Origin of the sequence: Streptomyces sp. NPDC059828 (genome assembly GCF_042731955.1) — a bacterium.
Classification (GTDB): domain Bacteria; phylum Actinomycetota; class Actinomycetes; order Streptomycetales; family Streptomycetaceae; genus Streptomyces.
Genome location: NZ_JBHWIW010000018.1, coordinates 1 through 48,212, shown reverse-complemented (window position 1 = coordinate 48,212; position 48,212 = coordinate 1). Strand labels below are relative to the sequence as shown.

At 70.7% G+C, this 48,212-nt stretch carries 35 protein-coding genes and 2 pseudogenes; 12 read left to right on the top strand and 25 right to left on the bottom strand.

Annotated features, from left to right (window positions below; all coding sequences use genetic code 11):
• Positions 1–83: 83 nt before the first annotated feature.
• From ACFV6V_RS13675 to ACFV6V_RS13665, 3 genes are all read right to left on the bottom strand, one after another.
• On the bottom strand, positions 84–1,256 hold the full coding sequence (locus tag ACFV6V_RS13675; RefSeq protein WP_385563607.1) for a hypothetical protein: 1,173 nt from the start codon (positions 1,254–1,256) through the stop codon (positions 84–86).
• A gap of 742 nt (positions 1,257–1,998) precedes the next feature.
• Complete coding sequence (locus ACFV6V_RS13670) at positions 1,999–2,844, bottom strand: WecB/TagA/CpsF family glycosyltransferase (RefSeq protein ID WP_385563604.1); 846 nt, start codon at positions 2,842–2,844, stop codon at positions 1,999–2,001.
• Positions 2,841–3,908, bottom strand: coding sequence for a glycosyltransferase family 4 protein (locus ACFV6V_RS13665; RefSeq protein WP_385563601.1), 1,068 nt, complete (start codon positions 3,906–3,908; stop codon positions 2,841–2,843). The genes ACFV6V_RS13670 and ACFV6V_RS13665 overlap by 4 nt, the downstream gene beginning before the upstream one ends.
• A 365-nt stretch (positions 3,909–4,273) precedes the next feature.
• On the opposite strand from ACFV6V_RS13665, the gene ACFV6V_RS13660 reads away from it, so the two are divergent.
• The 4 genes and pseudogenes from ACFV6V_RS13660 to wecC all read left to right on the top strand — a co-directional run.
• The gene (locus tag ACFV6V_RS13660) at positions 4,274–5,662 is read left to right on the top strand and encodes an O-antigen ligase family protein (protein ID WP_385563598.1); all 1,389 of its coding nucleotides are present in this window, start codon (positions 4,274–4,276) and stop codon (positions 5,660–5,662) included.
• A 425-nt stretch (positions 5,663–6,087) separates the two neighbouring features.
• The gene (locus ACFV6V_RS13655) at positions 6,088–6,786 is read left to right on the top strand and encodes a class I SAM-dependent methyltransferase (RefSeq protein WP_385563596.1); all 699 of its coding nucleotides are present in this window, start codon (positions 6,088–6,090) and stop codon (positions 6,784–6,786) included.
• Between the two features lie 131 nt (positions 6,787–6,917).
• A complete protein-coding gene (locus tag ACFV6V_RS13650) occupies positions 6,918–8,246 on the top strand; it encodes a hypothetical protein (RefSeq protein WP_385563593.1) in 1,329 nt (442 codons plus the stop codon).
• A 25-nt stretch (positions 8,247–8,271) separates the two neighbouring features.
• A pseudogene (wecC, locus tag ACFV6V_RS13645) lies at positions 8,272–9,450 on the top strand (UDP-N-acetyl-D-mannosamine dehydrogenase); the annotation flags it as partial.
• Here wecC and wecB read toward each other — a convergent pair.
• A complete protein-coding gene (gene wecB, locus ACFV6V_RS13640; protein ID WP_385563590.1) occupies positions 9,352–10,683 on the bottom strand; it encodes a non-hydrolyzing UDP-N-acetylglucosamine 2-epimerase in 1,332 nt (443 codons plus the stop codon). The pseudogene wecC and the gene wecB sit on opposite strands and share 99 nt — an antisense overlap.
• Before the next feature lie 358 nt (positions 10,684–11,041).
• On the opposite strand from wecB, the gene ACFV6V_RS13635 reads away from it, so the two are divergent.
• On the top strand, positions 11,042–13,294 hold the full coding sequence (locus ACFV6V_RS13635; protein WP_385563587.1) for a bi-domain-containing oxidoreductase: 2,253 nt from the start codon (positions 11,042–11,044) through the stop codon (positions 13,292–13,294).
• A complete protein-coding gene (gene asnB / locus ACFV6V_RS13630) occupies positions 13,294–15,213 on the top strand; it encodes an asparagine synthase (glutamine-hydrolyzing) (RefSeq protein ID WP_385563584.1) in 1,920 nt (639 codons plus the stop codon). The genes ACFV6V_RS13635 and asnB overlap by 1 nt, the downstream gene beginning before the upstream one ends.
• Positions 15,214–15,276: 63 nt before the next feature.
• On the opposite strand, the gene ACFV6V_RS13625 is transcribed toward asnB, so the two are convergent.
• The 3 genes from ACFV6V_RS13625 to ACFV6V_RS13615 form a co-directional block, all read right to left on the bottom strand.
• On the bottom strand, positions 15,277–16,440 hold the full coding sequence (locus tag ACFV6V_RS13625) for a hypothetical protein (protein ID WP_385563581.1): 1,164 nt from the start codon (positions 16,438–16,440) through the stop codon (positions 15,277–15,279).
• 90 nt (positions 16,441–16,530) lie between these two features.
• On the bottom strand, positions 16,531–18,027 hold the full coding sequence (locus ACFV6V_RS13620; protein ID WP_385563578.1) for a sugar transferase: 1,497 nt from the start codon (positions 18,025–18,027) through the stop codon (positions 16,531–16,533).
• 221 nt (positions 18,028–18,248) lie between these two features.
• Positions 18,249–19,979, bottom strand: a complete 1,731-nt coding sequence (locus ACFV6V_RS13615) for a DUF4012 domain-containing protein (RefSeq protein ID WP_385563575.1) — start codon at positions 19,977–19,979, stop codon at positions 18,249–18,251.
• Positions 19,980–20,243: 264 nt separating this feature from the next.
• On the opposite strand from ACFV6V_RS13615, the gene ACFV6V_RS13610 reads away from it, so the two are divergent.
• Together ACFV6V_RS13610 and ACFV6V_RS13605 are read left to right on the top strand one after the other, a co-directional pair.
• Positions 20,244–21,683, top strand: coding sequence for a polysaccharide biosynthesis tyrosine autokinase (locus tag ACFV6V_RS13610; RefSeq protein WP_385563572.1), 1,440 nt, complete (start codon positions 20,244–20,246; stop codon positions 21,681–21,683).
• Positions 21,684–22,304 carry a low molecular weight phosphatase family protein gene (locus ACFV6V_RS13605; protein WP_385563569.1) on the top strand — a complete coding sequence of 207 codons (621 nt, stop codon included), beginning with the start codon at positions 21,684–21,686 and terminating at the stop codon, positions 22,302–22,304.
• Here ACFV6V_RS13605 and ACFV6V_RS13600 read toward each other — a convergent pair.
• The 13 genes from ACFV6V_RS13600 to ACFV6V_RS13540 all read right to left on the bottom strand — a co-directional run bounded on the left by ACFV6V_RS13600 (position 22,283) and on the right by ACFV6V_RS13540 (position 36,730).
• Complete coding sequence (locus tag ACFV6V_RS13600; protein ID WP_385563566.1) at positions 22,283–24,190, bottom strand: DUF4012 domain-containing protein; 1,908 nt, start codon at positions 24,188–24,190, stop codon at positions 22,283–22,285. The genes ACFV6V_RS13605 and ACFV6V_RS13600 overlap by 22 nt on opposite strands.
• Before the next feature lie 65 nt (positions 24,191–24,255).
• Positions 24,256–25,167 (bottom strand): glutaminyl-peptide cyclotransferase, encoded by a 912-nt coding sequence (locus ACFV6V_RS13595; protein ID WP_385563564.1) that lies wholly within the window; start codon positions 25,165–25,167, stop codon positions 24,256–24,258.
• Positions 25,168–25,304: 137 nt separating this feature from the next.
• A complete protein-coding gene (locus tag ACFV6V_RS13590) occupies positions 25,305–25,868 on the bottom strand; it encodes a hypothetical protein (protein WP_385563562.1) in 564 nt (187 codons plus the stop codon).
• A 159-nt stretch (positions 25,869–26,027) separates the two neighbouring features.
• Positions 26,028–26,846, bottom strand: coding sequence for a hypothetical protein (locus tag ACFV6V_RS13585; RefSeq protein WP_385563559.1), 819 nt, complete (start codon positions 26,844–26,846; stop codon positions 26,028–26,030).
• Positions 26,847–27,321: 475 nt separating this feature from the next.
• On the bottom strand, positions 27,322–27,786 hold the full coding sequence (locus tag ACFV6V_RS13580) for a CAP domain-containing protein (RefSeq protein ID WP_385563556.1): 465 nt from the start codon (positions 27,784–27,786) through the stop codon (positions 27,322–27,324).
• Between the two features lie 275 nt (positions 27,787–28,061).
• The gene (locus ACFV6V_RS13575) at positions 28,062–28,766 is read right to left on the bottom strand and encodes a chaplin (RefSeq protein WP_385563553.1); all 705 of its coding nucleotides are present in this window, start codon (positions 28,764–28,766) and stop codon (positions 28,062–28,064) included.
• A 200-nt stretch (positions 28,767–28,966) separates the two neighbouring features.
• Positions 28,967–29,176, bottom strand: coding sequence for a DUF6059 family protein (locus ACFV6V_RS13570; protein ID WP_385563550.1), 210 nt, complete (start codon positions 29,174–29,176; stop codon positions 28,967–28,969).
• On the bottom strand, positions 29,173–30,957 hold the full coding sequence (locus tag ACFV6V_RS13565; RefSeq protein ID WP_385563547.1) for an acyltransferase domain-containing protein: 1,785 nt from the start codon (positions 30,955–30,957) through the stop codon (positions 29,173–29,175). Before ACFV6V_RS13565 ends, ACFV6V_RS13570 begins: the two co-directional genes overlap by 4 nt.
• Positions 30,958–31,116: 159 nt before the next feature.
• The gene (locus ACFV6V_RS13560; RefSeq protein WP_385563544.1) at positions 31,117–31,398 is read right to left on the bottom strand and encodes an acyl carrier protein; all 282 of its coding nucleotides are present in this window, start codon (positions 31,396–31,398) and stop codon (positions 31,117–31,119) included.
• A 103-nt stretch (positions 31,399–31,501) separates the two neighbouring features.
• Positions 31,502–32,716: a ketosynthase chain-length factor gene (locus tag ACFV6V_RS13555; RefSeq protein ID WP_385563541.1), complete on the bottom strand. Its 1,215-nt coding sequence runs from the start codon at positions 32,714–32,716 to the stop codon at positions 31,502–31,504.
• Positions 32,713–33,978 (bottom strand): beta-ketoacyl-[acyl-carrier-protein] synthase family protein, encoded by a 1,266-nt coding sequence (locus ACFV6V_RS13550; RefSeq protein ID WP_361279688.1) that lies wholly within the window; start codon positions 33,976–33,978, stop codon positions 32,713–32,715. The genes ACFV6V_RS13555 and ACFV6V_RS13550 overlap by 4 nt, the downstream gene beginning before the upstream one ends.
• Positions 33,979–34,254: 276 nt before the next feature.
• Positions 34,255–35,844, bottom strand: a complete 1,590-nt coding sequence (locus ACFV6V_RS13545; RefSeq protein ID WP_385563538.1) for an acyl-CoA carboxylase subunit beta — start codon at positions 35,842–35,844, stop codon at positions 34,255–34,257.
• Positions 35,845–35,935: 91 nt separating this feature from the next.
• Entirely contained in the window at positions 35,936–36,730 is a 795-nt protein-coding gene (locus ACFV6V_RS13540; protein WP_385563535.1) for a BTAD domain-containing putative transcriptional regulator, read from the bottom strand.
• Between the two features lie 245 nt (positions 36,731–36,975).
• Here ACFV6V_RS13540 and ACFV6V_RS13535 point away from each other — a divergent pair, with 245 nt between their 5' ends.
• The 4 genes from ACFV6V_RS13535 (at position 36,976) to ACFV6V_RS13520 (ending at position 41,934) form a co-directional block, all read left to right on the top strand.
• Positions 36,976–37,278 (top strand): hypothetical protein, encoded by a 303-nt coding sequence (locus ACFV6V_RS13535; RefSeq protein ID WP_385563532.1) that lies wholly within the window; start codon positions 36,976–36,978, stop codon positions 37,276–37,278.
• Positions 37,275–39,542 carry a TOMM precursor leader peptide-binding protein gene (locus tag ACFV6V_RS13530; RefSeq protein WP_385563529.1) on the top strand — a complete coding sequence of 756 codons (2,268 nt, stop codon included), beginning with the start codon at positions 37,275–37,277 and terminating at the stop codon, positions 39,540–39,542. The genes ACFV6V_RS13535 and ACFV6V_RS13530 overlap by 4 nt, the downstream gene beginning before the upstream one ends.
• Before the next feature lie 252 nt (positions 39,543–39,794).
• Positions 39,795–40,928 carry a sensor histidine kinase gene (locus ACFV6V_RS13525; protein ID WP_385563526.1) on the top strand — a complete coding sequence of 378 codons (1,134 nt, stop codon included), beginning with the start codon at positions 39,795–39,797 and terminating at the stop codon, positions 40,926–40,928.
• 391 nt (positions 40,929–41,319) lie between these two features.
• Positions 41,320–41,934, top strand: coding sequence for a response regulator transcription factor (locus ACFV6V_RS13520; protein WP_361279697.1), 615 nt, complete (start codon positions 41,320–41,322; stop codon positions 41,932–41,934).
• Between the two features lie 147 nt (positions 41,935–42,081).
• Here ACFV6V_RS13520 and ACFV6V_RS13515 read toward each other — a convergent pair.
• The 5 genes and pseudogenes from ACFV6V_RS13515 to ACFV6V_RS13495 all read right to left on the bottom strand — a co-directional run.
• A pseudogene (locus tag ACFV6V_RS13515) lies at positions 42,082–42,414 on the bottom strand (4'-phosphopantetheinyl transferase family protein); the annotation flags it as partial.
• Between the two features lie 368 nt (positions 42,415–42,782).
• Positions 42,783–44,012: an acyltransferase domain-containing protein gene (locus tag ACFV6V_RS13510; protein WP_385563524.1), complete on the bottom strand. Its 1,230-nt coding sequence runs from the start codon at positions 44,010–44,012 to the stop codon at positions 42,783–42,785.
• A 73-nt stretch (positions 44,013–44,085) separates the two neighbouring features.
• The gene (locus tag ACFV6V_RS13505; protein ID WP_385563521.1) at positions 44,086–45,816 is read right to left on the bottom strand and encodes an acyl-CoA dehydrogenase family protein; all 1,731 of its coding nucleotides are present in this window, start codon (positions 45,814–45,816) and stop codon (positions 44,086–44,088) included.
• Positions 45,813–47,537: a fatty acyl-AMP ligase gene (locus ACFV6V_RS13500; RefSeq protein WP_385563519.1), complete on the bottom strand. Its 1,725-nt coding sequence runs from the start codon at positions 47,535–47,537 to the stop codon at positions 45,813–45,815. The genes ACFV6V_RS13505 and ACFV6V_RS13500 overlap by 4 nt, the downstream gene beginning before the upstream one ends.
• Entirely contained in the window at positions 47,534–47,755 is a 222-nt protein-coding gene (locus ACFV6V_RS13495; protein WP_385563517.1) for an acyl-CoA carboxylase subunit epsilon, read from the bottom strand. The genes ACFV6V_RS13500 and ACFV6V_RS13495 overlap by 4 nt, the downstream gene beginning before the upstream one ends.
• Between the last annotated feature and the right edge of the window lie 457 nt (positions 47,756–48,212).

Genomic DNA, 48,212 nt, shown 5'->3' with positions numbered 1-48,212 from the left:
CCGCAGAGCCGTGGCCACAGCGAGGCCGAGCACCTGGTGTCCGCGGCCGGTCCGGCGTTCGGGTCGTGCGTCGCGTCTGCCGGTCAGACCCTGTCGTTGCTTCCACGGCGACGCTTGGCGATCATCAGCGCACCGCCGCCGAGGACCAGCATGCCGCCTGCCGCGGTGAGCAGCAGGATCGGGGCTTCCGAAGAGCCGGAGCTTGCGAGCTGGTCGCCTTCGTCCTCAGGGGCAGCGACGGTCTTGTCGCCCTTGTCGGCCCCGTCACCGTAGCCACTCCGGTCACCGGAGTCTCCCCGGGAGTCGCCATCGCGTCCGCCTCCGTGCTCGGAACTGCCGTGCTCACGGTCACCTCCGTGCTCGGAACGCCCGTGCTCACGGTCACCCCCGTGCTCGGAACGCCCGTGCTCACGGTCACCCCCGTGCTCGGAACGCCCGTGCTCACGGTCACCCCCATGCTCGGGACGGCCCTGCTCACGGTCACCCCCGTGCTCGGAACGCCCGTGCTCACGGTCACCCCCATGCTCGGGACGGCCCTGGTCGGGACGGCCGGGGTCGTCACCTCCATCGTCGCCGCCAGGACGCCCGGGCCCGTCCGCATCGCCATCCCCGTCGCTCAGAACGGTGACGCGTGTGGACAGAGTCCCCCCGGATCCGCTGCGGACGAGCTGGAAGTCGTACTGCCCCGGTCGTGCGTTCCCGGGAATGACGACGCTGTCCGTCACCGTGCCGTTGGCATCGGCGACATGGTTGTCGAGCTGGATCACCGGACGGGGACCGTTCTCGTTGCCGTCTCCGGACCCGTTCTGCGCTCCAGTGCCGGTGTCGTCGTCCGTCCCGTCGTCGTACCCGTCACCGTCCCGGGCGCCGGTGCCGTCGGCACCGTCGTTTCCTGCCCCCTCCCTGTTCCCTTGGTCGCCCGACCCGTTCGCCTCACGGTTCGCGTCGTCGCGGTTGTAGTCACTCCACGACGGCGAAGTGCTCGGCTCGGTGAAGGAAGGCGCTCCCGACCGGGGGATCGCGCGGATCGCTCCGCCCACCGGTGAGAGCCGGGAGGAGACCTGTTCGGTGGCGTTGAGACCCGTCGCGACGAAGTTGAGCACCTGACCGGGGGCCAGGGTGATGTCGTCGACCTGGAGGTCCAGCACGGGCGGGTACTGGGCGAATGCCGGTGCGGCAACGACCATCGGAGTGGCGGCGAGCAGGCTTGCGGCGGTGGCGACCATGGCCACACGCCATCCAGTGCGGCTGGGCATCGTGTTCGTGGCTCCTTCGGAGGGTGCTCGATGAGCGGTGGTCTGGGGGTGTCGGAATGGGGCGAGGCAAGCGCCCGTGCGCCCGAGAGTCGGTGCGGTGTGGTGTCAGGCCATGGCTCCGTGGCTGCCTATGCACTCGAATCGCCTCGCTGCCCGACATACGCTCGCGGCTGTGCCTGTCGCAGCGGTCCTCGGCTGTGGTGCGCGATGGCACCGCACACCAGGCCACCGCCTCCCCCGGCGTCCCGGACGGGAGGGCGACTCCGCGCTCGGCGAGTGCACCGCAGCACAGAAGAAACGATTCTTCTCGTACCCGGCCTCTACCAACATCGCTCTGATCACCCCTTGTCTCATCCGGCGCTGTGGACCCTTACCCAGCCACCGCCGCCCCGGAAGTGCGGGCGGCGTCCGGCCAGGACTCGCCAGGCAGGAAAGATCGCCCAAAGTCGAGCAACGTGATCAATAGACGTGAGGGCCCACAGCCAAACAGGCTCGCCACGGCACTCCGCAGGATGGCGGAGCAGCTGCACTCGTGTGGCCCTCACGGGCTCGTCGTCCGGGCCCGAGTGTGATGTAGAGACCAGGCAACCGCACCGTCGTCATGCGCCGATCCACACCGTTCAGGCCGTTACCCGGCGGTGCTCCCGCCGGAGCCGGCGCAGCCTGCCCACGAGCCGACGGGCACTCATGCGCGGTGTCGCGGCAGGCCGAGCCACACGAACGACATGACCTGCACAAACGCTCATCCAGGGGGCAGCGACCGTCGGCGTCCGATCCCGCGCAGCCGGTAGGCGAGCACCAGCAGGACGAACCGCGTGTTGCCCATGGCATAGCGAAGGAACATCCGACGGGGCTCCTGGACCAGCCGGTGGCACCACTCGAGGCCCGCCCCGCGCATCCAGCCCGGAGCCCTGGTGCGGAGCCCGGCCACCACGTCGAAGGAGCCGCCCACTCCCACCACCAGGGGGCAGCCGAGTGCCCTCTGATGGCGGGCGAGGAAGCGTTCCTTGCGTGGGCTCGGGACGGCGACGAACAGGACGTCAGGCCGCGCCGCACGCACGGCGGACACCACATCCCGCTCCCGGGCGTCGTCCCAGTAGCCGTCCCGGTAGCCGACCACCTGGACGCCCTGTGCGGCGGCGATACGAGCGGTCTCCTCCACCACCGGGCGCTGCGCACCGAGCAGATAGACCCGGTAGCCCTTGTGGGCGGCCTTCTCCCACAGCGCCAGTATGAAGTCGATCCCGGCCACCCGTTCGGGAAGCGGTCTGCCGAGGAGGCGGCTCGCCCAGACCACGGACTGACCGTCGGCGTTGACGAGCGAGCACGACCGGATGATCCGGGCCAGCTCCGGATCGTCATGTGCCTGGACCACCTTCGCCGCGTTCAGCACCACGTGCTGGTGCGGACCGCCGTCCGCGATCAGCGCCTCCGCGGCGGCCACGGAGCCCTCCAGCGTCAGCGGGTGCACCGGCAGTCCGCACACCGTCAACGGCCGCACCGGTCCCGGCGGAGCAGCGGGCGGTCTCTCCTCGTGCAGTCCGGGTGTACGCGCATCCCCCTCCGTTCGCCGTGGAGTTCCGCTCACAGGTCCGCCTCCTGCCAGAACTCCGCGAAGGACGCCTCGACCCGGTCCGGGTCGTAGAGGGGACGCAGTTCCCTCCAGAGTTTCTGCTGCCGCTGCCTGACGCCGTCGATGTCGGTCATACAGACGCGGAGAAAGGCGGTGACCGAATCGACATCGCTGCCGATGCGCTCCACACAGCCGCGGCTGAAGAGTTCGGCGCTGCCCGCGGACCAGGTCGCCGCCACGGCGCACCCCGCCTGCAGCCCTTCGAGCAGGACGAAGGGGAGTCCCTCGGCCCAGCGGGCGGGAAGCACGAACACGTCGATCCGGGTCCAGAACGACAGGACGTCCACCGGTTCGAGCACGCCGAGGTCCTCGTCCACGCACGCCATACGGCTGGTGGAGACATCGCTGCGAAGTCCTGCGACGGCGAAACTGACCGGAGCGCCCGCACGCTTCAGCCGGGCGACCGCGTCGCACAGGATGTCGAATCCCTTCTGGCTGTGCATCGTTCCGATCCAGCCGATGCGAAGCGGCCGGCCGGTTCGGGAGGACGCCTCCGCCACTTCACGGGGCGTGCCACCAGTGGGGGCGGGATTCCTGATCACATGTACCGACGCGGCACGGCATCCGGCCGCGTCGACCGCGGCGGCGACGGTCTCGCTCAGCACGAGCCAGTGGCTTCGTTCGAGTGTCTTCCGCAGTGCCCAACTCGACGCCAGGCGGTCAGGCAACTGGGAACCGTGCAGGTGAAGCACGATGGAGCAGTTGAAGATCCTGGCGAGGACGACGATGAGGGAATCGCGCAGAAGTGGGAGCCCCCACTGGGCAATCGGCAGATAGACGGCTTTCGGCGACTTCGTGGCGAGGGCGCTCGTGCATCGCAGTACGGCCCCGACAGCGGCGGTCGCCTTCGCGGGCCAGGCGGCGGCGACATGCATCGAGCCGACGCGTTTCGCGGAAAGGGGCACCACGGCCACGACCCGGCAGGACGACTGCAGGACCGGTGTGAAGAAGTCGGCGGCCCGGCCCATTCCTCCGAGTCCCGTGCTGTGCCGGAAGGCGAGGACCGTCGGTCGTGACATCTGCGAGAGACGCCTCCTGCGCATGGCGAGCACTGCCCCTTCTTCCCTGCTTCAGCACGATGCGGTAGGCGATGACAGCCGACCTCGTCATGACTGCGCGCCATGGTTCCCGCCTGTCCGCTTCCCTGGTGGGGCAGCTGCACCGCCTCGTAGCAGGCGTGCAAGCCGTGCGGATCATGCGGCAGTCGCATGCCACATGACAGCACCCGTGCACGAGCGAGGCCAGCACGACACGTGGAAACAGCGTGATCACGCTATTCACAAGATATGCGATCAGGAATCGGGGGAAGACTCGCGGCGGCGGTCAGCGGAGGGTTCGCCCGGGACGTGGTAGGACAGTCCGGGTTGACCGAAGGAGGCGCCGCGTGATCCCACTCGACGGGATTTCGACACTTCTCCTGCTCGTCGCTCTCACCGCGTGCGGCGGATTCCTTCTGCTCGTGGCGGCACGTCATCGCAGGGCTGTGTGGTATCTGTGGGCTGCCAGTCTGGTGCCGCTCTTCCTCTTTGGAAGAAGCTATGCGACGGTGGGGCTCGACCCCATCTATCTGCTGGATACATTTACCTGGTTGGCGCTGCTCGCAACGACTCCTGCGTGGCTTCCCCGCGCCTTCTCGGAACCACGCCTGAACGGCTTTCGCGCCGTGGCGATCCTGCTCTGCATCGCCGCGATCCAGGCAGTGGTCAGGGGGATTTTCCACGATCACCCGGGCGCGGTGAAAGGAATCATTCTCGGGATCTATCCCGTACTCGCCTGGTTTGCCGCGACGTGGTTTCTCACCCGGCCTGCCGAGGAGATCCTGCGCTGGCGTTGGGTTCTCTACGTACCATCGCTGGGCGTGTTCCTGGTGGCCGGACTGGGCGAAATCCTCACCCCCGCCGCCTCGGGCCTCTATCTGGCGATCGCCGGGGCGTTCGGCATGATCCTGCACAGGACGGGCAGCAGCCGACTGCTTCTGTGGACCCTCGCCGGAGCCGCCGCGCTCACGGCCGTGGCCAGCAAGCGAGGGCCCTTGCTGGCGGTGCTGGCGGCCATCGCCGCAACAGCCCTGGCCAGCAGGTGCAGCAGCCGTCGGACGAGACAGTGGCCGGCCCTGACGCTGAGCTTCGCCATCGTGGGGGTGCTCGCGGTGCTCGGTACGTCCGCGGCCGGACAGGGTCCCTCCGCCCTGCCGGTCGTCGGCGGGCTGGCGGACCGCCTCGTGTCGAGCGCCAGCGACCCCGACGGCGAAGCCGCCAACAATGTCGAGCTGCGCTTCCTGATGTGGCGCAAGGCCCTGGACGTCGCCGACCAGAACCCACTGCTCGGCGGCGGGGCGGGGCGGCCGATCGATGTGGTGTTCGACGGCGCCTTGCTGAACAAGGCCGAGTCCGGCCCGCACAACTCCTTCATCGGATACCTCTACTACCTGGGCTGGCCGGCCGGTATCGCCTTCGCCTCGCTGGTGATCGCCACCCTGTGGCGGACATGGCGGGCACGCGAACATCTGGTCAGTGCCGCGTGGTTCGGCGCGACCGTGGGTCTGTGTCTGACCTCCTTCACCAACGTAGCCTTCGAGACCACCTACATCGGCCTGCCGTCCTGGCTGCTCCTCGCCTGCGCCTTCGCCCTCGTCGGAGTCCCGCGCGCGGAGGCGGCGGCCTCCGCGAACGGCGCTCTCCTCCCGGAGGGCAGGGGCGGGCTCGCCTTTGCGGGCGCGGCCACCCGCCCACCGCCGCACGGTCGTCGACCGGTATCCGTCAGCGGTAAGTGATCCGCTCAGGAGGATCCCGTGCCGAATCCGGCCGGTGTCCTCGCACCGGACCGGTGAAGTACTCCGCATGAACCGCTACGCGCATCACCACACCGATGGTCCCGCAGAATCCGTACTCCCGTGTTCACGGCCTTCGATGCATGGCGTGCGAAGTGGCGTCCCGGATTTCATCGCCATCCGGCACGAGAAGCGATTCGCGCATGCCCCGCCGCTCCCTGTACACCGCCTTTCCGGTGGGCGGTTGGTGGCGTGAGCCTGCGGCTCCGTATGCGGCAACGACCGCATGGGGGCGTGAACGCTCTCGACTCTTCCGCGGGGAAACGTCAGTGCGCCGTGGGCTGAACGCAACACGCGTGTCAGCGTCCAGCCTCCGCAAATCCAGAGCTAGCCTGACAAAGCATCGGTCGGGCAAAGGAGAGAGCGTCATGACGAAGTCCGGATTCTTCACCCAGAGCCTCGCCAGCGGACCGGTGAAAGGAGATCGTGACGCACTCCTGCTCGGCCTGTGTGCCGGACGGCGTGTTCTCCACATCGGCTGCGCCGATTCGCCGTTGAGTGCGGACAAGCTACGCAATGGATCGTTGCTGCACGCCAAGCTCCTGAAGGCGGCCCAGGACGTGCACGGCGTCGATATCGACCGGGCCGCTGTCGAATTGCTGCGCGATCAGCTGGGTGGCGAGTATTCGGTCGTCGATGTCGCGGACGAACGGGGCAGAGCCGATCTGGTCAAGTTCAAGCCCGAGATCATTCTGGCCGGTGACGTCATCGAGCACGCCAGGGACGCGGCTTCGTTCCTGCGCGGCATCGCCGCTCTGATGCGGGAGACGGACAACGACACCGAGCTGATCCTCTCGACGCCGAACGGTCTGGCAGCCAAGAACCTGATCAACACGCTGGCCGGCCGGGAGATCATTCATCCGGACCATGTCTATGTCTTCACGCCCGCGGCGCTGTCCCGCCTCGTGTCCGACTGCGGACTGCGTCCGGGCCGGTGTTTCTTCTACCACGTGAATTCCGGGAAGGACGCACGGGCGCGCTGCTACGACTCCGTCTCCCGCGTCGCCGCCCTGCTCAGGCCGGCCTTCGCCGAAGGACTGGTCCTCGTCTGCAAGACCGCCTCCTGACCGCCGCGGCCACCGTGCGAGCCCGGCGGCCGTAGCCGTGGCCGCCGGGCATTCCGGACGGTGCAAACCCGAACGGCTGTGCGCCGCCTGCTGCTGACGACGTCCGCGCGACTGCGGGGAAGGGAGGAGTCGTGCCCCGGGCGCCGCTGACCGCTGTGCTGCGCCGTGACGCTCCGCAGGCCTTTCTCGGCGTCATGGGCGGGGCCGTGTCCGCCCTCGTGGGTTCACTGCTCACGGCCCGGCTCCTCGATCCCGTCGAACGCGGGCACTATGCCGCGATCGCCGTCTTCACGACCCTGGCGGTCGTGGCCCTCGAGATGGGCGGCGAGGTGGGCGTCCTGAGGGGGATGACGGAGGCGGAGGACGCAGGCAGGTCCTTTATCTCCGGCTACTTCGCGTGGATCCTCGTCGTGTCCGTCTCCGGCGGCGTTCTGGTGACCGTGGTGGGAGACCTGGCCGTGTCCTGGCTGCGGCCCTCCTGGCTGGTCGGAGCGGGTGTCGCCGCGGCTGTCTACGCCGCGCTGGTGGCGAGGATCGTCAGCGGGGTGCTGCTGCACGACGGCGGCCTGAGACTGCTGATCGCGGTGCGGACCGTCGCCAACTGCGGCCCGGTCCCGGGCTGTCTGATCTTCGTGGCCACCGGGCTCACCTCGGCCGTGGAACTCGCCGCCGTGTCGTTCCTCTCGCAGGCCGTGCTGAACTCGGTGTTCCTGTACCGGTGCAGAAGCAGGCGAGGTACCGGGCTGGACCGTCCCGAGCGCCGGCGCCCCCGCGCCTGGCGGCGCGATGTGACCCGGGTCTGGGATCCGGGGAACGTCCACCTCCATCTGTTGAACGGATCCATCTACGCCATGATGCGCGCCGACCAGATGGCTCTCTCCGTCCTGGGCGCCAATGCCACCCTCGGCGTCTACGCCGTGACGGCCAACGTGGCGGAGGTCGCCGGCTATCTTCCCTCGGCCCTGTGCCCCTTGCTGTCCCGGGGCAGGCCCGACCGGCCGGTGGCGCTCAGAAAGATCATCGTCGTACTGGCACTGGCCGTCGCCGCACTGACTCCCCTGGTCTACTACGCCATTCCGGCGCTCTACGGCTCGGACTACGGCGCGGGACGGACGGCGGCGCTCATCCTGGTACCCGCCTGCGGGATCTTCGCGGTCGGCCGGCTGGTGCAGGGGGTCGAACTGCGCGACCCCGCCAAGCGCCCCGCACTCACCAGGATCGCGCTCGCCTCCGCCGCGATCGAGTTCACGGTCATGTGGCTGCTCGGCGACCGTGGGGTGGTGGCGGCGGCATGGGCCTGCGCCATCGGCTACACCACGTACACCGTCTGGGTGGCCCTGGTCTTCAGGACGAATCTCCTTCCGCGCCCGGCCGCCTGGCCGTTCCGTCTCCCCCGGACGCGCACCGGGGACGGCTGGCGCACGGCCCCTGCCGACAAGTCTGCGGGCCACCGTCAATAGATCGCATTCACAAAGGAATTCAAAGGTGTTCTCCACTGTCTGTGTCGTGGGACTCGGCTATATCGGGCTTCCCACAGCAGCCGCGCTCGCCACCCAGGGCATCGATGTCATCGGCGTCGACGTCAACGAATCCACCGTCCATCTCATCAACGCGGGCCGCGCCCCGTTCGTCGAGCCCGATCTGGCCGTGGCGGTCAACGGGGCCGTGGCCATGGGCCGGCTGCGGGCGACCGGCGCCCCCGAACCGGCCGACGCCTTCATCATCGCCGTCCCCACCCCGCTCCAGGAGGACCGTACGGCGGACCTGTCATGCGTACAGGACGCGGCGGCCTCGGTGGCCGGTGTGCTGAAAGCGGGTGATCTGGTGATCCTGGAATCGACCTCGCCGCCCGGCACCACGGTCGAGCTGTCACGCTGGCTCGCCAAGCACCGGCCCGACCTGTCGTTCCCCCACGACGCGGGGGACACGGCGGCGGTCCGGGTGGCGCACTGCCCGGAGCGCGTCCTTCCAGGCCGGACGATGATCGAGATCGTGACGAACGACCGCGTGATCGGAGGAGTGGCCGCGGGCTGCGCCGAGCGTGCACGCGATCTGTACGCGATGTTCGCCAAGGGCGAGTGCCTGCTCACCGATGCCACGACGGCCGAGATGGCCAAGCTCAGCGAGAACGCCTTCCGGGACGTGAACATCGCCTTCGCCAACGAGCTGTCGATGGTGTGCGATCACCTGCGCATCGATGCGGGCGAGGTCATCGCCCTCGCCAACCGCCATCCGCGCGTGGCCGTCCTGCAGCCCGGCCCCGGTGTCGGCGGCCACTGCATCGCCGTCGACCCCTGGTTCATCGTCGGCTCGGCACCCCAGCAGGCCCGGCTCATCCGGCTGGCCCGCCAGGTCAACGACGCCAAACCCGCTCATGTGATCAGCGAGGTCACCCGGACCGCGAGCCGGTTCAGGGATCCGGTGATCGCCTGCCTGGGGCTGACGTTCAAGGCGAACATCGACGACCTGAGAGAGAGCCCCGCCCTGCACATCGTGCACGAGCTGGCCCGTCAGGAGGTCGGCCGGCTGCTCGCGGTGGAACCGCACATCAGCGAACTGCCGGTGTCACTGGCCGGCACGGGTCGGGTCGCACTCGTCGACGTCACCACGGCCGTGCGGGACGCGGATGTCGTCGTCCTGCTCGTGGACCACGACTCCTTCCGGAGCGTCAAGCACACCGCCCTGCGCGGCAAGGCGGTGTTCGACACGCGTGGATTCTGGCGTTGAGGCTTCCGGCGCCGAAGCCTGCGCCTGCGCCTGCGCGAACTCCTCCGGCGGTGCACACAGTCCCATCCAGTGACCGATCGCCCGTACGGCACGGTCGGCGGCCCGGCCGTCGCCGTACGGGTTGACCGCGTTGGCCATCGAGGCATACGCCGACCGGTCGTGCAGCAGACGCCGCACCTGCTTCACGATGTGGTCCCGGTCGGTCCCCACCAGCAAGGCGGTGCCCGCCTGGATCGCCTCCTGACGCTCCGTGGTGTTCCTCATGACCAGCACGGGCTTGCCGATGCTGGGGCCCTCCTCCTGGATGCCTCCGCTGTCGGTCAGGATGACGTGCGCCCGGTCGAGGAGCCGGGCGAAGCCCGCGTATCCCAGGGGTTCCGTGATCCGGATGGTGGGGATCCCGCGCACCTGCGGCAGGATCGCGGCCCGTACCACGGGGTTGGGATGCAGTGGCAGCACGATGAGCAACTCGGGTTCGCTGCACGCCAGATCGGCCAGTGCGCCGCCGATCGCCTCCATCCTGCCGTCCCACGACTCGCGGCGGTGGGCCGTCACCAGCAGGACCCTGCTGGTGCTGTCGTCCAGATCGGCCAGCGCCGGATCGCCGTAGTCGGCCTTCCGCCGGACCGCCCAGTGCAGGGCGTCGATCACGGTGTTGCCGGTCACCACGATGGACGCCCCGTCGACCCCGTCCCTGAGCAGGTTCTCGCGGGCGCGCGACGTCGGGGCCAAATGGACCGTCGCCAACTGGCTCACCAGCCGGCGGTTGATTTCCTCGGGAAAGGGGGATTCCCTGTCGTCGGTACGCAGCCCCGCCTCGAGATGGACGACGGGAATGCGGTGGTAGAAAGCGGCGAGAGCACCGGCGAACGCCGTGGTGGTGTCGCCCTGGACGAGCACGGCGTCCGGCCGTTCGCGTGCGAGCAGCGGATACAGCCGGCTCAGCGCCCTGACGGTGATGTCGGAAAGGGTCTGCCCTTCGCTGAGGATATCCAGGTCGTGATCCGGTTCGATTCCGAACAGGGCATGCACCTGGTCGAGCAGTATCCGGTGCTGGGCGGTGACGGTGACCATCGGCTCGAAGTCGGCGGATCTGCGCAGGGCTTCGATGACCGGGGCTACCTTGATGGCCTCGGGCCTGGTTCCGTAGACGACCATCAACCGCTTCACCCGAGTCTCCTCCCACCCGCCCGCGTGCGCCGAACTACACCGTGGCGGCTGCGCTCTTCATGGATTCGCACCGTGGCGGGAATCCCGATGTCACACCTGTCCGACCGCCGGAATTCAGGAAATGCACGGAGTGCGGGGGAATACAGGGCATCGGGGCCGGCTCACGAAACAATGCCCACAGATACCAGCGAATCGGCATTCGAACCGGGTAGCCGCCTCGGCGTGACCGGCGTTCACCCTCACGCATGGACATGTACGTCCATCCGGGTCCGCGCGCAGGACAGGGCCCCGGGAGTGCGAATTCCGGTTCATACAGTGCGCTGTGGGTGCCGTCCCCACTTCTGAAAAGGCGATTCCGATGAAAACCGTGCTCCTGTCCCCCCGCACAGGATCCATCACCGTCGAGGAGATCCCCGCGCCCGGGGCAGCCCCCGGGACGGTGGTGATCCGCAACGACTACTCGCTCATCAGCGCGGGAACGGAACGGGCCACGGTCACGACGGGAGCACAGAGCCTCGTGGGCAAGGCCCGTGAACGGCCGGAGCAGATGAAGCAGGTTCTCGACACGCTGAAGCAGGCGGGGGTGGCGGACACCTACCGGATGGTCCAGGACCGGCTGGACCGCCCGATGCAGCTCGGATACTCCTGTGCCGGAGTGGTCCTCGAGGCCGGCGAAGGCGTGGACGACATCCGCCCCGGAATGCGGGTGGCGGCCGCCGGGGCGCGCTATGCCTCCCATGCGGAGATCGTCGCCGTGCCGCGCAATCTGGTGGTGCCGGTGCCGGAAGGCGTGGACAGCGAGTGGGCGGCGTTCGCGACGGTGGGCGCGATCGCTCTGCAGGGCATCCACCAGACGGAGACGGTTCCGGGCTCGCGAATCGCCGTCATCGGTCTCGGCCTGGTCGGACAGCTCACGCTGCACCTGCTGCGCGCCTACGGCTACGACGGTGTCGGCATCGACCCGGATCCCGCCATGGTGGCACTCGCGCGGTCCGCGGGGCTCACGGCCCACGGGCGCGACGTGGACGACCTGGCGGGTGTGCTGTGCCGGCACTGGGGCGGCGCCGGGGCCGACGCCGTCATCATCACCGCCGCCACCAGCAGCACGGACCCGATCGAGTCCGCCGGCCGGCTCGCCCGCGACCGTGCGGCCGTGGTCGTCGTCGGTGACGTCAACGTCGCCCCGCCGCGCTCCTCTTACTACCACAAGGAGCTCTCGATCAGATACGCACGGTCGTACGGGCCGGGCCGGTACGACTCCCGCTTCGAGGAAGGTGGCCAGCCGTACCCCGAGGGATACGTCCCGTGGACGGAGCGCCGCAATCTCTCCGAAGTGCTGCGCCTGGTGGCGGTGGGCGCGCTGGACCTGGCGCAGCTGCGGCCCAGGGTGTTCCCGATCGAGGACGCGGCCGAGGCGTACGCAGCACTGAAGCCCTCGGACGGAGAGCGCGATGTGGCGCTGCTGCTGCGCTATCCGGGCACCGCGCAGCTTCCGCCGAAGCCGCGGCAGCCGTCCGGTCCCGCCGTGTGGACCGGTCCGCGGGGCACGGTCCACATTGCCGCGGTCGGTGCGGGGAACTTCGCGACGAAGATGCTCTTCCCCCATCTGCGGCGCGAGCCCGGAGTCGCGTTCTCCTGGATCGCCAGCGCCCGCGGGCTGTCCGCCGCCCACCAGGGAAAGCGATGGGGATTCGGGACGGTTGCGGAAAGCGCCGAGACGGGGTTGGCATCTGCCGCGGCCGACTGTGTGATGGTCCTCAGCCGCCATGACAGCCACGGCCGTTACGCCGCGCAGGTCCTGCGCAGCGGCAAGGCCCTGTACTGCGAGAAGCCGCTCGGGCTCACCGAGGCGGAGTTGGAGGAGATCGCCACCGCGTGGCTGGCTTCCGGCGCCCCGGCGATGGCCGGCTTCAACCGACGCTTCGCCCCGGCGATGCAGGACCTGAAGAAGGTGCTCCCCGCGGGCGTGCCGCTTCAGGTCGGCTACCGGGTCTTCGCCGGCCGGCTCCCCGCGGACCACTGGTACTTCAGCCCTCGCCAGGGCGGCAGACTGCTCGGCGAGGTGTGCCACTTCATCGACGCGGCGGGCTTCCTCACGGGCGCCCGGCCGGTTTCCGTCAGCGCCGCGGCCGTGGACACCCGGGACCCGGTCACGGCGCAGAGCGTGACACTCCACCTGGACTACGACAACGGCTCGACCGCGTCGATCGTGTACGGCGGAATCACACCCCCCGGAGCGCCCAAGGAGTGCGTGGAGGTGGCCGCCGACGGCGTGGCCGCACGGCTCGACGACTTCCGCACGCTCTCCGTCTGGGCCGCGAGCGGTCCCACCACGACGAAGTACCGTGGCGCACCGAAGGGACACGCGGCCGAGATGCGACAGCTCGTCCGGCTGATCCGGAGCGAGACCGTCCAGGACGCCGATTTCGGTACGGCCCTGTGGAGTTCCCTCGCGGCATGCCGGGCCGCCCGCTCGGTCACGCTGGGCCGGCCCGTCGAGGTGGCTCCGTCCTCCCCCTCCCTGGCCAAGGCGCTGCGGTGCGTGCCCGCTCCGGCTGTCGGCGCGGAACAGACGGCCGACGGCCCCTCCCGCTCCGCGGTCACGATCTGATGTGCGGCTTCGTCGTTCTGCTGGGCAAGCCCGCCACGCCCGGCAGGCGCGGGGTGGATCCATGCGAGGCCATCGGGCACCGGGGGCCGGACGCGAGTGGACATCTGGACCTGAGCGGGCCGGACTGGCATGCGGCGCTGCACTTCCGGCGTCTGGCCGTCATCGACCCCGACGCCAGGAGCAACCAGCCCTTCGGCTCGGCCGAGCGGGGTGTGCTGCTGTACAACGGGGAGATCTACAACGCCCCCGAGCTGCTGGACCTGTTGCGGGGGCGGGGGGTGCGCATCCGGACGACCGGCGACACCGAGGTCCTGTACGAGCTCCTGCTGCAGCCGGACGCTCCGCGCCTGCTCGACCGGGTGGACGGGATGTTCGCGTTCGTCCTCGTCCTGCCCGACGGGCGGCTGTGGTACGGGCGGGACCGGCTGGGCATCAAGCCGCTGTACACGGCGACGGACGCTGCGGGCCGTCTGGTGGCGCTGACCAGCGAGCTGGAACCGCTGCGCGTGTGCGGGCTGCTGGGGGGTGTCGATCCGGTCGCGGTGGCACAGGGCGCCATGTTCCTGTGGACTCCCCCGCCGCGCACGGGCTGGCAGCGGGCGCAGGCCGTCCCCGCCGGGACCGTACTCGTCCGCCATCCACCGTACGCCGACGTGGCCGCGCCGCTGTGGCAAGCCGGCCCGGCCGTTCCCACCGGGGACCTCCGTGACGCCGTCCGCACATCGGTCGCCCGACAGGTGCGGGCCGATGTCACCGTCGGTCTGCTGCTCAGCGGGGGCCTGGACAGCACCTGGCTGGGGGTCGAGCTGGTCAAGGCCGGCTTCGCCGGGCCGGCTTTCGCCGCGCGGACGGGAATGCACCCGGCAGCGTCCGCCGAGCCGTTCGAGGACGACGCCCCCTACGCCGAGCGGGTCGCGCGACACCTCGGCCTGCAGCTGAAGTGGGTCGACCTGGACGTCGACGTGCTGCGGCGGATCCCCGAGCTGGTCTCCACCATGGAACTTCCCTTCGGTGACCCGGCGGCCATCGCGCTGATGCAGCTCTCCCAGGCGGCGCGGGGCCAGGCCACCGTGCTGCTGTCGGGGCTCGGGGTCGAGGAGCTGTTCCTGGGGTACGAGCGCTACCAGGCCGTGCTGCTGCTGCAGCGGCTGCCCGCGGGAGCCCGGCTCGCCCTGCGCGCCGCCATCGCCGTCCCCCGGCCCAGGCGCTACCGGGAACGCGCTGACAAGTTCCACCGACTGCTGCGGCTCGGTGCCCGGGACTGGGCGTGGGCGACACAGGCGTACTACTCCGCGCAGGAGTGGCACGCGCTGGCACCGGGCATCGGTCTTGACGCGGTCACCGAGCGGCACAGGGAGGTGGCCGGAGCGGTGCTGGACCGGGGCGGCAGTCCGCTGGCGGCGGTGGTGGAGTGCGACCGGCAGTTGTTCCTGCCCGGTCTGAACCTGCTGTACGGCGACCGTGCCTCAATGCGGGCGGGCGTGGAGCTGCGGGTGCCGTTCCTGGGCGAGCCGGTGGCCGCCACCGCTCTGGACGCCGTCGCCGAGCACCAGCTGAAGCTGGGGAACGGCAAGGCGCGCTTCCGTGCGGCCGCGGTCACCGCGGGCGTACCGGAGTTCGTGGCCCAGCGCCCCAAGACCGGCTTCGGTGCCCCGGTGCGGTCGCTGCTGCGTGAGCACGGCGGGCGCCTGTGGCCCGAGGTACGGCGGTCCGCCGTGTTCGACGAGCTCTTCGACCGCGCGACGGCCGACCGGTTCGTCGAGGAACACGTCCAGGGACGGCAGGACCGCGGTCTCGCCGTGTTCGGGCTCTTCTGTGCCGCCGTCTGGTGGGACCGCAATGTGACGGGCGGGCCCGGACGAGCCGAGGACGCCCTGGTCGGCTATCGCGAGCCGGTCCTCAGTCAGACGTCCTCATAGGGCCTGCCGCCCGCGTCCCGGCCCCTGGCGGAAGGTTTTGGCGCAGGGCTTCGGCGGAGAGTGTCAGCGCAGGGCGGAGTGAAGCGCGGTGAGTGCGTCCACCAGCGGCGCCGTGCTCCACCGTGGCGACGCCCACAGCGCGGGCGTGCGCCGGGATGTGCCGCCCGTGCCGGGATAGCGGTCCACCACCGCCGCGAGGACCGCACTGGCGAAGTCGGTCGGGACGAAGCCGTGCTCGGCGGCCCACGCCGCCATCCGGACCGCGGTGGCGTCGTTGTTCGGATCCGGTCGGCTGCGGCCGCCGGCGAAGTAGCGGGGCACAGGCCCGTCGAACAGATGAGTCAGGTAGTAGTGCGTACCCCGTTCGAGCGACTCACGGACGTCGAGGTCCAGCAGTGCGGCGACCTGTTCGAGGCGCAGCAGGACGTATCCGGTGTGGAATCCGTCCACCCATCCCAGACGGCTGCCACGACCGTACGGCCAGGAGCCGTCGGGACGCTGGCCGTCCAGGCTCAGCTCGATCGCGGTCCCGACCACCGTGCGCAGACGCCGGCACAGCCCGTCGGGGAGCAGCCCGGACGCGGCGAGGCGCGCCGCGAGCGAGGCACCCATGAGATTCGCGTTGTGGACCAGCACCTCGCTCGTCGGTGTGTAGGTGAAGAACTCGCCGTTGTGCAAGTGCTCCAGCAGGGCGTGCCCGAGCGACCCGGCGGCCTCGGCGTCGAGTGTCCCGGAATCCAGGCAGCCGTCCGCGCAGAAGGTGGTGGCCACCAGATTGGGAACGCTGGCGGGGTAGTACGACCATCGCGTCTGTACGTCGAACTCGTAGCGCCACAGCCCCGCGTACTTCCCTGTCATCTGCTCGGCAGCGGTCAACCGCCCCAGTCGCTGGGCACGTTCGTGCCACGGCGGTGAGTCGGCCAGCCTGGCGCAGGCAGTGGCGGCGGTGCCGGTCGCGGTGGCGGTGCGCAGCGGGCGGATGCCGAGCACGGGCCTCAGGTCGACGGGGCTGCGCTTGACCGTCTGCAGCAGGGTCTGGCGCAGCACGGGGTGCACGGCCAGTCTCCCGAGCAGACTGGTGAGTCCATCGTAGGGATCGGGGCCCGCCCAGCCGCGGGTGTCCGCCCACCGGAAGACCCAGTCGGCGAGGGCCAGCACTGCGTCGGCGTCGAGGAACTCCCGGGTGCGGGCGGTCGCGGCCCCTGGGGTGCGGGTACTGGTCTGCATGGGGCCCTCCGTGGACCTGGAGTCGTTCGTCTGAGTCAGGCTGGGATGGCTTGATCAGGTGGGATGGGCCGCCCGCCGGCAGGCCATCGCTCAGTAGGCGCCGTTGCCCTCGACGACGGCCCGCAGGGTCCGGCACAGGACGCCGAAGTCCACGGACGGGGACCAGTTGTCGACATAGCGCAGGTCGAGGGCGACCGTCTCGTCCCAGGACAGATCGGAGCGTCCGCTGACCTGCCATAGGCCGGTGAGCCCCGGTTTGACGCTGAGTCTGCGCAGCTCCACGGCGTTGTAGCCGGCCGCCTCGTCGGGCAGCGGCGGCCTCGGGCCGACCAGGGACATATGGCCCTGCAGCACATTGAACAACTGGGGCAGCTCGTCGAGGGAGTAGCGGCGCAGCACCCGGCCCGCACGGGTGATCCGCGGGTCGCGGCGGATCTTGAACATCCGCCCGTCCTGCTCGTTGGCCTGGGCGAGTTCGGCCTTCAGCTGCTCCGCGTTGCTGACCATGGTCCGGAACTTCAGCATGCGGAAGGGCCGGCCCCCCTGGCCGACGCGGATCTGGCGGTGCAGCGCCGGTCCCGGTGAGTCCAGTCGTACGGCGAGCGCCACCACCGCGAGCACCGGGGTGAGCAATCCCAGGAGCAGGCCGGCGCCCAGCCAGTCCATGGCCGCTTTCAGCACCACGGCGGCGCCGTGGCGGATGGGCGGGGCGACATGCAGCATGGTGAGGCCGGCCACCGACGACACATCGACCCGTCGTCGTGCCACCTCGGAGATCCCCGGCAGTACGACCAGTCGGCAGCCGTCCTCGTGCACTGCCCAGGACAGCCGGCGCAGCCGCTCACCGGCCATGCCCGGACCGGGCGCGATGAAGACGAGGTCCACGTCCAGGTGCCGGACGGACTCCAGGACGGGGGCGGAGTCGGCCGACGGCTGTGCGGGTGCCTGCTGGTCGAGCCGGGTGGTCACGGGCGCGACCAGGCCGGGGTTCTGCTCGCCGATCGGGCAGACGCCGACCACCACGAATTCATGGTCGGTGCGCCGCGCCAGATGACTCACCAGACCGTCGATGGCGCTCGCCTCGCCGATCACGAGTGCCCGCCGGACGGCGCGGCCGTCACGGCGCTGGGCAAGCAGGTGGCGGTGGACGAGTGACTGACAGGCCGTGGTCACCACGACACACGGTACGAGCGCCGTCAGTGCGAGATGGAAAGGGGATCCCTCGCCGCTCGCCGCCCGGAGCACGGCGAGCAGCCCCACCAGCACCAGCCAGTCACGCAACACCGGGCCGACACGGTTGCTCTCGCCGAGGTGGCGCGGTGCGTAGCGGGATCGGGAGCCGCGCACGAGCAGCCATGCGGTCATCGCGGTCGCCACGCACCAGGCGGGACGGGTCGCCTCACCGTGCCGGAGGGCAAGGTACATCGGGACGGCCACTCCCACCGCGTCCGCGGCCACCACGACCGGCAGGTACCACACCGGCTTGCCGACACGCCTTCGCTTGGGTCCCGACTGGTCGCGACGGTGCGTCGGCTGCGACTGCCGTGTCGGTGGCACACCGGGAGCGGTCGCTCCGAACAGCCTCATTCACCCTCCAGCCGGCTCCGGCGGATTGCCTGGCAGGTCCGTCTGCGGGACGGGCCGGCCATGGGACAGCACTCGCGATTGTGCGTCATATGTGCGACCCGGCCGGTGGCGACGCTCGACGGCGGGGAACTCTCACCCGATGAGCAGCATCGGGTGGGACGGCACCCCCCGTCTGCCTCCGCCGTCGCCGCCGCTCACCGGAGCGGCGGCGGGCAACGGTGTCAGCCCTGGCAGGCAGGGAGCGGCCGCACCACGGTCCGCAGTGGGGCGACCAGTTGTTGTCGCAGGAGTACGGGCCCACGGTCGCTGGCCGGCTCCACCAGATGGAGGGTCAGGGTGCGGGTCCGCTGCGCCGGCAGTTCCAGGTCCACGCTGTACACGGGGTGACCGTGTTCCACGCTGCTGCCCGTCATGGCCGGACTGCCGTCCAGCGTCGCGCCGGTGAGCTCCGCACCGGCGCTGGCGTAGTAGGAGACCAGCAGCCTGTTGTCACCGGGCCGGGTGGGGTACGACGGCTTGTCCGCGCGCAGGGTGACGTAGCTGGGAAGCCCGGTGACCGGGGCGCGGTTGCCAAGGCTGATCTTCGCGGTGACGAGCCGTCCTTCCGGGGTGCAGCGCCCCGGGATCCACTCCAGCCGCCGGTCGAGGTAGTAGTCCAGCTTTCCTCCGGCGGCGTTGTTGACGACGAGCCCGGCGAAGGGTCCTTCGCCGGAGGGCAGGACGCCGCCCAGCGGCCGAGCCTCCACGAGACTCTGTTCGTCCGGCCGGGCGCTCCACACCTTCAGCCGCTCCTGCTTCACCACTTCGTGGACGGAGGCGAGCAGAGCCGGCAGGCGTTGCGGATCGTCGAGTGCGTCGGTGAGCCGGGTGGCCGCCGAGCGGGCGACGTCGAGGAAGAACGCCTTGCGCCGCGTGGTGTCCGCGTAGCGGGCGTAGCCCGTCCGCTCGGTGAGGTCCAGGACGTTGTCGGAGGTGAGCAGCGTCCCGTCCGGGAGCATCCCCGGACCGGTGGCCCGCAGCAGCAGGGCCAGCGCGCTGGGATCGACCGCGGCCACGCCGTCCACCGGCTTTCCGCCGTAGGCCCGCCAGGTCGCCGCCCAGATGCGGGCCGCGTAGGGGAAATGCGGGCTGAGGTTCGTGTTCGCCCAGGTGCCGGTGGGGTCGTAGGCTCCGTACCGGTCCGTGAACTCAGCTCCGAGATCGACCTTGGGCTTCACGTTCTCCAGCATGGTGTTGTTGCCGAAGGTCTCGAAGCGCATGTGTCCCTGGTCGGCGGTGACGACGGCGAAGGCCCCCGGCAGTCCGCCGGTGCCGCGTGCCTCCGCCGTGTTCTGGAACACCAGCAGATAGCGCCGCAGGCCGGTGTTCCCGAGCATCGGCGGGAGCAGCCGCGCACCCGTCGCGGCATCCGCGACCGCGGGGGCCAGCCGGTCGAGACGGTCGACGAGCTCTCCCCTCACGCGGTCCACGGCGGGCAGCCAGGTCTTCCGCGGCAGCCCGTGGGCCTCGGCTCTGGCCCGCGCCATATGGCGGGCGGCCTGTTCGAGTGCTGGTGCGGATCGGCGCAGCGCGGAGAGGTCGAGCGGGCCGCTGCCGCCGTGATCGCTGAGCCCGTTCACGGTCTGTACGACGCTGGGGAGTACATCGCCGGTCAGCCGGTCGATGGCCCTGGTCGTACCGCGGACCGTCTCGAGGGGTCCGCCGACGAAGGGAAGCCGGGCGGCCAGATACCAGGCGGGGCCGGTCGTGGCCCCGTACGCCTTGGCCGCGTGGCCGGCTGCCGATTCCGCTGCAGCTTCGGCACGCTCACCCCGGTGGCCGCCTGCCGTCGTCTGTTCCCCCGCCATCGCGCTCCGCACCGTCTCCAGGTCATGACGGGCCGCCAGCAGCTCACCGCGGGCGTACAGCCCCGTGACGACCAGCCATCCGGCAGTCAGAAGGAGCAGGGACACGCATGCCAGCAGCACGTGCCGGGCCCGCCGGCGCCCACGGCTGCGCCGAAGCAGCCCCGCACAGCGGGAGACCCCGGTCCTGATCCTCGAATCAGCAGCCGTCAAAAGGGCTCGCGGAATACGTCGTGGCACCATCACCGGCTCTTCTCCTGTCCTGGACCGGCGCCACCCTTGCGAGGGAAAACGCCCATAACGGAATGGATGCCCTATTTTTTACTAATCTGGTGAGGACCGGATCCGAACTCGCCCAACGAGGTGCTGTCCGTGGAACTCCGCACCGTCCTCAGAGCGCTGCTGCGCAGCTGGCCCGCCGTCCTCGTCTGCACACTGCTAGGCGTCAGCACCGCGTGGGCCGCCACGGCCTTCGCCACGCCCGTCTACCAAGCCCGCACCCAGCTCTTCGTCTCCGCCCAGTCGGGCGCCACCGACATCGCCCAGCTCCAGCAGGGCAATGCCTTCTCACAGGCAAGGGTCCAGTCGTACGCATCGATCGTGACCAGTCGTCAGGTCGCCGAAGGCGTCGTCAGGATGCTGCGTCTCCCCACCACTCCGGAACAGCTCGCCGGGAGCATCACCGCCGACGCACCGCTCAACACGGTGCTCATCAATGTCGCGGTCAGTAATACGGATCCCGACCGGGCAGCGGAAATCGCCAACGCTGTGGCGCTGCGCTTCAGCGAGGTGGTGGAGCGGCTCGAGACCCCACGGGGGAAGTCCCCGAGGACCCACTCCCCGGTGAAGATCGGGGTGACGGACACGGCCACTCCCCCCTCGGCCCCGGTGAGCCCGCGCCCCATGCTCAACACCGGAATGGGACTGCTGGCGGGGCTGTTCCTCGGCGGGGCCATCGCGGTGCTGCGCGAGGCGCTCGACACCACGGTGAAGACGACGGAGACGCTCGCGGAGCACACCGGACTGCCGGTGCTGGGCGCCATCCCCTTCGACAGGAAGTCCGCCAGCCTGCCGCCCGCTGTCGGCGCACTCGGGCACTCGCCGCGCGCGGAGGCGTTCCGGCATCTGCGGACGAATCTGAAGTTCACCCAGGTCGGCCAGAAGTCGAGCGTCATCGTCGTGACGAGTGCGCATCCCGGGGAGGGCAAGACCAGCGCGGCGATGGGCCTCGCGCTCTCACTCGCCGACTCCGGTACGTCCACCTGCCTTGTCGACGCCGATCTGCGCCGGCCCCGGATCGCCGCCGCGTTCGGTCTGGTCCCGGACGCCGGTCTGGCCAGTGTGCTCATCAGCCAGGCGGAGATCGAGGAGGTGATCCAGCAGACCGGGCAGCTCTCCGTCCTCACCAGCGGACCGATTCCGCCCAACCCCGCCGAGTTGCTGGCGTCCGACCGGATGCACGAGGTACTCGACGAACTCGCCGCCCGCTACGAGACCGTGATCGTGGACAGCGCGCCGCTGCTGCCCGTCGCCGACACCGTGGGGCTCGCCCCGCTGACGCAGGGCGTCATCCTCATCGCGCAGGCCGGGAAGACACCCCGCGACCGCATCATCGCCGCCTCGGAGTCGCTGCACAAAGTGGGTGTCCACACCCTGGGAGCCGTGCTCAGCATGGCGCCGGTCCCCAACCGGATGGGAGGCGGGCACGGATCCACGTACGGCTACGGCGGCTACGGCGATCCCGCCGGTACCGAGCAGCCCGTGCCGGCGCCTCGTCCGCGCGCATCGGCGCCGGCGGGCAGCGGGGCCTGAATGACCCGCGACACCGCCGGTGCCCCGGAGCTGCGGGTGCTGTTCATCTGCACCGGGAACATGTACCGCTCGCCGCTCGCCGAGCGACTGCTGGCGCCCCGGCTGCCCAACGCCCGGGTGTCCAGCGCCGGTACGCGGGCGTGGGGCAGTACCGGGATGGACGCGGCGACCCTCGCGGCGCTGGAGTCGCTGGGCGGGAAGGGGACGGGCTTCGCCTCGACGGTGCTGACCCCGGAGCTGATCGCCACGGCGGACCTGGTGCTCGGACTCGCCCGGGAGCACCGCGACGAGGCGGTGCGGATGTGCCCGGTGGCACTGCGGCGCACCTTCACCCTCAAGGAGTTCCTGAGGCTGGTGGAAGGGGTGGCGGAGCACATCCGGACGCCCAGGGAGCTGATCACCCGCGCCGCGGTCGAGCGGGGCACCCCTTATCCGGTACCCGCCGTGGACGACGAGATCGCCGATCCCCAGGGCGGCGGCGTCGAGGTCCTCATGCGGTGCGCGCACGAGATCGACGCGGCGGTCACCGCGCTGGCGGCGCTGCTGGCGCCCGGCGAGGCCATCGCGCCGGGCGAGCCCCGTGCTCCCCGTAGGAGCTGTCAGCTCACGCAGGGCGGATAGGGCTCGATGCTCGCCCGGAGGGGGTTGACCAGCGGCTGGCGCAGCACTGTCGGGGCACGGTCGGTGAGCGGCTCGATGAGCGTCAGCGTCAGCGTGCGGGTCTGCTGGGCCGGCAGTTCCAGGTCCGTCGTATAGACGGGGTGGCCGTGTTCGATCTCGGTGCCCGCCATCACCGGTGTGCCGTCCAGGGCAGCGCCGGTGAGCTCCGCACCGGCGCTGGCGTAGTAGGAGACCAGCAGCCTGTTGTCGCCGGGCCGGGTGGGGTACGACGGCTTGTCCGCTCGCAGGGTGACATCGCCGGGCAGCCCTGACGCGGGCGCACGGTTGCGGAGACTGATCCGTACGATGACCGGCCGGCCGTCGGGGGTGCAGCGCCCCGGGATCCACTCCAGGTCACGGTCGAGGTAGTAGTCCAGCTTTCCGCCGGTGGTGTTGTTGACGACCAGTCCGGCGAAGGGGCCTTCGTCGGAGGGCAGGACGCCGCCCAGCGGCCGCGTTTCGAGCAGGCGCTGTTCCTCCTCCCAGTTGCTCCACACCTTCAACCGGTCCTGCTTCAGCACCTGGTGGAGCGCGTCGAGCACGGCGGGCTGGCGCCGTGGGTCGTCCACGGCCCCGGCCAGCCGGGTGGCCGCCGCGCGGGCGGCGTCGAAGAAGACCGTCTTGCGCCGGGCGGGGTCCGCATAGCGCGCGTAGCCCGTGCGCTCGGTGAGGTCCAGGACGTTTCCGGCGGTGAGCGCGGTGCCGTCGGAGAGCCGTCCCGGGCCGGTGGCGCGCAGCAGCAGGGACAGCGCGCTGGGGTCGAGCGCGACCACACCGTCCACATGCTTGCCGCTCTGGGCCCGCCAGGCCTCCGCCCAGATCCGGGCGGCGTAGGGAAAGTGCGGGCTGAGGTTGCTGTTCGTCCAGGTGCTGGTGGGGTTGCTCGGCCCGTACCGGGAGGTGAACTCGGCTCCGAGGTCCACGACCGGTTTCGCCTTCGCCAGCGAGGTCTCGTTGCCGAAGGTCTCGAAGCTCAGCCGTCCCTGGTCGGCGGTGACGATGGCGAAGGCCGCGGGCATGCCTCCGGTGCCGCGTGCCTCCGCCGTGTTCTGGAACACCACGAAGAAGCGCCGGGGCCCTTCGCCGCCCAGCATCGGGGGCAGCACCCGGGCGGCGACGCGCGCGTCGGTCATGACGGACGTGAGGCCGTCGAGCCGACGGGCCAGCTCCTCCCGCAGCCGGTCGGCGGCGGGCAGCCAGGTGTCGCCGGGCAGTTCGGCGACCGCCGCCTCCGTCTCGGCGGCGGCACCCGCCGCCCGGTCGATGCCCGGTGCGCTGCCGCGCAGCGCGGACAGCAGCGCCTGGAAGCCGCGGCCCCGGGTGTCCCTGGCGATGTCGGGGACCATGCGCACCAGTGCCGGGAACACCTCGTGGGTGAGCCGGTCGGCCGCGTGGGTGGCGCCGCGGACGGTGTCAACGGGGCGGCCGACGAAGGGGATACGTGAGGCGAGGTACCAGGCAGGCCCGGTGGTGAGGCGGTGCGCCAGACCGGCGTGGTCCGCGGCGGAGCCCATCGTGCGCCGGGCCTCCCTGGTTCCGGCAGCCGCGGAGGCGGAGCGGCTCCCCTGGTCCGGCGCCGTTCCGCCGCCGGTGACCGACTGCCGCAGGGTCTCCAGATCGCGCTTCGCGGCGAGCAGTTCGGCGCGTGCGAAGAGCCCGGTCACCGCGATCCAGGCGGCGCCCGCCGCCAGCAGCACGGCGGCGGCGACCAGCAGGAGCCTGACCGGTCCGAAGCGCGGAGGCAGGGAAAGACGCAGAAGGCTCGGGGGCAGGGTCAGGCGCGGATGCAGACGCGAGGGCAGGCGCGACAGGAGTCGCGGCCGTGGCGGCCTCAGTCCAAGGCTCATGGAGGCTCCCGTCCGTACGACGATGTTTCTACGAGCTGCACTCCGGCGTGGTGGCGTCCCGCGGCTCACTGACGCTGTCCGCCGTCGACGGCGGGAGCCTGCGAGGGGGCGGGCACGAGGACCACCCGGAACGTCTTGGGCCAGAGCTTGCCCGTGATCAGGAACTCATCGGTGCCGGGAACCGCCGCGACACCGTTCAGCACATCGGCGCGACTCGCCTCGGGCGGGGTCAGCAGACCGGAGGCGTCGATCCTTCCGGTGACCTTCCCGGTGTTCGCGTCGATGCGCATGATCTGGTCCGACGACCAGATGTTGGCGTAGACGGTGTCCCCGACGCATTCCAGCTCATTGAGCTGGGGCACCGGTTCGCCCCCCGAGGTCACCGTGATCTCGCCGGTCTTCACGAAGGTACGCGGATCACGGAAGGCGAGCCGCGCGGAACCGTCGCTCATCACCAGCCTGCCGCGGGCGGCCTGGTGGCACAGCCCCCAGCCCTCGCCGGAGTAGCGGACCCGCCGCCTCTCGGCCAGGGTCCGGGCGTCGCGCTCGATCGCCACCCCGTCCCGCCAGGTGAGCTGCCAGAGGGTGGGCCCGAGTACGGTCAGGCCCTCGCCGAACAGGGGTCGGGGCAGCGCCACCCGCAGCCGGTTCGTTCCGTCGGGGTGGCCGGAGCGCACCGAGGACCTGCCGGCCATGCCCGTGCTCTCGTAGAGGGTGTTGCCGTCGAGTTCAAGTCCCTGTGTGAAGGCACTCTTGTCGTGCGGCAGTACCTCGAGCACCCTGACCGTCAGCCGCTCGACACGGTCCGCGCGGCCGGGCTGATCCGAACCGTGCGCGGGTGCGCTCGGGCCGGGGAGTCCCCGGCCCTGGCCAGGGCCGCACGAGGCGGTCAGCAAAGCGGCGCATACCGCCGCCGTCGCGCAGACGAGCACCGGCGGCCGGTTCGTGGTTCTGGGGGTTCCTGGGTACAGACGCACATCCAGTCCTTCGGTCGGCGCCTGCCCCGGCGCCGGGAGTGACCCGGCGCCGGAGGCGACCCCGCGGGTGCCGGACGACGCGCGAACACGGCACTGACGGGGGAGGCGGGAGCGTCACGGCCGCACGCAGGTGGTGCTCAGCTGCTCTTGAACCGCCGGACGGCCATGACCGTGCCGCCACCGAGCAGCGCGAGGCCGGCCGCACCGCCGAAGAGCTTCAGCGAGTCGTCCTGACGACCGGTCGCGGCCAGTTCGGGGGCGCTGAGGGAGCCTGCGTTCCCCGACTCCGCCAGTGACGTGCTGGAGGTGCTCCCGGTGCAGTCGCCGGGCTTCTTCACGGTCAGCTTCGCGGACAGTTCCCGCTCCGGACGAACCGCCTCCAGCCTGACGGTGTACTTCCCGTTGTGGGTTCCCGGTGGGATCGGCACGGTGCCGTCCACGTCGCCCTGCGGGTCGGCGTTGAAGTGGCCCAGCACCACGGACTTGGTCTGGAGCTGCAGGGTCGTCCGCTGCCCGGGCCTGAACCCCGTCGCATGGAAGGTGACGGAGTCCCCCGGGCACACCACGGTCGGGTCCAGCACCAGGGGCGGGACGGGCGGGTACTGGGCGTACGCGGGCTGGGCGACGATAAGTGCTACGGCTCCGACGACGGTGGAGGCGGCCATGGCCGCCAGGCCGGCACGCCCTGGGGACGTCCTCATGTGTTCACGCTCCTCGCAAGGTTTCGGGCCGACAGCTGACGACCTCTGCGTGACATATTTACCGATACATCGCGGCATGCCGCGATTGTCTGCGCGCCAAGGCGGCGGAGGCACCGTATGGCCTAAGAACCACGGGGTGGCGTACACCGTTTGCCCAACTCAGGTCCAGCTCGGCGGCGGGTACAGGTCGCCCTCACCGCTGACCGCGCCGGCGAACTCGAAGTCCTCCTCGTAGCGGCGGTGGCGGCCCAGCGTGGTCCTCGGGCTCGGCAGGTCCGGCTTGGCCAGGTGCCCGTCGGCGGCGAGGATCTGCACCCGCTGGAGCACGGAGCGCAGATCGACCCCCAGTTCGTTGGCGACGACCATCAGGTCCACGCCCGACTGCCAGCTCCACACCAGCACCGAGTCCATGGCGGACGTCCAGAGCACGGTGGGCTGGTGGGCCTCGGTCCAGTGGTCCTCGAACACGGGCGCGGGCCCGGGCATCGGGTTCGGGGCCGGGATCACGGGGATCGAGGCCGCGGTCGTGGCCGCGGACGAGGCCGGGACCGGGGCAGACACCTGGGACGGGACCGGGGACGAAGCCGTCGGCGTGGACACCGTGGGTGCCGCCACCGGGGGCGGCGGGACCACGGGCGCCGGCTCCACCGGGGTGGCGGGATACGAGGCTTCGGGTGCCGGCTCGGTGACGGCGTCCCTGATCGTGTCCTGGCCCGTGGTCAGCAGATTGGCGGCCACGGTACGGGCTCCGTCCCGGCCGACCGTCCTGCGCGCCACGCGGACTTCGCGCTCGTGCAGACCCATCATCCCGGCCACGCTTCCGTCGTCACCGACGATCACGGCGAAGGCTGCGAGCTTCCTCGTGCGGTCGGCCTGCGCCTCGTTCAGTGCGGTCTGCGCCGCCCTGACCTTGTCGTCGCTGGCACAGAACGCCTTGGCTAGGATTGTATTTCTTTCCCATACTTCACGCGGTTCCACATACGCATAAACGCCTGTCACGGCTTTTGAACTCGCAGGTTCGACGTATTCAACACAAAGAGAGCCAAAAACTAAAGGCGATCAAGATGCCGGCCGATAACTTACGGCCGCCCTCACCACAACCCCACAACCCCGAACCGGCGTTCGGCCCATGGACGGCTGTCCAGACCCTCCTTGCGTCCGCCTGCCGGATGATCCGACGGCAGACCATGCATCCACCAGGCTGATTTCCGAGCGCGTCGAACACGTACTCCCCAGCGGACGCTGCCGTCGATGCGATCGTGCCGTCCCGACCCGGTCTCGCATGGCGCGGGAGAGCCAGGCATCCGCAAGGTCGTCGGGTTTCGGTGACGTGAGCGCGCTCCCGACGCACCACAAGCCGTCCGAGGCGCCCGGCCCCCTCCTCCCGGCCGGCGCGCCTCAGGACTCTTCCGGACTCTCGTCGAAGTCGCGGAGCAGCAGCCGTGGCGGTCCATCAGGGGTGGGCAGCGCCCAGAATGACGGTCCACCAGGGACCTTCCGAATCCAGCGCGATACCGACACCGGCCTCCTCGTAGAGGCAGGTGAGAATGATCTCCCGGTGCTCCGGGCTGTGCATCCAGCTGGTCACGACGGACCGGGCGGTGAGCGAACCCCGCGCCAGATTCTCACCGAAGTACTCGTTCCGGTATCCCGAGTCGCGCAGGCGCTCGGACACGGAGACACCGCCCGTCCCCGTATGCGTCAGCCGTCCCCGCAGGGCCATGTCCTCGCTGTGCTCCTCGGCGGCCCGCTCCAGCACCGGATGAGCCTGGACGGGGTCGCAACCGCCGCGTGCCCGCTCCTCATTGACCAGACCGAGCACACCGTCGGCGACCGCTTCGAGTCTCGCGTGGACCCCTGACGGTCCGGCGGCGGCATTCGCGGGCGCCGCCATCGCCGGCACAGGGCCACCGAGCACGCCCGGCACTCCCCACCCGCCAAGCCATGTACCCGCCACCCCGAGCCCGGCGAACAGAGCCGAGCCCATAGTTCTTTTCGCCCAGTTCGTCATGGCACATTTGTACAGCGCCTACCACTGGCCGCCCGGAAAATCGGTGTGGGGGCGAATCTTTTCTCTTCTTACGGACGATTGGTCAGACTTTATTCACCGGATGTCATGTCAGCCGCACACGGAGAAGTCCCGGACACGCGGCTGCCGTGTCCGGGACTTCCTTACCGCGGGCATGCCCGTCGTCAGCGGCGCGAAGCCCTGGTGCTCCGGATCGCCATGGCGCCACCGCCGGCGAGGGCGAGCGCGACCGCGGCCATGATGCCGGCGTTGGCCTCGGAGCCCGTCTCGGCCAGGGTCGCACCCGGCGTGACCGGGGCGGCGGGCTGGGTGTCCACGACCGGGGTGACGGCCGGGGTCTCGGGCGTCTCCACCACCGGGACCTCGGGCGTGGCCGGGGTCTCGGGCGTGTTGACGACCGGCGGCTGCGGCTGGGCCGGAGCCTCGGGCTGGGGGTTCTCGGCCGGCGTGGCGGGCGGAACGACCGGCGGCACCTCGACCGGCGGGACCGGCACCGGCTCGGGCTGCTCCGGCTCCGGGAGCGGCTCGGGGAGCGGCAGCGGTTCGTTGGCCGGCGGCTCCTCAGTGCCCGGGACCGTGGGCTCCTCGGCCCCGGGGACCGTCGGAACCTCGCCCACGGTGGTGCCGTCGCCGTTGGCGCACGCGTTGCCCGACACCGGGTTGAGAAGACCGATGACGTTGACGGTGTTGCCGCAGACATTGACCGGCACGTGCACCGGGGCCTGGATCACATTGCCCGAGAGGACCCCGGGTGAACCCTCCGCGGCTCCGACGGCGCCGCTGTCCGCCAGGGCCGCTCCGGCACCGGCCATGGTCGCCCCCGTAGCCAGGCAGGCTGCGAGGAGAATGCGCTGAGCCTTGCTCTCCACCCTTAATTCCCTTCTTGCAGCGGGGGAAGGATCTGACCTCACCCCTCCGAGCAGGAAACGAAACAGAGGGCGGACACGTCACGCAGTAGCGGTCGTGGATTTTCGAGAAACGACAAAAACAAATCAGTTCTTCTGATTTGGGTGCTCGAATGTCGATGACAAGGGATACTCTGCAGCTGCTCGATCAGGTGCGATGTGCATCAGTTTCGTGACACCAACTGACGCCGCAGCACCCGCTCCACCGGAGTCAGCGGGATGTCCGGGCGCACCCGCTCCGGATGGCCGGGCGGGGGCGGGCGGAGCCCGGGGTGCGCCGTCCTCGGCGCGGGCACGGGCACCCCGATCCACATCCACCCCGCGGCCACGATGGCGTCGTAACAGCCGTGCACCACCCTCATCAGCAGCCTCATGACCGCAGCGCGGCGGCCGGTTCCCAGCTCGCTCCCGCCGCGGTCACGGTCGCCACGGGCTCCTCGTCGCTCCATGTCCACAGCCGGGACAACGCGTCGAGGTCGAGATCGTGACCCTCGGTCCAGATGCGTGCCGCGGCCGTCAGCACGGACTGGCGGTCGGCCTCGGGTGTGCCCCGGCGGGCGGGCAGCACCGCGGTGGCCGCGCTGGCGCCGAGGCGTACGGCGCGGTGCCTGCGGGCGAAGGCGGTGAGGGTCTGCCGGGGACCCGCCTCGACCAGCAGCATGTCGTCCACCGCGAGCAGCTCTTCGAGCGCGGCCTTGAAGTACACGGTGTCGGTGATCTGGCGGGCCCAGAAGCGGGGGCTGAGCGCGTCTTCGGGACGCATCAGGCCGCCTGTGTACCCGGAGTACAGCGGCAGCCGGGGCTCGCGCAGGGGGATACCGCGGTAGACGGTCTCCACCGCGTCGGAGGCGGGGGCCATCGCCGGTGAGTGGAAGGGGCTGGTGGCGGGGACGGCGACGACGGTGAACCCGTCGGCCCTCAGCCCGGCTTCGACGTCGGCCAGCGGGGCGGCCGAACCGGCGAGCATCACCTGCTGGGCCGCGTTGACCGCGGCGATGGCCACGTCCTCCTCCAGATACGGGTACAGCTGCTCCTCGCTCGCGGCGACGGCGAGCATGCCGCCCTCCGGGATCCGTACCGCCTCGCGCACCCGCGCCATCATCATGGCCACGGCGTCGGGCAGTGCCATGACTCCGGCGAGGGTCGCGGCGACCAGTTCACCCGCACTGTGTCCGAGCAGCGCGGCGGGGCGCACCCCCCAGCTCAGGATGAGGCGTCCGAGCGCGTAGTCGATCGCGAACAGCAGTGGCTGGGCACGGCGTACATCGTCGATGGGGATGCGCGGCGAGGTGGAGTTGAGCCAGTCCTCGCGGATCCGGTGCCCTTCCTCGCCCATGTGGGAGAGCGCGGCGTCGACGGCGGCCGTGAAGACGGGTTCGCGCAGATAGAGTCCGGCGGCCATGCCGGCGTGCTGGGAGCCCTGGCCCGGGAAGAGCAGCGCGATGGGACGCGGGCGGGCGGCGGCCACGGACTTGGCCTGGTGGACGGTGGCGGCGGCCAGTGCCGATACGGCGACGGCGGCGCCGCGCACCGGTCCGGGCAAGGTGCCGCAGGGCACGGCGGTGGGCAGGGCCGGGTAGGCCTCGCTGTGCAGCCCGCTGAGCAGGGGCAGCAGTTCGCTGCGGACACGGCTCTCGTCGGCTGCGTCCTGGCCGGACCAGAGCAGCAGCCGGTGGTGTTCGGGGTCGGTGGCGCGGCGTCCGTGGTGGAGCGGGCGCAGGGCGGGCATCTCGTCGCCGCCGCCGCTCACATCGAGTACGCCGAGCACGCGGTCGGCCTCGGCGATGGCCTCGGCGGCCCGCTTGACCGCGTAGACGGTGATGGTGTGGGGGTCCAGCTCGCCGAATCCGGCGACCATGGCGAAGTCGGCGACTCCGTCGCGCAGTTCGCGGTCGGCGAGACGCAGAGCACGGCCGGGGGTGGAGACCGTGCGCACCGTGAAGCCCTCGTGCCGGGTGCCGAGTCCGGGGTCCGGGTCGGCGGCGCCGACGTACACGATGGTGCGTACGGGCAGTTCCTCGGGCGGCTTGCCGAATGCCCGCAGCACCGCCGATACGCCGGCGGCCGATGCCACGATCCGTCCTCGGGGCGGCTGCGCGGTGCCGGGGCTGACGACCAGCCTCCGGACGACCGCGCTGTACGAGGTGAGCGACATGGTTCCCTCCTGGTGGGCCGCGGCCCTCCGGCCGCCCTGGCGTGCGCGATGCGGGTGGTACGTGGGGGTGCGGCCGTCCCGCCCCACGGGGGATTCAGGCAGGACGGCCGCGTCGGGGGTGGCTCGGCGGGGGGAGAACCGAACCGCAAAGAGTGCAGATCAGGCAGTGGTCTGGTCTGCGTTGATGAGGGCGAGCATGGCCCTCGGGGTCTCCGCGTCGACCACGGCGTCGTCCGGGATCTCGATGCCGTACTCGCGCTGGATCTGGCCGATCACCTGGAGCAGGGCGAGGGAGTCGTAACCGAGGTCCATGAAGGGGGTGTCGATGACATCGCCGTCCAGGTCGACGCCCTCTTCCTCGCCCGCGCTCTCGCGCAGCATGCGGGTCAGGTCGGCCAGGGTGACAGTGGTCGTCGTCGTGGTCGTGGCGCTGGTGGTCATGATGTGACGTCCTCTCGGTCGGGCTGAGCGGGTAGGTGGGTGACGCTGTGGGGCTGGTGGGGCTGGTGGGGGGGTGGGGTGGGGATCGCAGCTCGTACCGGCTCTAGGGACGGCGCACGACCAGCGCGGCGTTGAAGCCGCCGTGGCCCCGGGCGACGACGAGCGCGGCGCGCAGGTCGGCCTCCCGCGTCTCGGTGACCAGGTCGATGCCGAGTCCAGGAGCGGGCGCCGTGACATGGACGGTCGGGGGGATGACCCCGTCGCGCAGGGCGAGCAGGGCGGTGGCCGCGTCCAGGGCGGCGCCTCCGGCGAGCAGGCGGCCGGTCATGGTCTTGGGCGCGGTGACGGGGACCGCGTTCGGTCCGAACACGGCGGCTAGGACCTCGGCCTCCGCGCGGTCGAGTTCGGGCACTCCCGACGCGTCGGCGAAGACGACGTCGATGTCGGCGGTGGTGCATCCGGCGTCGGCCAGGGCGTTCTCGATGGCCCTGCGCAGACCGGGCGGGCGGCCCGAGCCGGGAGCGGGGTCGAGGGTGGCCGCGTAACCGGCGATCTCCCCGTAGACATGGGTGGCGCCCCGGTCGCGGGCCGCCTCCGCGTCCTCGAGCAGCAGGATCGCGCCGCCCTCGCCCGGTACATAGCCGCTCGCCTCCGACGAGAACGGCAGGTACGCGCGCTCGGGGTCGTCGACCGTCGACATCAGTCCGGAGGCGATCTGCGGCACCCAGCCCCAGGGGCAGACGGCCGCGTCGACGCCGCCGGAGATCACGGCCGGGAAGCCCTTGCGGATATGCCGGCGTGCCTGCCCGATGGAGTCGATGCCACCCGCCTGTTCGGTGAGCAGCACACCGCTCGGACCGCGCAGCTTGTGCCGGATGGAGATCTGGCCGGTGTTGACGGCGTAGAACCAGGCGAAGGACTGGTACGCGCTGACGTACTCCTTGCCCTTGCTCCACAGGTTCTCCAGCTCCCGCTGGCCGAACTCGACGGCGCCTCCGGAGGCCGAGGTGACGACACCGATGCCGTACTCGGGCATCTCGGTGGTGTCGATCCCGGCGTCGGCGAGTGCCCAGTCGGCCGCGGTCAGCGCGAGCCTCGTCATATGGTCGGTCTGCGGCATCAGCCGGCTGGGGATGTGCTCCTCGGCGTTGTAGTCGGCGACCTCGCCTGCGATCCGCGAGGGATACCCGGAGGCGTCGAAGCGTGTCACCTCGCCGAGGCCGGACTGCCCGGCCACCGTGGCCTTCCAGTACTCCTCGGTGCCCAGGCCGTTGGGCGCGGTCACGCCCAGGCCGGTCACCACGGTGGTCCTGCTCATGCGACGCTCCTCTCCGGGCGGGCCAGCACCATGGCGCTCTGGAAACCGCCGAAGCCGCTGCCCACGCTGAGGACCACGTCGGTCTGCTTCTCGCGGGCGGTCAGCGGGATGTAGTCGAGGTCGAGTTCGGGGTCCGGCTCGTGCAGATTGGCGGTGGGCGGCAGCACTCCGTGCTCCATCGCCAGTGCGCAGGCGGCGATCTCCAGGGAGCCGATGGCGCCGAGTGAGTGCCCGATCATCGACTTGATGGAGCTGACGGGGGTGCGGTACGCGTGGTCCCCCAGGCTGCGCTTGAACGCACCCGTCTCGTGGCGGTCGTTCATCTTGGTGCCGGAGCCGTGGGCGTTGATGTAGTCGATGGTGTCGGGTGCGAGCCGGGCCTCGGCCAGCGCCACGTCGATGGCCTCGGACATCTCGCGCCCGTCGGGCTTGAGACCGGTCATGTGGAACGCGTTGCAACGGGAGGCGAATCCCGCGATCTCCGCGTAGATATGGGCCCCGCGCCGCTTCGCGCTCTCCAGCTCCTCCAGGACGAGGATCGCCGCGCCTTCACCGAGCACCAGTCCGCTGCGGGTCCGGTCGAAGGGCCGGCAGGCGCTCTCCGGGGTGTCGTTGCGCGGGGTGGTGGCGTGGATGGCGTCGAAGCAGGCCGAGGTGATCGGCGAGATCGGCGCCTCGGTGGCGCCCGCGATCATCACGTCGGCGGTGCCTTCGCGGATGAGCTCCACGGCGTGTCCGAGCGAGTCGAGTCCCGAGGTGCAGCCGGTGGAGACCACCGCGGCGGGTCCTTCGGCCCCGGCCGCCTGGCCCACCTCGGCCGCCATCGAGCTGGGCACGAAGTGCCGGTACAGCTCGGGTACCGCGTAGGTGTGGTCGACGTTCCACAGGCGCCCGCCGTCGCTCACGACGACGTACTCCCGCTCCAGGCTGGTGGTGCAGCCGACCGCGCTGCCCAGCGAGGTGCCGATCCGCCCGGGGTCGAGCGTGGCGATGTCGAGCCCGCTGTCGGCGATGGCCTCACGAGTGGAGACCACCGCGAACTGGGCGGCCCGGTCGAGGCGCCGGGTCTCCTGCGGGGACAGTCCCGCTGCCCCGGGGTCGAAATCGCACTCGGCGGCGACCTGGGAGCGGAACGGGGACGGGTCGTAGAAGCTGATCCTGCGGGTGGCGGTACGTCCCGCCGTGAGCAGGTCCCAGTACTCCTTGACACCGACCCCGCCCGGGGCCACGACGCCCAGGCCTGTGATGGCGACTCTGCGCATGGTCTACCTGGCCTTCGACGGGGCCGGGTGCGCCGTCGCGCACCAGCCGGCTGGAACTGTGGGGGTCACTGTCGATCCCTTCGTCCGTGACGCTTCCGTGACGCTCCTGCAATCGATGCGGCGGCCGGGGCGGTTCAGGGTCAGGTCCTCCCCACCCCGGCCGGCCGGGCACCTGTCCGGCGACTCGCTCGTGACTTGTCGCCGGGCTCGGTCCAGCCATGGAACGGGTGTGCTCTCGACCGTGGCTCGCGTGTGCGTGGACCGAGGAAAACCGCACTACGTCGGCACATTTCCGTGCTTGCGGGCGGGCACTTCGGCCTGCTTGGAGCGCAGCATGGCCAGTGAGCGAATGAGCACGCGCCGGGTGTCCCCGGGGTCGATGACGTCGTCCACGAGGCCGCGTTCGGCCGCGTAGTACGGGTGCATCAGCTCGGACTTGTACTCCTCGATGCGCCGGGCCCGTACCCCTTCGGGGTCGTCAGCGGCGGCTATCTCACGCCGGAAGATGACGTTGGCGGCGCCCTCGGCGCCCATCACGGCGATCTCGTTGGTGGGCCAGGCGAAGGACAGGTCCGCGCCGATGGAACGGGAGTCCATGACGATGTAGGCGCCGCCGTAGGCCTTGCGCAGCACCAGGGAGATCCGGGGCACGGTGGCGTTGCAGTACGCGTACAGCAGCTTGGCGCCGTGCCGGATGATGCCGCCGTGCTCCTGGTCGACACCGGGCAGGAAGCCGGGCACGTCGACGAGGGTCACGAGCGGGATGTTGAACGAGTCGCAGAAGGACACGAAGCGGGCGGCCTTCTCCGATGCGTGGATGTCGAGCACCCCGGCGAGCGAGGCGGGCTGGTTGGCGACGATGCCCACCGGGTGCCCGTCGAGCCGGGCGAGCGCGCACACCACGTTCTGCGCCCAGGTCTCGTGCACCTCGAGGAACTCGCCGTCGTCCACGACCTCTTCGATGACCTTGCGGATGTCGTACGAGCGGCCGGGCTCGGCCGGCACCAGCTCGGTGAGGGTGTCGGTGCGCCGGTCGGCCGGGTCGTCGGAGGCCACGGCGGGGGGCATCTCACGGTTGTTGGCGGGCAGCAGGGCGAGCAGGAAGCGCACGTCCTCCAGGCAGGCGGCTTCCTCGTCATGGGCGAAGTGGCAGACCCCGGAGGTGGTGGCGTGCACATCGGCGCCGCCGAGTCCGTTGTGCGTGATCTTCTCGCCGGTGACGGCCTGGACCACGTCGGGTCCGGTGATGAACATCTGCGCGGTCTCACGGACCATGAACACGAAGTCGGTGAGGGCCGGTGAATAGGCGGCGCCACCCGCGCAGGGGCCGAGCATCACACTGATCTGGGGTATGACACCGGAGGCGGCGACATTGCGGCGGAAGATGCCACCGTAACCGGCGAGGGCGGTGACGCCTTCCTGGATACGGGCCCCCGCGCCGTCGTTGAGGCTGACGAGGGGGGCGCCCGCGGCCTCGGCGAGGTCCATGACCTTGTGGACCTTCTCGGCGTGCGCCTCGCCCAGTGCCCCGGCGAACACCCGGAAGTCATGGGCGTAGGCGAACACGGTACGGCCGTGGACCAGGCCCCAGCCGGTGATCACGCCGTCCCCGTGGGGCTTGCGGTGCTCCAGGCCGAAGCCGCTGGCCCGGTGCCGGCGCAGCGGCTCGATCTCCGTGAACGTGCCCTCATCGAAGAGCAGTTCGAGGCGTTCATGGGCGGTGAGCTTGTTCTTCTCGTGCTGCCGGCGGGTGGCGGCCGGGTCGGGGCCGCGGCTCACCTCTTCCTTGAGGCGGCGCAGTTCGTCGGTGGAGCGGCGCAGGTCCGGGGCCGCCGGTGTGACCGTGAGCTCGTCAAGGATCGTCATTGGCCGAACGTAGGAACGGCTCCTCGAAGCACGGTGGAGCAGCCTGGAGAGGCCGCCGTTCCGGGGGCCGCCAGCGAGGCCCCGGTCCGGGTCAGCCGGTGGCGGGCACGTTCAGATCCAGCTCCGGGTCGGACGAGAGGATGGCCTGGTGCAGTCGCTGGAGCCTCGGCGAGGGCTCAAGACCGAGCTCGTCTATGAGGGTGCCGCGCAGCCGCTGGTACGACTCCAGGGCCCGCCAGGCGCTGCCCGACCGGTGCAGGGCGGTCATCAGCTGGGCGCAGAAATTCTCGTGCATCGGGTGCTTGGCGACCAGGACCCGCAGCTCGGGCACGATCTCGGTGTGCCTGCCGAGGCGCAGGTCGGCGTCGATACGCCGCTCCAGGGCCGCCATCCGGTCCTCCTCCAGCCCCAGCACCTCGAGCTCCAGCACACTGCCGACCCTGACGTCGACAAGGGCGGGACCGCGCCACATCTTCAGCGCGGTGCCGAGCAGTTCGGATGCGGCGTGGTGGTCGCCGGCCTCGTGCGCGTCCCGTCCGGAGGAGGCCAGCCGGCCGAACTCCTCGGCGTCCACCCTGCCCGGCTGGACCTGGAGCAGATAGCCACCGTGCTGGGTGACCAGCACGTCCTTGGCGTGCCGGTGCGGATCGCCGTCCAGCGCCGCGGCGAGCTTGCGGCGGAGCTGGAGGATGTACGTCTGGAGGGTGGTCGCCGCGCTGCGCGGGATCTCCTCGCCCCAGATCTCCTCCATCAGGGTGGGCACGGTCACCACCCGGTCCGCCTGGAGTGCCAGGAGCGCGAGGATCTGGCGCGGCTTGCCCGCGGTGGGAACCACGGAGACTCCGTGCTCGATGGCGGCGAGCGGTCCCAGAACATTGATCTCCATCGTTCGTTCCCCTTTGCCTCGATTCCCCGTCTCACGCTCCGGTGCTCGGGGCGGAGCACTGCTGAGGGTCGAGGTTCGCATCAAGGACGGTCGCGTCCCCAGTGAGCGGCTCACGAAGGTCGACATGAAAATGTCATACCGCGATGGTGAACCGGGCACTGGGCCGCCGTGAGATCCACAGCTCACAATCCTGACCCACAGGACGTCGACGAAAACTCGTACGACTGACTTGGGAGGGGAACCCCATGATCGGCTCGACCACGCTCGTACCCGGCAAGGCCCCGTCTACGCAGACCGACGATCACCGTCTGGCACTGCTCACCGCCCGGACAGGTCTGGAACCCGACCTGGCACTGCGCTACACCACCGACCCGCTGTCCGTCCTCGCCGAGTTCGGCCTGGTCGCGGCGGAACCGGTCTACCTGGCCGAGAACGCGGGGCGCCCGCTGGGCGTGCTGCTGGAGAGCTTCGACGACACGTCGGCTTCGATCACTGCCTCGCCCACCATCCAGTGCATCGCGATGTCGGACGTCCTGGGGTGCTCGTGACCGTCACGGGTCCGGCGCCCGCCGGTCTTCCGGTGGGCTTCAAGCGCCATCTGCGCGTGGAGACGGTGGCCGGGGAGGCGGTGTATCTGCTGTCGGAACGCGGCACCACGGTGCTGCGGGGACAGCAGGCCGTCGCCCTGGCGCCCCTCCTCGACGGTACGCGCACCCTCCCCGCGGTGATCGCCGAGGCGTCGTCGGCGGTGCCGCCTGCCGAGGCGGGGCGGGTGATCGCCGCCCTGGCCCGGGCCGATCTCGTGGGCTACCGGGACCCGGGTGCGGACTCCGCCGCCGAGGCGTACTGGGAACTCGCCGGTATCGGCGGTCCCGGAGTCGCGGCGACGGTCGCCGCAACGCCGGTGCAGGTGGTGCCGCTGGGGCGGACGGACGGCTCGGCGGCCAGGGCTGAGTGCCTGGCCGCGGGGCTGTCCCTGGCCGCAACCGTGGACACGGCCGCCTTCGGCCTGGTGCTGTGCGACGACTATCTCGACCCCGGGCTGGCCGAGGTGGACGCGCGGTACCGGGCGGCGGGGCGGCCCTGGCTGCTGGCCCGCCCGTGCGGACCCGAGGTGTGGGTGGGGCCGGTGTTCGGCGCGGACGGCGGACCGTGCTGGTCCTGTCTGGCACAGCGGTTGCGCGGTCATCGTTCGTCCGAAGCACCCGTCCGGCAGGCTCTGGGGCTGCCTGGCCCGGTACCGCTGCCGGAGGCCTCGCTGACGGCGGTACGCATGATGGGGCTGCACACGACGGTGCTCGAGGCACTGAAATGGGCGGCCGGGATGCGCTACGAGGGCCAGGGTGCGGTGTGCACGCTGGACACCCGCGCCCTGCGCACCCATCACCATCAGGTGGCCAAGCGCCCCCAGTGCGCCGATTGCGGGAATCCGGAGTTGGTCGCCGAACAGGTACGACGACCTGTGGCCCTGGTGTCCCGCCCCAAGGCCTCGGAGACCGGCGGCAACCACCGTGCCCTGCCTCCAGGCGAGGTGCTCGCGCGCTACCGGCATCTGGTCGACCCGGTCACCGGTGTGGTGTCGTCATTGCGGCCGTCTCCGGGTACGCCCGAGGGGCTCAACCGATGGGTGTCCGGGCGGAACCTGGCCTGGCGCGGTCATTCGGCTGCGGGCCTGCGCGCCCACAGCGGTGGCAAGGGCGCCACACCGGAGGAAGCGCAGGTGGGCGCGCTGTGCGAGGCGTTGGAACGTTACTGCGGCACGCGGCAGTTGGATGAGCCAGTGGTGCGGGACTCGTTCAGGTCACTCGGTGGGGAGGCCGTGCACCCGAACGCCGTCCAGCTCTTCGCCGACCGGCAATTCCGCGACCGTGACCGCTGGAACATGAACCACTCGGCGATGCACGCGGTGCCGCGACGCTTCGACGAGGAGGCACCGCGTGAGTGGACCCCGGTATGGTCGCTGACCGAAAGCCGGCACCGGATGCTGCCGACATCGCTGCTGTACTACGGCCCCGGGCCCGACGGTATCGTGCACGCGCCATGGGCCGATTCCAACGGCAGTGCGGCCGGAGCGAGTCTGGAGGACGCCGTCGTCCAGGGGTTCCTGGAGCTGGTGGAGCGCGACGCGGTGGCGATGTGGTGGTACAACCGGCTGCGTCGTCCGGCTGTCGACCTCGACGCCTTCGACGAGCCGTGGCTCGCCCGGGCTCGGGTGGCGTACGCGAAGACAGGCCGTTCGCTGTGGGTACTCGATCTCACCTCGGACTTCGGTATCCCCGTGATGGGTGCGGTGTCCCGCACCGACGACGGACCGGAGCAGAGGATCTCGTTCGGCTTCGGGGCGCACTTCGATCCCGGGCTGGCCCTGCGCCGGGCCGTGACCGAGATGTGCCAGCTGCTCCCGCCGCCGGAAGCCGACGCGGGTGAACCGCTGTCTCGAAGACCAGGAATGCCACGGGAGTTGCTGGATTGGTGGTGCGCGGCGACCGTCGAAAATCAGCCTTATGTGCTGCCCGATGCCGGCCAGTCCGCGAAGGTGCCCGGGGACTACGCCTACGTTCCCCGCGTGGATCTGAGGGCGGACATCGCGGCAGCGGAATCCGCGGTTCGGGCCCGGGGCATGGAACTGCTGGTACTCGACCAGACCAGGCCTGACGTGGGACTGCCCGTGGTCAAGGTCGTGGTGCCCGGTCTACGCCACTTCTGGGCGCGGTTCGCACCTGGTCGGCTCTTCGACGTACCGGCGGAGATGGGGTGGTGTGATCGAGCCACGCCGTACGAGAAGTTGAATCCGGTTCCCCTGTTCGTCTGAAACCTGGGCTGTTGTCGGTTAGGGCGGGCACCGTCACCCTTTCGTCATTAGCATGCGGTTCTGCCACAGTCCCTTGAGGAGGCTGCGATGCCGGACCGCTCCCGGAATGCTGTCCCAAATTCAATCAACGGCAGGCAACTTGGCAAAGGCATTTCGGATCGGGCGCCGGGTCCCGGCCAGGCCCGTACGGAAACCGCCGAACCCAGACGCCGGACGGATCTGCCCGCCCCCAGGCTGGCGCGGGCGATCACCGTGCTCGCCCTGCTGTGCTACGCGATCGCCACCATCCTGAACGTGGTGCGGTACGGCTACCCGACCACGCTGCGCCTCACCGTCTGCGTCACGTTGATCGTGCTCATCTTCACGGTGCAGTTCGCGGTCTCCGCCCCCGCCGCACGTTTCTGGAGCATGCGGCGCAGGGTCTGCGTGCTGTGCCTCCAGGCACTTCTGACCTATCTGCCACTGATCTGGTACGGCGTGACCTGGGGAAGCATGCACGGACCGCTTGCTGCGACGGCGCTGCTGACACTCCCGCCCCGGGTCGCCTGGTCACTGTTCATACCGGTGGTCGGCAGCATCCCGGTCTACGCGGCAATCGCGGGAGAAGGGGCGTTTCAGGTCGGTTACCTCATCATATCCGGCGTTCTGTGCAGCATCGTCATCTACGGACTCAGCCGGCTGACCGACCTGGTCCATGAAGTACACGCACAGCGCGAGGAGATGGCCAAGATGGCGGTCGTCCGGGAACGCCTCCGCGTCGCCCGGGACCTGCACGACCTGCTCGGCTACAGCCTCTCCGCCATCGCCCTGAAGGGCGAGCTGGTACACCGCCTCATCAGCATCCGTCCCGAGGACGCCCGCGAGGAGACCGCCGACCTGCTCCGGGTCGCCCGCCAGGCACTCGCCGACGTACGCCTCGTCTCCAGCGGCTACCGCGACATGTCGTTGCGCGACGAGGCGGAATCCGCGGCCGCGATCCTCTCGGCGGCCGACATCCAAGCCGAAGTGGACATCGCCTGCGGCCGACTGCATCCGGTCGTCGACACCGTACTCGCGACTGCGCTCCGTGAGGGTGTCACCAACATGCTGCGGCACAGCAAGGCACAGAGGTGCAGCATCTCCGCCACCGTCGAGGAGGACTCCGTGCTGCTCAGCCTCGTCAACGACGGAGCACAGCACCATAGGCCGTTGGCGCCGGACGGGCCGGCAAGCAGCGGCCTCGACAACCTCCGCCAGCGCTTCACGGAGATCGGCGGACGGCTCACCACCGAGCTGCGCGAAGACGGCCGCTTCCACCTCGAGGCATACGCACCCACACGGCCACGGACCATGGACGACCAGGCGCATGACTCCGGACCACGCGCCGACGAGAAGGTAGCTGCTTGAGAGAGCCGGTGCCGGTTCCCTGGCGGTGGTCGCACGTTCCGTGAGGGTGTCACCAACACGCTGCGACACAGTAAGGTACAAAGGTGCAGCATCTCCGCCACCATTGACGACGGAGCGGTCCTGCTCAGCCTCGTCAACGACGGAGCACAGCACCACAAAGCCTCGACACGCGAGCGGCCGGCGAGCAGCGCGCTGGACAACCTCCGGCAGCGCTTCACGGAGATCGGCGGACGGCTCACCGCCGAACTGCGCGAAGGCGGCTGCTTCCACCTCGAGGCCTACGCACCCACACGGCCGCGGACCGGAGACGAAGCGCCACGGGACACCGGATCGCGTGCCGGCGAGAGGACAGCCGCTTGAGAACGACGACCTGATTCGCCCGGGGGGACTGATGCTGTGCGTGAGGATTCTTCTCGCCGAGGACATGCACATGATTCGAGGCGCGCTGGTCGCACTACTGGAGCTCGAACCCGATCTGGAGGTCGTGGCGTCCGTCGACCGGGGGGACACCATCGTGAAGGCGGCGCTGGAGTCCAGACCGGATGTGGCGATCATCGACATCGACCTGCCGGGAACCGACGGGCTCACCGCGGCGGCGGAGCTGCACGAGCAGTTGCCGAGCTGCCGGACCCTGATCCTCACCAGCCTGGGCCGTCCCGGCACACTGCGCCGCGCTCTGACAGCCCATGTCACCGGGTTTCTGCTGAAGGACTCTCCTCCGGACCAACTGGCCGAGGCCGTAAGGGCAGTGGCCGGCGGGCGCCGGGTGGTGGACGCGCAGCTGGCGCTCAGTGCCTGGGACTCGCCCGAGAATCCCCTCTCGCCCAGGGAGCTGGAGGTGCTACGACTCGCCGCCCAGGGAGCCGACGCCGCCGAGATCGCCGGGTGCCTGTTCCTGTCCAAGGGCACCGTCCGCAACTACCTCACGGCGACCGTCACCAAGCTCGGTGCCCGTAACCGCATCGACGCGATCCGGATCGCCGAGGAGGCCGGCTGGATCCCCTGACGGAGATCTCCACTCCGCTCCACCGGAGCCTCCGGGGCCCGCGAGGCCCAGCAGGGTGTCGAACAGGCCCTCGTCCAGCATCGTGGCCACCGACAGGTCCGCCATGTCCCCGAAGCCCGTGTCATGGACGGCCGCGCTGACCACATAGCGCTCCCCGACGGGGAACGTGCCGAAGCTCCACTCGTCACCGGCCGCCTGGGTGCCGTCGGGCCGCACCAGCCGGGTGCCCGGCTCGTTCAGGGCGAAGCCGAACTCGGTGAAGCGGAAGCGCAGGCCCTGGCCGAGTGCCTTGCTGTAGGCCTCCTTGAGGGTCCACATCCGCACCAGGGTGTCGTTACGGGCCTCCTCACCGCCCGCGTCGAGCCGCTCCATCTCGTACGGGGTGCACGCCTGGAGCTCGGATCCCGTACGGGCGAGCCTGCGGTCGGCGCGCTCCACGTCGACGCCGATGCGCCCGCGGCGGGTGACCGCGACGACCATCATGTCCTCGGTGTGGCTGAGGCTGACGTCGATCTGGTCGCAGCCGCGCACATAGGGGCGGCCGCCTGGCTGGTAGGAGAGGTCGACCAGGTCGGGGGTGGTGTCCAGCACCGCGGCTGCCGTGTACCGCAGGAACAGCCGGGAGGCCACGAACCGGTCCCGCATCCCCTGCCGGGCCAGGTTCTCGTAGCGGCGCCAGTCACGGCCCAGGATGCGGCGCACCGAGTCGGCCTCGCCGCGTGGCAGCCAGCCGGGCATGGTGCCGTACACCAGGACGCTTCCGGTGCCGGTCAGTTCGTCCCCGACCTGGTCCCAGGGGCCCGTGGGGCCGAGTGCGGGCAGCGGCCGTCCGATACGGGCGGTCACACTCATGCTCCTGCCGGTGCGGCGGCCAGCGGCCCGGCGTCCAGGGCCGAGATCACCCCGGCCAGGTCGACGGCATCGGTGTCGGGACGCGGGCACATGGGGATGCAGGTGGGGCTGCCCATGCGGCGCAGATACGGGGTGAGCACCGGGCGCGGGCCGATCTCCACGATGTGCGTGGGGTTCTGCTGGGCCAGCATGTTGCGGGCCGCGTCGGCGAACCGGATGGGAGCGGTGAGCTGTTCGGTCCAGTACGAGGCGTACAACGGCTCGGAGGCGAGCCGGCCGTACACGGTCGAGTAGAACGGCAGCCGCGCGGCGCCACCGGGCACCCGGCGGGCCACAGCCTCGAACTTCGGCGCCATGGGCTCCATCAGCGGCGAGTTGAAGGCATGGGTCACCGGCAGGTGCCGGCATCTGATGCCCCGGGCAGCGAGCCCGTCCTCGATCCGCTCCAGCCCGGCGAGCTCGCCGGACAGCACGGTCGCCTTGGCCGCGTTGACGGCGCTGATGCCGACCCCCGGCTCGATCGCCACCAGTTCGGCGATCTCGTACGGCGAGATGGGGGCGGCCATCATTCCGCCGCCGGACGGCAGATACTGCATGAAGGCGCCACGCATCGCGATCAGCTTGGCGGCGTCGGCCGGTCCGAGCGCCCCCGCGATGGTGGCCGCCGCGTACTCCCCGATGCCGTGGCCGAGTACGGCCACCGGGACCACCCCGACCATCTCGAGCGTCCGGGCGAGCGCGTACTCGACGGCGTACAGCGCGGGCTGGGTGAAGGCCGTCTGGTGGATACGGGGGTCCTCGCTGAGGATCAGGTCGACCACCGAGAGCCCGAGGTACGGGAACAGGGCGTCGGCGACCTCGTCCAGCTGGCTGCGGTAGCTGGAGGAGTTCAGGTAGAGGGCCGAGGTCATACCCGGGTGCTGGCATCCCTGCCCGGTGAACACGAAGGCCGCCCGGACCCCGCCGCCGCTCTTGCGGACATCGCGGGACGCCATGTGACGGGCGAGCTCCCACACCGTCGGGAACGCCCAGATGTCGTCCAGCTCGATGAGGGGTCCGAACTCCTCCTCGATGTCTCCGTAGAGACTCAGCGCGGCAACCGAGTCGAGGCCGTACTCGACCAGCGGCACCGAGTCCTGCACCGGCCGGGAGAGATAGTGGCGGAGCCGCTCCAGCAGCCATTCACGGTAGACGTCGCCGTGACCGTCGTGTTCCTGCGTGGACATCGTGTGCTCCTAGGGGGACTAGGGGGAGGGGCCAGGGAGGGGAGCGGGGTTCTGGCGGCGCGTGCGCGGGGGGTCAGGCCAGCGAGGACGCGTACAGGTCGTAGCTGCGGCGGCCGTGCAGCCGGGCGAGCACCTCCGCGAGCACCCGCTGCTCCGCCGCGACCGGCCGGTCCGGCAGCGCCAGGCCGAGCCGGCGGCACAGCCGGTACAGCGCGGCCGACGGCCAGGCCGTGTCGGCGAGGAAGCGGTCCGCTTCGGGGCCCGCGGACTGCTGCTCACGCCACACCCCCAGGCAGGCCGCGGCCGCGAGCACCAGCGTGTAGCGGTCGGCCAGCCCGAGGCTGTGCGGGCTCGCCAGCGCCCTGCGGTCGCCTTGCGGGACATCGGCGAACGCCTTGCGCAGATCGTCGAGTTCGATGGCGAAGGCACGGCTGAGGAAGCGCAGCACCCCGCCGTCCCTGCCCTGCCGCGGCAGCGGGACCGACTCGAACAGATCGGTGCTCGCCACCAGGGTCGCCGCCAGCGGATCGGCGTCGCCGAGCAGCGCGGGCTGCGCCAGGTCGAGCGGTGGCAGGTCCTCGTGCAGCCGGAACAGACCGGGCGGGGGCTCGGGGTCGGCGAACCAGGCATGCTGGGCGAAGAACGGCAGTTGGGGGAGGATGCTGACCTGCCGTCCCGCGCTTCCCGCGTGGCCGAGCGAGGTGACGGGCAGGTCCCTGAGCTGCTTCTGGAACATGGCGTAGGCGCCTTCCTCGGCGAAGGTCACCTCGCCGAGCACGGCGGACATCTCGTCCATGGCTTCCGCCATGAGCTTGGGCGCCAGATACGCGGCGGCCGCGGCGTACACGCTCATCTGCTTGGGCAGCAGATGCAGTGCCCGGGTGGCGACCAGCGCGAGGCAGTCGATCAGCAGCAGATCGAGGAACGCCCCGGTCAGTACGTCCCGTACGTGCTGGACGTCGAGCGAGGAGCGTCCGTCGGACCTGGGGCGTACGGCGAAGGCCGCCACCGTGCGCAGGGCCGTGTCGGCGCCCGCGAGCACGATGGACGGGATCAGTCCCCGGATGACCAGGGACGAGCGCAGCGACAGCTCGTAGCCGTCGCCGAGCCCGCCGACCAGGGCCGACTCCGGTACGTGACACTCCTCGATACCGAGTCCCCCGAACTCGGCACTGCGCATTCCGGTGGTGACCCGCCGCCCCAGGTCGGTGACCCGGCCGGGCGGCAGGGCCTCGCGGTCCAGGAGCAGCACGGTATGGCTGCGGGCCTGCCCGGCCGGTCCGGTGCGGGCGAAGACCAGCAGACCGCGGGCGCGTGAGGCGTTGGCGATCCCGGTCTTGCTGCCGCTGAGCAGCAGCCCACCGCCCGGCACGGGCAGCGCGGTGAACTCGTCCCGTACGAAGTCGTTGCCGTGGGCCACTCCATGGCGGGCGACGGCGATCCGGTCCCCGCCGAGCAGCAGTCCGGCCGCCAGCTTGCGGTGTTCCTCACTTCCCGCGGTCCAGACCGGAGTCGCGGCGAAGAAGCAGTTCAGGCCGTAGCCGAAGCCGAGGGAGGCGTCGCGGCGGAAGACGGGGCGCAGCACCCGGCCCAGTTCGTCCATCCGCCGCAGCCTGCCGCCCTGCGCGGCGGGCACGAACTCCTCGTTCAGCCCGTAGTGGTCGAGTACGGCCTCGGCGGCGGTCGGCACCTCGCCCGCCGCGTCGGCGGCGACGAAGGCGGCCCCGCCGAGCGGGTTGGCGGGATCGTCGAGCGGGCCGAAGGACCGCTCCAGCGCGTCGGCGCGTTCCCGTACGGGCCTCATGAGCCGGCCCCGGACGCCAGCAGCCGCTCGATCTCGCGGTCGATCCGCTGGTGCAGCGGACTGAGCTCGCCGCGCAGGAACATCCGGCGCATCGCCGCGCGTTCCACCTTGCCGCTGGTGGTGCGGCGTACGGTGCCGGGGCGGACGAAGAGGAGTCCCCCGGTGCGCACTTCGTGTTCCTCCCCGATTCTCGCTTCCACAGCGGCGGCCAGCGAGGCGAGGTCGATGTCGTACTGGCTGCGGGCGCGCAGCTCCTGGACCACGACGACTCGCTCGCGGGCACCGGGGACGGCGAAGGCGGTGGCAGGGCCGAACAGACCACTGACCTGCTGGACGGTGCGCTCCAGGTCCTGCGGGTAGAGGTTCCGTCCCGCGACCACGATCATGTCCTTGATGCGGCCGGTGACATGGAGGATGCCTGCCTCCATCATCCCGAGGTCGCCCGTGCGCAGATATCCGCCGCTGCCCGCGAGGCGGGCGTCGAAGACCTCGGCGGTCTCGCTGGGGCGGCCCCAGTAGCCGGGGGCGATGCTGTCGCCGCGTACCCAGATCTCGCCGATCCGTCCGTCGGGGAGCTCCTTGCGGGCCGTGGGATCGACGATCCTGACCTCGGCCGACGCGGGCGCACCGCAAGGCGCGAACGGGTTGCGGGGGCTCGGCGCCCCGGCTCCGGGCGCCGGGGTACCGCCGCCCGAGACCATCAGGGTGGCCTCCGCGAGCCCGTAGGCCGGGGTGAGCGTGCCCGGACCCAGCCCCGCGGGGGCGAACCGCTCGGCGAAGGCTTCCAGGGTGCCGGGGTACACCGGTTCGCCGCCGTTGACGGCGTGCCGCCAGCGGGTGAGGTCGAGCGAGGCGAGCTGGGTGTCGTTGATCCTGCGCAGGCACAGCTCATAGGCGAAGTCGGGGGCGCCACTGATGGTGAGGCCGTAGCGGGACACGGTGTCGAGCCAGTGGAAGGGCTTCTTGACGAAGGCCTGCGGGGAGAGCATCACCGTGGTCGCACCCAGCCACAGCGGGTGCAGCAACTGGCCGACGAGGCCCATGTCGTGGTGCAGGGGCAGCCAGCCGCCGAACCGCGATCCGGGGTCCGTGCCCAGGGCGTGGTGGATGGCTTCCATGTTGGCGACGAGATTGCCCTGGGTGACCATCACACCGCGGGGCTCGCGGGTGGAGCCCGAGGTGTACTGGAGGTACGCGATCTCGTCCGGGCCGGGAGGGGGCAGTGCCGGTCCGGGCTGTGTCGCGGTGGCGGGTGCGGGGGCGCTCGCCGCGGCGTTCGCAGGAGTGTCCGCGAGGAGGCAGGTCACCGCGCCGAAACCGGTGCGGGCCAGTAGCTGGGACACCTCGGGGGCATGGCGGCTCTCGGTGAGCACACAGCTCACCGCCGCGTCCTTGACGATCCCCGCGATCCGCTCGTCATGGTGGCCCCTGCTGCCGGGTGGCGGTACGGGGACGGCGACGAGCCGGGCGTGGAGGCAGGCCAGGAACGAGGCTGCGAACAGCCGCCGCGACGACTGCGGGATCAGCACGCGGTCACCGGGCGACGCGTGCGCGCCCAGCCGCGCACCGAGTGCCCTCGCCTGGGCGCTGAGTTCCCCGTAGGTCACGCTCTCGGGCCTCAGCCGGCCGTCGTCCTCCGTGAGCAGGATGAGCGCATCCCGCTCCGGTGTCTCGGCCGCCACGGTCTCGAACGTGTCGATGAAGGTCCGCTGACCGGTCACCGCAGTCCCCCCTTCCGTCGGGTCTGCCGGGCGGACCAGGCCGCCGGGACCTGTCCACCGGTGCCTTTGACGCTCCAGTCGGCGTACGCGGCCGGTTCCGGCTCGTCCGCCTGCCGCGCCCTGTCGCGCAGCACCGCCAGCAGCACGGTGGTCACGGCAGCGAGTTCCGCCGCGTCCGGCAGGCCGCGCAGCACGGTGATTCCTGTCTCTTCTGCCATGGGGGAAGGGTGCGCCCGGGCGCTCGAGGGGGCCTCGCGGGCGACACGGACAGCGGCCGAGCGTCCGTTCGGGACGGAAACGCACCGGGGGACGCGCACCCCTTGGAGAGGTCTCGGAAGGGAAGGGGTGGCGTCCCCGGGTTCGGGTACCTGCTGTTCCGTGCGGTTCTGTTGCGCGCGGTTCTGTTCCGTATCCGTGCATTCTGATCCGTGCTGATCCGTGCTGGTCTGCGCTTGTGCCGGGAATCAGTCGATCACGCGCTCATAGGCCAGGTGCCGGCTCCGTTCGATGGTGACGTCCGCGAGTTCGGCGAGGTCGTCGAGCGCCGCCCGGTAGGCCCCGGACGCGGGGGGGGGCCCCCCGCCGGGGCCCCGCCCCCCCCCCCCACACCCCGGGGGCGGGCGGGGGGCCCCCCCCCCCACGGGGCGCCCCCCCCCCCCCCCCGCGGGTGTGGGG

What these genes read in the sequence shown, in the direction of transcription:
- ACFV6V_RS13545 (WP_385563538.1), bottom strand. Translation starts at nt 35,844, where the DNA reads ATGACGATCCTTGACGAGCTCACGGTCACACCGGCGGCCCCGGACCTG.
- ACFV6V_RS13675 (WP_385563607.1), bottom strand. Translation starts at nt 1,256, where the DNA reads ATGCCCAGCCGCACTGGATGGCGTGTGGCCATGGTCGCCACCGCCGCA.
- ACFV6V_RS13605 (WP_385563569.1), top strand. Translation starts at nt 21,684, where the DNA reads ATGACCCGCGACACCGCCGGTGCCCCGGAGCTGCGGGTGCTGTTCATC.
- ACFV6V_RS13590 (WP_385563562.1), bottom strand. Translation starts at nt 25,868, where the DNA reads ATGAGGACGTCCCCAGGGCGTGCCGGCCTGGCGGCCATGGCCGCCTCC.
- ACFV6V_RS13540 (WP_385563535.1), bottom strand. Translation starts at nt 36,730, where the DNA reads ATGGAGATCAATGTTCTGGGACCGCTCGCCGCCATCGAGCACGGAGTC.
- ACFV6V_RS13510 (WP_385563524.1), bottom strand. Translation starts at nt 44,012, where the DNA reads ATGTCCACGCAGGAACACGACGGTCACGGCGACGTCTACCGTGAATGG.
- ACFV6V_RS13550 (WP_361279688.1), bottom strand. Translation starts at nt 33,978, where the DNA reads ATGCGCAGAGTCGCCATCACAGGCCTGGGCGTCGTGGCCCCGGGCGGG.
- ACFV6V_RS13635 (WP_385563587.1), top strand. Translation starts at nt 11,042, where the DNA reads ATGAAAACCGTGCTCCTGTCCCCCCGCACAGGATCCATCACCGTCGAG.
- ACFV6V_RS13655 (WP_385563596.1), top strand. Translation starts at nt 6,088, where the DNA reads ATGACGAAGTCCGGATTCTTCACCCAGAGCCTCGCCAGCGGACCGGTG.
- ACFV6V_RS13505 (WP_385563521.1), bottom strand. Translation starts at nt 45,816, where the DNA reads ATGAGGCCCGTACGGGAACGCGCCGACGCGCTGGAGCGGTCCTTCGGC.
- ACFV6V_RS13520 (WP_361279697.1), top strand. Translation starts at nt 41,320, where the DNA reads ATGCTGTGCGTGAGGATTCTTCTCGCCGAGGACATGCACATGATTCGA.
- ACFV6V_RS13560 (WP_385563544.1), bottom strand. Translation starts at nt 31,398, where the DNA reads ATGACCACCAGCGCCACGACCACGACGACGACCACTGTCACCCTGGCC.
- ACFV6V_RS13555 (WP_385563541.1), bottom strand. Translation starts at nt 32,716, where the DNA reads ATGAGCAGGACCACCGTGGTGACCGGCCTGGGCGTGACCGCGCCCAAC.
- ACFV6V_RS13570 (WP_385563550.1), bottom strand. Translation starts at nt 29,176, where the DNA reads ATGAGGCTGCTGATGAGGGTGGTGCACGGCTGTTACGACGCCATCGTG.
- ACFV6V_RS13665 (WP_385563601.1), bottom strand. Translation starts at nt 3,908, where the DNA reads ATGTCACGACCGACGGTCCTCGCCTTCCGGCACAGCACGGGACTCGGA.
- ACFV6V_RS13495 (WP_385563517.1), bottom strand. Translation starts at nt 47,755, where the DNA reads ATGGCAGAAGAGACAGGAATCACCGTGCTGCGCGGCCTGCCGGACGCG.
- ACFV6V_RS13625 (WP_385563581.1), bottom strand. Translation starts at nt 16,440, where the DNA reads ATGCAGACCAGTACCCGCACCCCAGGGGCCGCGACCGCCCGCACCCGG.
- ACFV6V_RS13620 (WP_385563578.1), bottom strand. Translation starts at nt 18,027, where the DNA reads ATGAGGCTGTTCGGAGCGACCGCTCCCGGTGTGCCACCGACACGGCAG.
- ACFV6V_RS13535 (WP_385563532.1), top strand. Translation starts at nt 36,976, where the DNA reads ATGATCGGCTCGACCACGCTCGTACCCGGCAAGGCCCCGTCTACGCAG.
- asnB (WP_385563584.1), top strand. Translation starts at nt 13,294, where the DNA reads ATGTGCGGCTTCGTCGTTCTGCTGGGCAAGCCCGCCACGCCCGGCAGG.
- ACFV6V_RS13600 (WP_385563566.1), bottom strand. Translation starts at nt 24,190, where the DNA reads ATGAGCCTTGGACTGAGGCCGCCACGGCCGCGACTCCTGTCGCGCCTG.
- ACFV6V_RS13565 (WP_385563547.1), bottom strand. Translation starts at nt 30,957, where the DNA reads ATGTCGCTCACCTCGTACAGCGCGGTCGTCCGGAGGCTGGTCGTCAGC.